This window comes from Streptomyces sp. NK15101, assembly GCF_020400725.1.
Classification (GTDB): Bacteria; Actinomycetota; Actinomycetes; order Streptomycetales; family Streptomycetaceae; genus Streptomyces.
The window spans coordinates 1-56,894 of sequence record NZ_JAINVG010000033.1 but is presented as its reverse complement, the minus strand read 5'-3'; the positions used below and the strand labels follow the sequence as shown (position 1 = coordinate 56,894).

At 73.4% G+C, this 56,894-nt stretch carries 48 protein-coding genes (1 of these 48 running past the window's edge); 29 read left to right on the top strand and 19 right to left on the bottom strand.

Features of this window, described 5'->3' with window-relative positions:
• The 3 genes from K7G60_RS19260 to K7G60_RS19250 all read right to left on the bottom strand — a co-directional run.
• On the bottom strand, positions 1-1,538 hold the 5' portion of the coding sequence (locus tag K7G60_RS19260) for a mucoidy inhibitor MuiA family protein (protein ID WP_225802176.1). Its footprint begins 25 nt before the window's first position; only the first 1,538 of its 1,563 coding nucleotides appear in the window; it begins with the start codon at positions 1,536-1,538; its stop codon lies off the left edge, out of view.
• An 8-nt stretch (positions 1,539-1,546) separates the two neighbouring features.
• Complete coding sequence (locus K7G60_RS19255) at positions 1,547-3,625, bottom strand: DUF4139 domain-containing protein (protein ID WP_225802175.1); 2,079 nt, start codon at positions 3,623-3,625, stop codon at positions 1,547-1,549.
• Between the two features lie 62 nt (positions 3,626-3,687).
• Positions 3,688-5,910, bottom strand: coding sequence for an alpha-N-acetylglucosaminidase (locus K7G60_RS19250; protein ID WP_225802174.1), 2,223 nt, complete (start codon positions 5,908-5,910; stop codon positions 3,688-3,690).
• A gap of 557 nt (positions 5,911-6,467) precedes the next feature.
• On the opposite strand from K7G60_RS19250, the gene K7G60_RS19245 reads away from it, so the two are divergent.
• Positions 6,468-7,115, top strand: coding sequence for an alpha/beta fold hydrolase (locus K7G60_RS19245; protein ID WP_225802173.1), 648 nt, complete (start codon positions 6,468-6,470; stop codon positions 7,113-7,115).
• A 113-nt stretch (positions 7,116-7,228) separates the two neighbouring features.
• Here the strand turns inward: K7G60_RS19245 and K7G60_RS19240 are convergent, their stop codons facing one another.
• Both K7G60_RS19240 and K7G60_RS19235 read right to left on the bottom strand, forming a co-directional pair.
• Positions 7,229-7,918 (bottom strand): adenosylcobinamide amidohydrolase, encoded by a 690-nt coding sequence (locus K7G60_RS19240; protein WP_374115649.1) that lies wholly within the window; start codon positions 7,916-7,918, stop codon positions 7,229-7,231.
• 143 nt (positions 7,919-8,061) lie between these two features.
• Entirely contained in the window at positions 8,062-9,720 is a 1,659-nt protein-coding gene (locus tag K7G60_RS19235; protein ID WP_225802172.1) for an FAD-dependent monooxygenase, read from the bottom strand.
• Positions 9,721-9,952: 232 nt separating this feature from the next.
• Between K7G60_RS19235 and K7G60_RS19230 the strand changes: the two genes are divergently transcribed.
• The 7 genes from K7G60_RS19230 (at position 9,953) to K7G60_RS19200 (ending at position 15,288) form a co-directional block, all read left to right on the top strand.
• Positions 9,953-11,074 (top strand): SchA/CurD-like domain-containing protein, encoded by a 1,122-nt coding sequence (locus K7G60_RS19230; protein ID WP_225802171.1) that lies wholly within the window; start codon positions 9,953-9,955, stop codon positions 11,072-11,074.
• 113 nt (positions 11,075-11,187) lie between these two features.
• Complete coding sequence (locus K7G60_RS19225; RefSeq protein ID WP_225802170.1) at positions 11,188-11,643, top strand: cupin domain-containing protein; 456 nt, start codon at positions 11,188-11,190, stop codon at positions 11,641-11,643.
• Positions 11,640-12,908, top strand: a complete 1,269-nt coding sequence (locus K7G60_RS19220; protein ID WP_225802169.1) for a beta-ketoacyl synthase — start codon at positions 11,640-11,642, stop codon at positions 12,906-12,908. The genes K7G60_RS19225 and K7G60_RS19220 overlap by 4 nt, the downstream gene beginning before the upstream one ends.
• Positions 12,905-14,155: a ketosynthase chain-length factor gene (locus tag K7G60_RS19215; protein ID WP_225802168.1), complete on the top strand. Its 1,251-nt coding sequence runs from the start codon at positions 12,905-12,907 to the stop codon at positions 14,153-14,155. The genes K7G60_RS19220 and K7G60_RS19215 overlap by 4 nt, the downstream gene beginning before the upstream one ends.
• 26 nt (positions 14,156-14,181) lie before the next feature.
• Positions 14,182-14,439: an acyl carrier protein gene (locus tag K7G60_RS19210; protein ID WP_225802167.1), complete on the top strand. Its 258-nt coding sequence runs from the start codon at positions 14,182-14,184 to the stop codon at positions 14,437-14,439.
• Between the two features lies 1 nt (position 14,440).
• The gene (locus tag K7G60_RS19205) at positions 14,441-14,920 is read left to right on the top strand and encodes an SRPBCC family protein (protein WP_225802166.1); all 480 of its coding nucleotides are present in this window, start codon (positions 14,441-14,443) and stop codon (positions 14,918-14,920) included.
• A 35-nt stretch (positions 14,921-14,955) separates the two neighbouring features.
• Complete coding sequence (locus tag K7G60_RS19200; protein ID WP_030690533.1) at positions 14,956-15,288, top strand: TcmI family type II polyketide cyclase; 333 nt, start codon at positions 14,956-14,958, stop codon at positions 15,286-15,288.
• 90 nt (positions 15,289-15,378) lie between these two features.
• Here the strand turns inward: K7G60_RS19200 and K7G60_RS19195 are convergent, their stop codons facing one another.
• Together K7G60_RS19195 and K7G60_RS19190 are read right to left on the bottom strand one after the other, a co-directional pair.
• Positions 15,379-16,407, bottom strand: coding sequence for a methyltransferase (locus K7G60_RS19195; protein ID WP_225802165.1), 1,029 nt, complete (start codon positions 16,405-16,407; stop codon positions 15,379-15,381).
• A 50-nt stretch (positions 16,408-16,457) separates the two neighbouring features.
• A complete protein-coding gene (locus K7G60_RS19190) occupies positions 16,458-17,522 on the bottom strand; it encodes a nitrous oxide reductase family maturation protein NosD (protein WP_225802164.1) in 1,065 nt (354 codons plus the stop codon).
• A 322-nt stretch (positions 17,523-17,844) separates the two neighbouring features.
• Here K7G60_RS19190 and K7G60_RS19185 point away from each other — a divergent pair, with 322 nt between their 5' ends.
• The 6 genes from K7G60_RS19185 (at position 17,845) to K7G60_RS19160 (ending at position 23,136) form a co-directional block, all read left to right on the top strand.
• Positions 17,845-18,423, top strand: coding sequence for a sortase (locus K7G60_RS19185; protein WP_225802163.1), 579 nt, complete (start codon positions 17,845-17,847; stop codon positions 18,421-18,423).
• 414 nt (positions 18,424-18,837) lie between these two features.
• Positions 18,838-20,325, top strand: coding sequence for a sensor histidine kinase KdpD (locus K7G60_RS39180; protein ID WP_225802162.1), 1,488 nt, complete (start codon positions 18,838-18,840; stop codon positions 20,323-20,325).
• A 1-nt stretch (position 20,326) separates the two neighbouring features.
• The gene (locus tag K7G60_RS19175) at positions 20,327-20,734 is read left to right on the top strand and encodes a roadblock/LC7 domain-containing protein (protein ID WP_225802161.1); all 408 of its coding nucleotides are present in this window, start codon (positions 20,327-20,329) and stop codon (positions 20,732-20,734) included.
• A complete protein-coding gene (locus K7G60_RS19170; RefSeq protein ID WP_225802160.1) occupies positions 20,731-21,090 on the top strand; it encodes a DUF742 domain-containing protein in 360 nt (119 codons plus the stop codon). Before K7G60_RS19175 ends, K7G60_RS19170 begins: the two co-directional genes overlap by 4 nt.
• Complete coding sequence (locus tag K7G60_RS19165) at positions 21,071-21,694, top strand: ATP/GTP-binding protein (protein WP_225802159.1); 624 nt, start codon at positions 21,071-21,073, stop codon at positions 21,692-21,694. Before K7G60_RS19170 ends, K7G60_RS19165 begins: the two co-directional genes overlap by 20 nt.
• Positions 21,691-23,136, top strand: a complete 1,446-nt coding sequence (locus K7G60_RS19160; protein ID WP_225802158.1) for a cytochrome P450 — start codon at positions 21,691-21,693, stop codon at positions 23,134-23,136. Before K7G60_RS19165 ends, K7G60_RS19160 begins: the two co-directional genes overlap by 4 nt.
• A 27-nt stretch (positions 23,137-23,163) precedes the next feature.
• On the opposite strand, the gene K7G60_RS19155 is transcribed toward K7G60_RS19160, so the two are convergent.
• The 3 genes from K7G60_RS19155 to K7G60_RS19145 form a co-directional block, all read right to left on the bottom strand.
• A complete protein-coding gene (locus K7G60_RS19155; protein ID WP_225802157.1) occupies positions 23,164-24,195 on the bottom strand; it encodes a hypothetical protein in 1,032 nt (343 codons plus the stop codon).
• 595 nt (positions 24,196-24,790) lie between these two features.
• Positions 24,791-26,983, bottom strand: coding sequence for a tetratricopeptide repeat protein (locus K7G60_RS19150; protein WP_225802156.1), 2,193 nt, complete (start codon positions 26,981-26,983; stop codon positions 24,791-24,793).
• A gap of 73 nt (positions 26,984-27,056) precedes the next feature.
• The gene (locus tag K7G60_RS19145) at positions 27,057-27,857 is read right to left on the bottom strand and encodes a crotonase/enoyl-CoA hydratase family protein (protein WP_225802155.1); all 801 of its coding nucleotides are present in this window, start codon (positions 27,855-27,857) and stop codon (positions 27,057-27,059) included.
• A gap of 365 nt (positions 27,858-28,222) precedes the next feature.
• Here K7G60_RS19145 and K7G60_RS19140 point away from each other — a divergent pair, with 365 nt between their 5' ends.
• Positions 28,223-29,626 (top strand): sulfatase, encoded by a 1,404-nt coding sequence (locus K7G60_RS19140; protein ID WP_225802154.1) that lies wholly within the window; start codon positions 28,223-28,225, stop codon positions 29,624-29,626.
• Positions 29,627-29,716: 90 nt separating this feature from the next.
• Positions 29,717-30,613 (top strand): formylglycine-generating enzyme family protein, encoded by an 897-nt coding sequence (locus K7G60_RS19135; RefSeq protein WP_225802153.1) that lies wholly within the window; start codon positions 29,717-29,719, stop codon positions 30,611-30,613.
• Positions 30,614-30,647: 34 nt separating this feature from the next.
• On the opposite strand, the gene K7G60_RS19130 is transcribed toward K7G60_RS19135, so the two are convergent.
• Positions 30,648-31,574 carry a LysR family transcriptional regulator gene (locus K7G60_RS19130; RefSeq protein WP_225802152.1) on the bottom strand — a complete coding sequence of 309 codons (927 nt, stop codon included), beginning with the start codon at positions 31,572-31,574 and terminating at the stop codon, positions 30,648-30,650.
• Between the two features lie 91 nt (positions 31,575-31,665).
• Between K7G60_RS19130 and K7G60_RS19125 the strand changes: the two genes are divergently transcribed.
• The 3 genes from K7G60_RS19125 (at position 31,666) to K7G60_RS19115 (ending at position 36,718) form a co-directional block, all read left to right on the top strand.
• Complete coding sequence (locus K7G60_RS19125; RefSeq protein ID WP_225802151.1) at positions 31,666-33,117, top strand: MFS transporter; 1,452 nt, start codon at positions 31,666-31,668, stop codon at positions 33,115-33,117.
• A gap of 211 nt (positions 33,118-33,328) precedes the next feature.
• Complete coding sequence (locus K7G60_RS19120; RefSeq protein ID WP_225802150.1) at positions 33,329-34,606, top strand: serine hydrolase; 1,278 nt, start codon at positions 33,329-33,331, stop codon at positions 34,604-34,606.
• 225 nt (positions 34,607-34,831) lie between these two features.
• Entirely contained in the window at positions 34,832-36,718 is a 1,887-nt protein-coding gene (locus tag K7G60_RS19115; RefSeq protein WP_225802149.1) for a long-chain fatty acid--CoA ligase, read from the top strand.
• 63 nt (positions 36,719-36,781) lie between these two features.
• Here the strand turns inward: K7G60_RS19115 and K7G60_RS19110 are convergent, their stop codons facing one another.
• Positions 36,782-37,312 (bottom strand): DinB family protein, encoded by a 531-nt coding sequence (locus K7G60_RS19110; RefSeq protein ID WP_225802148.1) that lies wholly within the window; start codon positions 37,310-37,312, stop codon positions 36,782-36,784.
• A 64-nt stretch (positions 37,313-37,376) separates the two neighbouring features.
• The gene (locus K7G60_RS19105; RefSeq protein WP_093872432.1) at positions 37,377-37,931 is read right to left on the bottom strand and encodes a helix-turn-helix domain-containing protein; all 555 of its coding nucleotides are present in this window, start codon (positions 37,929-37,931) and stop codon (positions 37,377-37,379) included.
• 189 nt (positions 37,932-38,120) lie between these two features.
• On the opposite strand from K7G60_RS19105, the gene K7G60_RS19100 reads away from it, so the two are divergent.
• Positions 38,121-39,245 carry an arylsulfotransferase family protein gene (locus tag K7G60_RS19100; protein ID WP_225802147.1) on the top strand — a complete coding sequence of 375 codons (1,125 nt, stop codon included), beginning with the start codon at positions 38,121-38,123 and terminating at the stop codon, positions 39,243-39,245.
• Positions 39,242-40,642, top strand: coding sequence for a uracil-xanthine permease family protein (locus K7G60_RS19095; RefSeq protein WP_225802146.1), 1,401 nt, complete (start codon positions 39,242-39,244; stop codon positions 40,640-40,642). The genes K7G60_RS19100 and K7G60_RS19095 overlap by 4 nt, the downstream gene beginning before the upstream one ends.
• Here the strand turns inward: K7G60_RS19095 and K7G60_RS19090 are convergent.
• A complete protein-coding gene (locus tag K7G60_RS19090) occupies positions 40,639-41,463 on the bottom strand; it encodes a DUF1684 domain-containing protein (RefSeq protein ID WP_225802145.1) in 825 nt (274 codons plus the stop codon). The genes K7G60_RS19095 and K7G60_RS19090 overlap by 4 nt on opposite strands.
• 341 nt (positions 41,464-41,804) lie before the next feature.
• On the bottom strand, positions 41,805-42,644 hold the full coding sequence (locus tag K7G60_RS19085; protein ID WP_225802144.1) for a LysR family transcriptional regulator: 840 nt from the start codon (positions 42,642-42,644) through the stop codon (positions 41,805-41,807).
• Between the two features lie 105 nt (positions 42,645-42,749).
• On the opposite strand from K7G60_RS19085, the gene K7G60_RS19080 reads away from it, so the two are divergent.
• Positions 42,750-43,475 (top strand): SDR family NAD(P)-dependent oxidoreductase, encoded by a 726-nt coding sequence (locus K7G60_RS19080; protein WP_225802143.1) that lies wholly within the window; start codon positions 42,750-42,752, stop codon positions 43,473-43,475.
• A gap of 48 nt (positions 43,476-43,523) precedes the next feature.
• Here K7G60_RS19080 and K7G60_RS19075 read toward each other — a convergent pair whose 3' ends face one another.
• Positions 43,524-43,964 (bottom strand): VOC family protein, encoded by a 441-nt coding sequence (locus K7G60_RS19075; protein WP_225802142.1) that lies wholly within the window; start codon positions 43,962-43,964, stop codon positions 43,524-43,526.
• A 341-nt stretch (positions 43,965-44,305) separates the two neighbouring features.
• Between K7G60_RS19075 and K7G60_RS19070 the strand changes: the two genes are divergently transcribed.
• Positions 44,306-45,508: a S8 family peptidase gene (locus tag K7G60_RS19070; RefSeq protein ID WP_225802141.1), complete on the top strand. Its 1,203-nt coding sequence runs from the start codon at positions 44,306-44,308 to the stop codon at positions 45,506-45,508.
• A 475-nt stretch (positions 45,509-45,983) separates the two neighbouring features.
• On the opposite strand, the gene xdhC is transcribed toward K7G60_RS19070, so the two are convergent.
• From xdhC to K7G60_RS19055, 3 genes are read right to left on the bottom strand one after another with little or no spacing between them, the layout of a single operon-like run.
• Entirely contained in the window at positions 45,984-46,793 is an 810-nt protein-coding gene (gene xdhC, locus K7G60_RS19065; protein WP_225802140.1) for a xanthine dehydrogenase accessory protein XdhC, read from the bottom strand.
• A gap of 1 nt (position 46,794) precedes the next feature.
• On the bottom strand, positions 46,795-49,170 hold the full coding sequence (gene xdhB / locus K7G60_RS19060; protein ID WP_225802139.1) for a xanthine dehydrogenase molybdopterin binding subunit: 2,376 nt from the start codon (positions 49,168-49,170) through the stop codon (positions 46,795-46,797).
• The gene (locus tag K7G60_RS19055) at positions 49,167-50,630 is read right to left on the bottom strand and encodes a xanthine dehydrogenase small subunit (RefSeq protein ID WP_225802138.1); all 1,464 of its coding nucleotides are present in this window, start codon (positions 50,628-50,630) and stop codon (positions 49,167-49,169) included. Before K7G60_RS19055 ends, xdhB begins: the two co-directional genes overlap by 4 nt.
• Positions 50,631-51,094: 464 nt before the next feature.
• Between K7G60_RS19055 and K7G60_RS19050 the strand changes: the two genes are divergently transcribed.
• The 6 genes from K7G60_RS19050 to K7G60_RS19025 all read left to right on the top strand — a co-directional run.
• Entirely contained in the window at positions 51,095-52,357 is a 1,263-nt protein-coding gene (locus K7G60_RS19050) for an NAD(P)/FAD-dependent oxidoreductase (protein ID WP_225802137.1), read from the top strand.
• Between the two features lie 10 nt (positions 52,358-52,367).
• Positions 52,368-52,889, top strand: coding sequence for a RidA family protein (locus K7G60_RS19045; protein WP_263986076.1), 522 nt, complete (start codon positions 52,368-52,370; stop codon positions 52,887-52,889).
• Complete coding sequence (locus K7G60_RS19040) at positions 52,886-53,560, top strand: DUF1028 domain-containing protein (protein ID WP_225802136.1); 675 nt, start codon at positions 52,886-52,888, stop codon at positions 53,558-53,560. Before K7G60_RS19045 ends, K7G60_RS19040 begins: the two co-directional genes overlap by 4 nt.
• On the top strand, positions 53,557-54,738 hold the full coding sequence (locus K7G60_RS19035) for a M20 family metallopeptidase (RefSeq protein ID WP_225802135.1): 1,182 nt from the start codon (positions 53,557-53,559) through the stop codon (positions 54,736-54,738). Before K7G60_RS19040 ends, K7G60_RS19035 begins: the two co-directional genes overlap by 4 nt.
• On the top strand, positions 54,735-56,177 hold the full coding sequence (locus tag K7G60_RS19030; RefSeq protein ID WP_225802134.1) for an aspartate ammonia-lyase: 1,443 nt from the start codon (positions 54,735-54,737) through the stop codon (positions 56,175-56,177). Before K7G60_RS19035 ends, K7G60_RS19030 begins: the two co-directional genes overlap by 4 nt.
• 159 nt (positions 56,178-56,336) lie before the next feature.
• Positions 56,337-56,894: LysR family transcriptional regulator (locus tag K7G60_RS19025; protein WP_225802133.1), on the top strand; the 558-nt coding region annotated here is incomplete at its 3' end.

Genomic DNA, 56,894 nt, shown 5'->3' with positions numbered 1-56,894 from the left:
GCCGAGAGCTCGTACACCAGAGTGACCGTCCGTCGGCCGCCGGGCGGCAGCGTGACGTCCCAGCGCACGATGCCCTCGGCGTCGACCGCGTCCGGTGCGGGGGAGCAGGCCTCCTTACGCAGGCGCACCTCCACCGCCGAGACCTCGGAGACGGGTATCCGCTCGCGGAGGACGACCACCCGGTCGTCCCGCTCCCCGGGCGGCGAGAACCGGGACAGGTGCAGCCGGACCGTGCGGGTGATCACGGTCCGCTGGGCGAGGCCCGCGGTGTCGCGGGACTCCTCGGCGTGCCGGATCACCCGGTGGTCGTCGCGGCTGCCGAAGGCGAGCTCGGCGGCGGCGCCGGGAGCCGTGAAGTCCAGCGTGCCGCGGCCGGTGAATCCGCTGCCCCGGACGAGGTCCACGGGGCCGGCGAGCAGCGCGTGACCGGACAGGTTGTCGAACCGCACCACCTGCGTGACCAGCGGGGACAGCTCCGGCGAACAGGCGTACTCGCTGTCGGCGGCCGTCGTGAACGCCGAGAGCGGCACCCGGTGGGCGCGGCCGTCACCCGGCACGGACACGGCGGTGGGGGAGTGCAGCACCCGTGCCTCGCCGCCGTCGTCCACGCCCGGCAGGCCGAGCACCGGCGCCGGTCCGAGCGTCGAGATCTCCTCCTCGCGCACCTCGACGTCGATCGTGCGGCGCTCGGCCGGCGACCGGTCCTTGAGCGTCAGCCGGTCCTCGACCAGCCGGGGCGGATCGCCGGCCAGGGCCGACCTCGCGGTCGACAGCGTCAGCCGCACGTCCGACCAGTCCTCGCCGGTGCGCTGCCAGACCACCGCGTCGGTCTCCAGGGTCAGGGACTCCCCGTCGAGCACGGCCCGGTAGGCCGGCCGCCACAGGGCGCACGGCGTGAGGTGACTCAGCCGCAACCGGGCGGGCCCGGCGGCCGTGGCCTCCACGGTCAGCTCGACATGGGCGACGAGCTCGGCCGGCTCCTCCTCGGTGAGCTCCATGACCCGGCGGACCTCGGCGAGTTCGCCGCCGAGGGCGGTCAGACGCGCCTCGGCGGCGCGGAGCTCCTCGCCGTACGTGTCGCGCTCGGCGTCCACGCGGTCCAGTTCGCGGCTCCAGCGGGGCCCTTCGGACTCCCCGGAACCGGCGCCCTCGCCGATCTCCCGCAACAGGTCGGCGGCGAGCCGGCCCAGCAGGTCGAGGCGGGCCCGCAGCCGGTCGCGGCGCTGCTCCACGGCGCGGCGTTCCCCTTCGAGGGCGTGGGCCCGGTGGCGGAGCGCGGAGTCGCCCTCGGCGGGCGGCACCGGCCCGCGCGGCGTCCACTCGCGGACGAGCCGCACGTCGAGGACGGTGGCCGGGTGTTCGGAGGCCAGCTCGGCGTGCAGGGTGCGGTCGACGACGAGGGCGCTGACCGGCCCGAGGCGCAGGCGCCGGACGCCGGCCTCCAGATCGAGTACGGCGGTGCGCTCGACGTGGGCGCGGTCCTCCAGGCAGGTGACCGCGGTGACGGGGAGGGCGATCGGCTTCGTTTCCGTGGACATGGCGGGTGTCAGCTCCTGCGGTTGCCGTCGACCAGGGCCTTGCCGGCCGGGATGCGGATCTCGTAGCCGCCGTCGAGCACGGCGGTGCCGCCGGCGGGCAGGTCCACCCGCCAGACGCGGGTGCCGGGGGCGTGCCGCTCCGGCGCGGCGCCGTCGTCGGGCGCCGTCCAGTCGGCGCGCTCCTCGATGCGGACGTCCGGTCCGGAGGAGACCGGCACCCGCTCGCGGACCTCGACGGTGACGGGCCCCGCGAGCCGGTTGGCCAGCTCCACGTGGACGCGGTGGTCGAGCACGGTGACGTTGTTGCGCAGGCCCGCGGTCGACTCCTTCAGATGGGTGCGGCGGGTGACGCGGACGCCCTCGGCGGGCCCGAGGCCCAGTCGGCGGACACCGCCGGGCGCGAGCGTCGGCAGGGCGGCGGTCAGCAGGAAGTCGTCGTCGACGGTGACCTCCACCGGACCGGCGAGCAGCGCCTGACGGGTGGTGTTGGAGACCACGAGGGTCGCGTACACGGTCTGGTCCACGGACGGCACACAGATGTGCTCGGTGTGCAGAACGACCGGGATCTCGCCGATGGTGACGGTGTGCCAGGCGCCGTCCGAGGGTACGTCGGCACGGGCGGCGGCGTCGAAGCGGTGGTCGAACGAACCCGCCGACGTGCGGGGGCGCACCGCGTGCCGGGGCAGCGGCAGCCCTGCCACCGCCTCGGCGCGGCGCCGGTACTCGTCGGCCACCGCGTCGGAGGAGGCGCCGGGGAACAGCCGGCCGCGGCGAGCGGCCGGCTCCTCGGGGCCGGCCAGCACGAGGGCGGTGTAGTCGAGTTCGGCGCCGCTCGGCCGCGGCGGGCCCACCGGCGGCGGTGGCGGCGGTGCCGCCGCGCCCGGGGCCGCGGGGGCCGGGGCGGGACGGGCGCCGAAGCCGACCGCGCCACCGGCGCGCGGCCGGCCGCCCGGCGGCTGCGGAGCCGCCGGACGTGCGACGTCGAAGGCCTCCGGAGCGGAGCCGTACGCGCCACCGGGCTGCGGCGGCCCGGTGAACGCCGGAGGCGCGATCGGTGCCGGTGCCGATGCCGGTAGGGATGCGGGGGCGGGCACCGCCACGGGAACTGGTGCGGAGCCGGCCGCGGCGTCCCCGACCGCGGATCCCGGCGCGCCGCCCCCCGCGAAAGCACCGCGGAAAGGCGCGGGGCCCGCCGCCTCGTACCCCGTGAACAGGCCGGCGAGCCCCGCCGGGGGTTCGCGCCAGCCGGACGGCGCGGGCGCGGACTGGCGGCGTCCGATCCGGATCGAGCGGAGCGCCGGCAGGTCGGTGCGGCGCCCCAGGTCGGCCGTGGCCAGGGCGAGCCGCACCCCGGTCCAGTCCTCGCCGGTGCGCTGCGCGACCGAGGCGCGCAGCACCAGCCGACCGCTGCCGTCGCCCTGACGGTGGCTGAGGCGGTACGTCGGCACCCAGACGGCACCCGGCACGCCGTACTCCAGCTCCAGCTCCACCTCCTCCCCGGCGCCGTGGAGGGCCAGTACGGCGCAGACGGAGGTCTCGACATGCCCCGACGACGCGGCGGTGGAGGCACGGTCGAGCCTGTCGCGGGCCACTTCGAGCTCGTGCTCGGCGAGCCGGAGCGCCTCGTCCAGCTCGACGAGCCGGGCGTGGAGCCGCGTCAGCCGCCCGTCGACGAAGTCGGCCAGCTCCAGCCACGCGTCGACCGGGGTGCGCCGGTGCGGGTCATCGCGCTTGCGGCCCGGCGGCACCGGCCGCAGACCGCCGACCTCCTCGATCCGGGCCCGGTGCCGGTCACGGCGCGCCTCCGCCGCGGCGCGGGCCTCGCGCAGCCGCTCGACCTCGCGCCGCAACTCCTCGGGAGCGCCGCCGGTGTCCGGCTCCGCCTCGGCCTCCGCGCGCGCCTCGGTGACCCGTACCCCGGAGGAGCCCAGCACCCGGACCCGCAGCGAACCCGGATCCAGCGCGCGCGGCAGCCCCGTCACCCGCACTCGGCCGTCCGGGGGCACGACGCCCCGGGCCAGGCGCCGACAGAGCGCGCCCCGCGCGTACACCACGACCGAGTCGAGACCCGATCCCCACCTCGGCATCGTCCCGGCTGCCATCCGTGCCCCCGCCCTGTCTCCGATGTCGGACGAAGCCTACGCCCCGGCTATGACAGCGACAGAGCAGCACCGACCTCCCCCGCCAGGGCGACCGGGTCGCCGACCGGCGACGTCGGATAGACCTGCCGGCCGTGGGCCCAGGCGTCGTCCCTGGCGAACCAGTCGACGGCGGCCGGCGCCGCACCCCGGACGAGCGCCGTGTCGAGGCTCGCGAAGTACGCGGCCCAGCGCGGCCCGTACACGTCCTGGACGAGACCGGCCCACTCGCGGTTGGCGTAGTCGCGCAGGCCGCCGCTCTCGCTCGGTCCCCGGTCGGCCCAGGTGGTGAGGATCGAGCGGGCGTCGTACTCGAGCCGGTCGCGCTCCTCCTCGTCGGCCCCCCAGGAGCGGGCGTCGGCGAGCCACGGACCCAGCAGGAAGCGACGGTCGGAGGCGACGAGCCGCCCGAGCAGCTCCTCCGCGGCGTTCCACTCGCGCACCAGCACCCGGAAGCCCTCCAGGTCCTTCCCCTCGTACGCGGCTCTGATCCGCGGCAGCAGGAAGCGGCCCCGGTTGGTGAGCGCCTGACGCGCCACGTCCACCAGGTCGAAGCGGTACGCGTCCGAACTCCGCAGCTCCGGAGCCACCTTCAGCAGCTCCGAAAGGGCGCGCTCCACCGTGCCCGCCTCGTACCGCATGGCGGTCGGGCTCCAGCGTGCCGCCCTGGCCGCCGTCAGGCTCGGCCGCGCGGTGAAGAGGCTGTCCTGCGGCTCGCTCCACGTACCGGAAGCGCCGCTGTACGGGCCGAGGCGCAGCTGCTCCCACGCGGCGGCCGCGTGCGGGTCGGCGCCGCCGTAGCGCCGGGCGGCGTACGCGGCGAACCAGTCGCGCTGGTCGACCGGGCCCGGTTCCCAGGCGAGTTCGGTGAACAGGTCGAACGAGGCGGGGTTCCCGCCGGTGCCCTCCGGGAGGTAGGCGATGCCGCGCAGCGCGCTGTCCGACCGGGTCAGCCACGCGTGGAAACGGTCCGTCCACACGCCGGTGTTGGCGCCCAGGCTGGTGTGCCCGCCGAAGTTGGCGATCGAGCCGAACGCGTAGGGCGTACCGTCCCACTGCGACTCGCGGTCGAGCCCCTCGTAACGGTCGGAGAGGCCGTCGACGATCAGCACCCGGCTCCGGTCCACACCGCTCAGGAGAGCCGCGGAGGGGTTGTTCTGCCAGCCGAGCATGACCCAGGTGGCCCCGGGCCGCGCGGTGTCCAGGGCCCGCTGCACGGCCTCCGCCGCCCGCGCGACGTCGACCGGCCCGGGGGTGCCGCCCTCGTGCAGCAGGTCCATCTTGAACATGTCGCTGTCACCGAACCGGTGCCGCTGCACCCGGTAGTAGGCGGCGGCCAGTTCGGCGAAGACGGGTCCGGTCGGATCCAGCCAGTCGGGCCGGGCGAACCCGACCCACCTGCCCTGCGGGACGGTGACCGCGCCCGGGTTCCGGGCGGCGAAGTCCGGTGGCACCGTGCCGAAGAAGCCCGGCAGGACGGGCGTCATCCCCAACGCCCGCAGGTGTCCCGCGATCCGGCCCCCCAGCGCCGCCCGGGCCTCGACAAGCCGCTCCGACACCGGCCCGCCGAATCCCGACATGTTCTGCAGCAGCCACCAGGCCTGGTGCGCGGGGCCGGGGATCCAGGCGCGCAGCTCCGCCGCGTCGTAGCCGAACCCCTGGAGCGCCCGGTAGTACGGATATTCGGCCCCGGTCGGCACGAAGACCTCGTTCACGCCGTGCAGCGCCATCAGGTCGATGTCGCGCTGGTACGAGGCGAAGTCGCGGTACGCGCCGGAGTAGCCCTCGTCGGTGTCGTTCAGGGCGTAGCGGTGCGGCACGTTCGCCGAGCGGGTGACCGTCCCGGACACCGCGGGGAGGGTGACCGGCAGCCGGCCGACGCTGTCGCCCGGCCAGCCGATGTCGACCCCCGCGACCCGCTCCAGATACCAGCCCACACCGGTCAGCAGGGTGGCCGGGGAGGTGCCCCGCACCTGGATCGCCCCCGCCCTGCCGGAGACCGAGAAGTAGTCCCCGGAGTCCGGTTCCTCCACGGGGATCAGGGTGAACTGCGCGGCCCGGGACGGGAGCAGCCGCTCCAGCCCCGCCCGGGCCGGACCGGGATCGAAGGGGGGCACGGCGGCGGACGCGGTGCCGCCCGGCGGAGCCGGCACGCCGGTCACGGCGGCGGTCACGACGGCGAGCACCGCGACGACGAGGGTGTTGCGGCAACGACGGATCAGGCGGCTGCCCATCTGGCTCCCTGCTCGAACGGGACGACGGCCAGGGCCCGTCTTCTCTGCTCGGTCCCTGGGGCGACCACTCTCCGACGCTTCGCGCCCCCGGCCGTGCAAGCGGAGCCGGGGGACCGAGGGCGCTCATCCTTGCGGGTGTGCGCGTTCGAGTCGAGGGTGCGAGCCGAGCGGGGTTCCGTGCGGTGGGCCGCCCCGAACGCGGTGCCCGGTCCACGCGAGCGGGGACATGACGGTCTTCGCGGTTCCCTCCGCCTCCGGGTCCCGTCTCCCGCGGCGGCCCGGACGCGGAGAGGGACCTGCGCCTCGCCCACGAACCCTGGCGGCCGAAAGGCCCGGACCAGGTTGCGGTGTACCTGACGACCGGTGCGGCCTGGCAGACTTCGGCCCTCAGACGGCAAGCGACTCCTGGAGGCCCCCATGGCGCAGCGGCCCGGTCACACGGCCCGCACGACCCGTACGAGCGGGTCCGTCCCCCGGCCATCACATCGGTGCCCCAGGGCCCGTCCGGCGGGTCATGGCCGGGTCCGCCGGACAGGCCCGGGCGGGACGGCGACGCGATGAACCTGTGCCCGACCCGGCGTGCCGATCCCACCGCGCTCGTCGTCCGCAGCGCGCCCGCCGCGCCCACCGCCGCCGTGCTGCTGCTCCACGGCGGCCGTGCCGAAGGCCCCGAGCCGCCGCCCGCGCTCAATCTGCCGGCCCTGCGCATGCGCCCCTTCGCCGCCGCCGTGACCCGGGCCGTCCGGGGCCGGGCCGTGCTGATCGCCGAGGTGCGCTACCGCCACCGCGGCTGGAACGGCGCCCGAGCCGACGCCGCCCGGGACGCCGAGGCCGCCCTCGGACGGATCCGGGAGCAGGCAGGGCCCGTGCCCGTCGTGCTCCTCGGCCACTCCATGGGCGGCCGGGCCGCCCTCCGCGCGGCGGGCGACCCCGCCGTGCGCGGGGTCGTCGCGCTCGCGCCGTGGTGCCCCGCCGACGAGCCCGTGGACCACCTCGGCGGCCGGCGCCTCTACCTGCTCCACGACGAGACCGACCGGGTCACCTCGGCCCGGCAGTCCTGGGAGTTCGTCCGCCGGGCCCGGGAGGCGGGCGCCGACGCGGCGGGCATTCCCATGCCGACCGGCGGGCACGCCATGCTCCGGGGCGCGGACCTCTGGCACCGGCGCGCGGCCGAACTCACCGCGGCGCTGCTCTCGCACGGCTGAGAACGGCCGAGAGCGGACGGAAACGGCCCGGAAGGTGGCTGAGAGCGGCTGGGAACGGCCGGGGGGTGGCTGAGAGCGGCCGGGAACGGCCGGCCCCGGCTCAGCGGTGGCGGTCAGGGCGTCGGCTGACCCGCGCACGCCGCCCGGGTCGCCCTGTGCACGGCGCGGGCGAGCCGCGCGCCCCACAGCGACCGCGGTCCGGCGAACGACTCGACGGGGCTTCCGGCGCCGGCGGCCGGCGAGGGCGCGGCCACGCAGACCGCGTCCGTCGGCGTGCCGGAGGCGTCGGCGCCCAGTTCGACCAGGGCCTGCACCTTGGCCTCGGTGGCGGTGGCGACCGCGTTCACGAGCGCGGCGTCCGTGAGCGGCACCGGCAGGGACACGATGATGTTGATCGTTCCGGGCCGGGGCGCCGCCACGCTGCCGGCTCCCGGAACCGCGGCCCAGCCCCGCACCCCGATCCCGGCGGTGACCAGGGCCTGCGCGCCGCCGTCCGCGGCGTGACGCCGGTCCGCGACCGACGCCGCCGTCATGAGCCCCACGCCCGCGCCGTCGAGGCCCGCTCCGGCAGCCAGGTCACGGAGGTGGGCGACGGGGTCGAGCCGGGCGTAGCCGGGCGGGACCTGGGCGTTGACGACCCACTGACGCTCGCCGATGCCTCCGCCGAGGACGGCGCTCGACACCATGCGGACGCCCGGTCCCGGGGCCCACACGAGGAGCGGCCACTCCCGGCCCCGTTCCACATGGCCGAGGAGCGCGGCGTCGGCGAGCGACGGGCCGGTGAGCAGGGTTCGCGGAAGCACCCCACACCCTAACGCGCGGCCTCGGAGCGACCGGTCCGCCCCCGGGACCGGGACCGAAACAGACGGGCGGGGCGGTCCGCTCCCGTGGGAACGCGGACCGCCCCGCCGTGCCGGTGGGCGTCGCGGCTGTGCGGACCGGCCCGTCACTCCAGGGCGAGCACGGCCGTGAGGGCCGCCCGCACGGCCGATTCCGGGTCCTCCGACGTCCCTTCGGACCGCCAGGCGACGAATCCGTCCGGGCGGACCAGCACCGCACCGTTCACGGTGACCCCGTGGGCCTCCGCCCAGTCCTCGCCGTCCGCGGTCGAGAGCTCCGCGTCGGGCCCGTCGCCGATCCGGTACGAGTCGAGGGGCACCGCCAGGCGCTCGGCGACGCGCGCCGCCGCCGTGTGCCAGCCGCCGATGGCCCCCGCCGAACTCAGCAGCACGAAGGACCGCTCGTACAGGTCCAGGGTGGAGATCCGTCCACCCGCGCGGTCCAGCCACAGATGCGGCGCGCGGCTGCCGGGCTCGCCCGTCAGACGCAGCCCGTCCGGGACGATCGGCACCGTCGGGTCCGCGCCCAGGACCGCGCCGCGCGGATAGCGGTAGCCCAGCGCGACGTTGAGGATGCCGCCCCGCTTCCCGCCCGGGCCGCCCGCCCCCGGCTCGGGGGTGTACCCCGGGTGGCTGTGCTCGACCGAGCGCGACGAGGCACGGGCGCTGGTCGCCTCCGCGACCGGCCGGCGCTCCGCGTCGTAGGACGCGAGCAGACCGGGACCGGCCCAGCCGCCCAGTACCGCGGCGAGCTTCCAGGCGAGGTTGTGCGCGTCCTGGATGCCGGTGTTGGAGCCGAAGGCCCCCGTGGGCGGCATCTCGTGGGCCGAGTCGCCCGCGAGGAACACCCGCCCCTCCGCGTACCGTTCGGCGATCCGCTCGGCCGCGTGCCAGGGTGCCCTGCCCGTGATCTCCACGTGCAGGTCCGGCACCCCCACGGCGCGCCGGATGTGTTCCCTGCACCGCTCGTCGGTGAACTCCTCCAGCGTTTCGCCGAGTTCGGGGTGCCAGGGGGCGTGGAAGACCCACCGCTCGGCGTTGTCCACCGGCAGGAGAGCCCCGTCCCCCTCCGGGCTCGTGAGATAGCAGACGATGAAGCGGCGGTCGCCGACGACGGCCGCGAGGTCGCGCGACTCGAACGTGATGCTCACGTTGTGGAACAGGTCGCCCGGCCCGGTCTGCCCGATGCCGAGCTGCTCGCGGATCGGGCTGCGCGGGCCGTCCGCCGCGACGAGGTAGTCCGCCCGGATGGTGGTGTGCTCGCCGCTCTCCCGGCTCTTGACCCGAGCCGTCACCCCTTCGGCGTCCTGTTCGAACGACATCAGCTCGGTCGAGTACCGCAGGTCCCCACCCAGCCCCCGCGCGCTCTCCAGGAGCACCGGTTCGAGGTCGTTCTGGCTGCACAGGCACCATTCGGCGGGGCTGAACCGGGCCAGACCGCCACCCGGGTCGATGTGCCGGAACAGCCACTCGCCGGCATCGCCCACCAGGGTCGGCGTCTGCAGGATCCCGTTGTTCGCCGACAGGGTCTTCGCGGCCTCGTGGATGCGCTCGCGGACACCGGCGCCGCGGAACACCTCCATCGTGCGCACGTTGTTCCCGCGTCCGCGCGGGTGGATCGAGGTGCCCGCATGACGCTCGACGAGCGTGTGCGGCACGCCGAGACGTCCCAGGAAGAGCGAGGTGGACAGGCCCACCAGGGAGCCGCCCACGATGAGGACGGGCGTGCGGTGCCCGTTCTCACCGGCCGCTTCGCTTCGGTTCATCGATGGCCTCCAGCGTCACCGGTGACGCGGGTCGGGGATGGGATGCAGATGCCTGCCCGGCCGGGCCGGGGACCGTGCGCGCGAGCCACCCGAATGACGCGCGGTTCACTCATCCGCCCCGTGGGGCTCGCGTGGATCTCGGGGTCGCGTGAAGGTTCGGTACATGACGACCCCGGCCTTCCCGGTCAGGCGGTCCCTTCCCGCTCTCGCAGAGGAGAAAGAGGTGCGCCGGATGACCACCACGGCACGCATATCGCAGTCGGTGTTCGACGGGTCCAGGCTGCGGGTGATCCTGCTGCTCGACCTGTACGACGGAGCCCAGCAGCAGTTCCTGGAGGCGTACGAGGTCATGCGCAAGCAGGTGGCCGGCGTCCCCGGCCACATCAGCGACCAGCTGTGCCAGTCCATCGAGAACCCCTCGCAGTGGCTGATCACCAGCGAGTGGGAGAGCGCCCCGCCCTTCCTCGCCTGGGTGAACAGCGAGGAGCACGTCGAGATGGTCAAGCCGATGCACAGCTGCGTCCGGGACACCCGGTCCATGCGCTACAGCATCCTCCGGGAGACCGGCGCACAGCGGCCTCTCACTCCCGAGTCCGCCTCGGGCGAGCAGGTGGCGGCCCGCGTGGGCGACGGAGTGACCCGTCACGCGCTCACCTTCACCGTCAAGCCCGGCTCCGAGTCGAAGGTCGCGGAGCTCCTGGCCGGCTACGAGTCGCCCGAGGCACAGGTCGACGAGAACACGCGGCTGCGCCGCACCTCGCTGTTCATGCACGGCAACCGCGTCGTGCGGGCCGTCGAGGTGGAGGGCGACCTCCTGTCCGCGCTGCGGCACGTCGCCCGGCAGCCCGGGGTCCGGGCCGTCGAGGAGGCCATCAACCCCTACCTGGAGCAGGACCGGGACCTCACCGACCCCGAGTCGGCCCGGGTCTTCTTCACCCGCGCGGCCCTCCCGGCCGTGCACCACGTGGTCTCCGCCCGCCCCGAGCCGGCCGGCCTGCGGCGCCACGCCCTGTACTACCCGGCCAAGCAGGGCCGCGGTTCGGACCTGGCCCGGCTGCTCGCCCAGCAGGACGCGGAGGCGGCGGTCGACCCCGACAGCCCCGTGTACGGCAGCACCGTCTTCCAGCGCGACGACGTCGTGGTGCGCCTCGTCGACGTCGAGGGCGACCTCGACCTCGATCCCGTCGCCGCCCTCGGCGTCAAGGGCGAGCGGAAGGCCAAGGTGCTCGAACGCCTCCTCGACGGTGCCGCGATCGGCGTCGAGGGCCCCCTGGACAACGAGCGCAACCTCAACCGGCTCCTGTCGCACGCCGACATGCTGCCGGTCACCGACCGCCGCGCGGCCGATTCCTGAGGGAACGGTTCCAGGCCCCCCGGCCCCACCGTGGGCCCTCGCCCCTCGGCCCCCCACGGTGGGCCCGTGCCCGACCGTGCGTCACATGTCATCGCCACACCCGGAGGTATCAAATGCTCCAGCAGCGTCCGCTCATCGTGAACCTGAGCGACACGGAACCCAACCGCAGACGCGGAGGTGACCTGCGGGCCATGCTCACGCCCGCCACCGTGGGCTCCACCAGCGGCTTCATGGGGCTGGCCCTCATCCAGCCGGGCGACCGCATCGGCGAGCACTACCACCCGTACTCCGAGGAGTTCGTGTACGTCGTCCAGGGCGAGCTCGAAGTGGACCTGGACGGCGAGACGCACACGCTCCGGCCGGACCAGGGACTGCTGATCCCCGTCGACGTCCGGCACCGGTTCCGCAACGTCGGCAACGTGGAGGCCCGCATGGTCTTCCACCTGGGCCCTCTCGCCCCGCACCCGAGCCTCGGTCACGTCGACACCGAGGACACGCCCGCGACGGCACCGCACTCCTGCGACGGCGCCCATGGACGAGCGCTCGAGCCGGAGGGGGCCCTCGAGTGACCCGGCGCGTGGCCGTCACCGGCATCGGCGTGGTCGCACCGGGCGGCACCGGCACGGCGGCCTTCTGGGACCTCCTCGCCCAGGGGCGGACGGCGACCCGCGGCATCACCCTGTTCGACCCCGTCGGCCTGCGCTCCCGCATCGCCGCCGAGTGCGACTTCGACCCGTACGCCCACGGCCTGCCTCCCGAACTGAGCGAGCACAACGACCGGTACGTCCAGTTCGCCGTCGTCGCCGCGGGAGAAGCCGTACGGGACTCCGGGCTCGACACCGCCACCGAGAACCCCTGGCGCGTCGGCGTCAGCCTCGGCAGCGCCGTCGGCGGCACCACCCGCCTGGAGCACGACTACGTCCTGGTCAGCGAGCGCGGACAGCGGTGGGACGTGGACCACCGCGCCGCCGACCCGAAGCTGCACCTGGCGTTCGCGCCCAGCACGCTCGCCTCGGTGGTCGCCGAGCAGTTCGGCGCCCAGGGCCCGGTGCAGACCGTCTCCACCGGCTGCACCTCCGGCCTCGACGCCGTCGGCTACGCCTTCCACACCATCGAGGAGGGCAGGGCGGACGTCGTCATAGCCGGGGCGTCGGACTCGCCGATCTCCCCGATCACCATGGCCTGCTTCGACGCCATCAAAGCCACGTCGCCCGACAACGACGACCCCGAGCACGCCTCCAAGCCCTTCGACGACCGCCGCAACGGCTTCGTCATGGGCGAGGGCGCGGCGGTCCTCGTCCTGGAGGAGTACGAGCACGCCAGGGCCCGCGGCGCGCACGTCTACTGCGAGATCAGCGGCTACGCCACCTACGGCAACGCCTACCACATGACCGGTCTGACCGGTGAGGGAGTGGAGATGGCCCGGGCGATCGACACCGCGCTCGACCAGGCCAGGCTCGACCCCACGGCGATCGACTACGTCAACGCGCACGGCTCGGGAACCCGCCAGAACGACCGGCACGAGACGGCCGCCGTCAAGCGCTCCCTGGGCTCCCACGCGTACGACACGCCCATGAGCTCCATCAAATCCATGGTGGGCCACTCGCTCGGCGCGATCGGCGCGATAGAGGTCGCCGCCTGCGTGCTCGCCCTGAAGCACCAGGTGGTGCCCCCGACCGCCAACTACGAGATCCCCGACCCCGAGTGCGACCTGGACTACGTGCCGCGCACCGCCCGCCCCCGGAAGCTGAGGAACGTGCTCTCCGTCGGCAGCGGCTTCGGTGGCTTCCAGTCCGCCGTGCTCCTGACCGGGCCGGGCGGGAGGACACGATGAGCACACAGCGGCCACGACGGGCGGCCGTCACCGGCATCGGTGTGATCGCCCCCAACGGACTGCGCACCGACGCGTACTGGAAGTCCGTCCGGGAAGGCCTCGGCGTTCTCGACCGGATCACCCGCGAGGGCTGCGAGCACCTGCCCCTCAAGGTCGCGGGCCAGGTCGAGGGCTTCGACGCCTCGGCCCTCATCGAGGAGCGCTTCCTCGTCCAGACCGACCGGTTCACCCACTACGCCATGGCGGCCGCCGCGCTCGCCCTGGACGACGCCGGCCTGGCCCACGAGGAGGGACCCGAGGACCCCTTCTCCGTCGGCGTCGTCACCGCCGCCGGATCGGGAGGCGGCGAGTTCGGCCAGCGCGAGCTGCAGAAACTGTGGGGACAGGGCTCCAAGTTCGTCGGCCCGTACCAGTCCATCGCCTGGTTCTACGCCGCGAGCACCGGCCAGATCTCCATCCGGCACGGCTTCAAGGGCCCGTGCGGGGTGGTCGCGAGCGACGAGGCCGGCGGCCTCGACGCCCTCGCCCACGCCGCCCGCGCCGTCCGGCGGGGGACCGACGCGCTGGTCGTCGGCGCCGCGGAGGCCCCCCTCGCCCCGTACTCGATGGTGTGCCAGCTCGGCTACCCCGAGCTCAGCACCGTCGAGGACCCGGACCGCGCCTACCGCCCCTTCACGGCCAAGGCCTGCGGCTTCGTCCCCGCCGAGGGCGGCGCCATGCTCCTCGTCGAGGACGAGACCCGGGCCCTCGACCGGGGCGCGACCGTACGGGCCACCGTCGCCGGCCACGGCGCCACCTTCACCGGCGCCTCCCGCTGGAAGGAGTCCCGGGAGGGACTCGCCCAGGCCATCCGGGTCGCCCTCGACGAGGCCGGCTGCGCCCCGGAGGAGATCGACGTCGTCTTCCCCGACGCCCTCGGCGTACCGGAGGCGGACCGCGCCGAGGCGCTGGCGCTCGCCGACGTGCTGGGCGCGCACGCCACGCGCATCCCGGTGACGGCACCCAAGACCGGCTACGGCCGGGCCTACTGCGGGGCACCCGTACTGGACACCGCGGCCGCCGTGCTCGCCATGGAACACGGCCTCGTGCCCCCCACCCCCAACGTGTACGACATCGACTGCGACCTCGACGTGGTGATGTCCCGCGCTCGGCCCGCCGAGCTGCGCACGGCCCTCGTCCTCAGCAGGGGACTCATGGGATCCAACGCGGCGCTCATCGTGCGCCGCGGTGGCGGACTCGCCCGGTAGGACCGGGCGGGGAAGGAGAAACGCACATGATCACCACCGGACTCACCTTCGGCGAACTGGCCGCGCTGATGAAGCAGTCGGCCGGCGTCACCGTCGACGCCGCACAGCTCGAGAAGGACCCCGAGACCCCGTTCAGCGGCCTCGGCGTCGACTCGCTCGGCCTCCTCGGCATCGTCGGCGAGCTGGAGAACCGGCACGGCGTGGCGCTGCCCACCGACGCCGAGCGCTGCAAGACGCCGGCGGAGTTCGTCGCCCTCGTCAACAACACCCTCGCAGGAGTCTGACGTGTCCGGACACACCGACAACAGCATCACCATCGACGCCCCCCTCGACCTCGTCTGGGACATCACCAACGACATCGAGAACTGGCCCCGGCTCTTCAGCGAGTACGCCTCGGTCGAGATCCTGAAGCGGGAGGGCGACACGACCACCTTCCGCCTGACCATGCACCCCGACGAGAACGGGAAGGTCTGGAGCTGGGTGTCGGAGCGCACCACGGACCGCGAGAACCGCAGGGTCCGGGCCCGCCGCGTCGAGACCGGGCCGTTCGCGCACATGGACATCGCCTGGGAGTACGAGGAACTGCCCGGCGGCGTCCAGATGCGGTGGGTCCAGGACTTCGCGATGAAGCCCGACGCCCCCGTCGACGACGCGTGGATGACGGACAACATCAACCGCAACTCCCGCACCCAGATGGCCCTGATCCGGGACCGCATCGTGCAGGCCGCGCGCGAGCGGCAGAGCGCACCGGTCACGCCCGCCTGACGGACGCCGGCAGGACCATCCGAGGAAGGAAACCGATGCACCACGCTCTGATCGTCGCCCGCATGGCGCCCGGCTCGGCGCCCGCGATCGCGGACGTGTTCGCCGACTCCGACCGCGGCGAGCTGCCGCACCTGGTGGGGGTCGCCCGTCGCAGCCTGTTCCAGTTCGGCGACGTCTACCTGCACCTCATCGAGTCCGAGCAGGACCCGGCGCCGAACGTCGCCAGACTGGCCGGACACCCCGAGTTCCGCGGCGTCAGCGAGCGCCTGTCGGCGTACGTCAGCGCGTACGACCCGACGACCTGGCGCAGCCCCAAGGACGCCATGGCGCACTGCTTCTACCGCTGGGAGCGGGACGCCGGCTCCTGAGCCGGGAACCCGGTGAAACCCGAGGCCGCCCGCCCCGCGTCAGACGCGGAGCGGGCGGCCTCGGGTTTCCCGCCCCGTGGGCGGCCCGGGTCAGGCGGGCACGGTGCACTCGAAGGCGTGGAGGTACGCGTTGACCGGACGGACCTCGCCGATGACGAGCCCGGCGTCCGTGAGCCGCTCCACCATGCTCTGCCTGGTGTGCTTCGCGCCGCCGACGTTGAGCAGCAGCAGCAGGTCCATGGCCGTCGTGAACCTCATCGACGGGGTGTCGTCCACGAGGTTCTCGATGACGACGACGCGGGCTCCGGGCCGCGCCGCCTTCCGGACGTTCGCCAGCGTCCTGCGCGTGCTGTCGTCGTCCCACTCCAGGATGTTCTTGATGATGTAGACGTCGGCCCGGACCGGGATGTCCTCCCGGCAGTCACCGGGCTCGATCCGCACCCGGGAGGCGAGCGAGCCGCCCTCCCGCAGCCGGGGATCGGCGTTGCCGACCACCGCCGGCAGGTCGAGCAGCGTGCCGTGCAGCGCGGGGTGCTTCTCGAGGAGGCTCGCCAGGACGTGGCCCTGACCGCCGCCGATGTCCACGACGGAGGAGGCCCCGTCCAGGTCGAGCAGTCCGGCGACGTCCTCGGCCGACTGCCTGCTCGACGTCGTCATGGCCCGGTTGAACACGTACGCGGACTCGGGCGCCTCCTCGTTGAGGTACGAGAAGAACTCCCGTCCGTACACGTCCTCGAAGACGTTCCGGCCGGAGCGCACCGCCTCGTCGAGCTTGGGCCAGACGTCCCAGGTCCAGGGCTCGGTGCACCACAGCGCGATGTAGCGCAGGCTGTGCGGGTCGTCCTCGCGCAGCAGACGGGACATCTCCGTGTGCGCGAAGGTGCCGTCGGGCTGCTCGGTGAACACGCCCTGGCAGGACAGGGCGCGCAACAACCGCCGCAGGGTGCGCGGTTCGGTCTTCACCTCGGCCGCGAGGTCCTCCGCGGTCATGGGCGTGTCGCCCAGGGCGTCGGCCACGCCCAGGCGGGCGGCCGCGCGCACGGCGGCGGCGCACGCCGCGCCGAAGACGAGTTCTCTCAGCCGCATGGGCGGCGGGGGAGCGGAATCGACGGTCGTCATCTCTTTCGCCTTGCCTTTGCTGTCGTGCCGTACGGGTGGGGGAGGGACGGTCAGCACATGCCCGCGGGCTCGGAGACGCCGCAGGTGTTGTGACGGAAGGTGTTGGTCTTGGAGACGTCCCGGTCGGCGAGGTCGGCGGCGCCGTTGCGCAGCGCCACGTTGTCGCGGATCTCGATCCGCTCGTTGGGGACGCCCACGAAGCTCTTGAACAGCACGATGCCGCCCGAGAGCGGCGAGCTGCCCACGTTGTCCTCGACCCGGTTGTGCGCGACGACGGTGTCCTCGGCGCCGGTGATCACGATGCCCGAGCCCTGCAGGGCGGGCAGGCGCGGGGTCTTCGGGCACAGCTTGTTGTTCTCGTGGATGTTGTTCCGGCGCACGGTCATGGCGCCGGCGCGCGGCGTGGACTCGTCGCCCACGACGAACACGGCGGCGCAGTTGCCGGTCGCCTCGTTGTGGTCGACGGTCAGGTTCCGCAGGCGGCGGACGGTGATGCCGATCCGGTTGCCGGACACGCGGTTTCCGCTGACGACGGTGCCGTGGGTGTCGGTGGCCCCTCCTTCCTCGGTGACGGTGTTGGCCAGGAAGAGCCCGGCGTCTCCGTTGTTCCGGGCGACGTTGTGCCTCAGCACGCCGCGTACGGACCGCTCCTGGGCGATGCCCCAGGTGCCGTTGGACTCGGCGGTGACCCCCTGGACGCGCAGGCGGTCGGTCCACTTGGCCCACAGTCCGTTCTTGGCGAAGCCCCGGAGGGTCAGCGAGCGCACGGTCACGCCCTCGACGGGACGGGCCTCGGTGCCGGTGACGCAGATCCCGTTGCCCGCCTGGGAGCACGCGTCGGCGCCGGGGGTGCCCGCGGGCACGATGACGGTGGGGAAGACGCTCGAACCGCGGAGCGTCAGGTGCGGGGTGGTGATGCGGACGCTCTCGCGGTACGTGCCCGGGGCGAGGAGGATCGTGTCCCCGGGGCGCGCGGAGTCCACGGCCTTCTGGATCGATTCGCCCGGCTTCACCCGGTGCACCGACCAGCTGTGGGCCGACGGCGCGGCGGCGCCGAGCCCCGAGGCCGCGAGGGCCGCTGTGCACGCCAGGAGGGCGATCTGTCGTTTCGTCATATCGCGAAGTTATGAGCGCCCGTTCCGGCCCGCCACCGCTGATCCCCCGGGCGGGCCGGGGCCGGTCGGGGGCCATGGGGTACGGGCGTACGGGCGCTGGTCCGTTCGCGTGCGGGGCGAGATCACCCGGGAGGCGGCACGCGCACCGCGGTGACCTGCTGTGACCGACCCGGCCGGCGGCGGTCGTGCGCCCGACCGGAGGACGGCCGAACGTGCTCCCCGTGTTGCGGGGGCCACGCACCGGCCTTTGCCTCGTCCACGGAGCACAGCACGGGTGCCGCGCGAAGGAGCCGGCCGGAAAGCTCCACCGAAGGAGAGAAGCATGCGTCTCGTACGCACCGGCCTGCAGGTCGGCCTGATCGTCGGCGCCGTCGTCCTGTCCGCCCCCACGGCACTCGCCGCGCCGGGGGAGTCCGACGTCCGCATCACCCCCCTGAACGCCTCGCCCGGCACCACCGTCACCGTCACCACCACCGCGTGCGGCAAGGAGACCTACGGCAAGGGGGAGTCGGAGGCGGGTGGCAAGTTCCACCTCCTGCCCGGCGACCGGTCGGGCGTCCTGGTGGGTGAGTTCGTCGTCCCGGAGGGCGCCGTCTCCGGCACGGACACGGTCACCCTGAAATGCCCGCCGCGGATCAAGCAGACCGCCACCTACCGCATCTCCGGCCGGCCCCACGGCGGCGTCGAGGCCGGCTTCGGCTGGGCGGCCGGCGCGGCGGGCCCCGCCGGGAAGGCCGTGGCGGGCTCCACCGGGAAGGCCGTGGCGGCACCCGCCGCCGAGGCCGCGGGGGACTCCGCGAAGGTCCCGCTCGCCCTGGGCGGCGTCCTGCTGGCCGGTGCCGTGGCGGGCGGGGCGGTCCACCTGCACCGGCGCGCGAGGGGAGCCCGTCCCTCCGCCTGATCGTCGAGGCGCTTTCCGCGCAAGGGAGTGGCCGCCGCCCGGATGTCCGGGTGGCGGCCACTCCCTTGTGTCGCAGAAGCCATAACGTGATCGGTTTATTGCATTTCAGATGCGGTAGTTGGTCGTTTTCATGGGCGTGGAATGACCGGTGGAGGCCGTCCTTCCAGCAAGGTCACATGGCGAACCCGAACTGACTATGCTCCCCGATGTGTTGCGGCGCGCTCACAGCGAGTCATGAACGCTGCGAGCGCACGGACGGAGCGCGGCTGCACGGAATGCGGCCATCGGCGCGATCCCGAAGCGACCCGTCGGCGCATCGCACCACCTCAGTCCGTTCATTTCAGACGGTTTAGGGACCCCTTGATGGTTCGTGCAGGTTCAATTTCCAGACCCCGGCCGACCGCCGTCGCCCGGGTGTGGCTCCTCCCTCCGGGAGTTCTGGCCGTAGCCTCCGCCATAGCGCTGCTGCTCTGTCCCGAGGGGATACGGACACCGGTCGCCTGGTGCGGACTCGCCGCGGTGCTCCTGACGGTCGTCACCTCGGCCACGGCCGCGCGCCGAACCCGCGCGGCGGAAGCGGACCGCCACACCCGGGCGAGCGCCGAGGCGGCGGAGCGGCACGCCCGGCGCGAGGCCGAGCTGCTCGGACGCCTGGCCGACCAGCGGGCCACCGTCGTCTGGCTCGCCGAAGAACTCCTGCCCGCGACCGTCGCCCGCCTGCAGAAGGGCGACCCCTCCTCGGAGATCCTGGGAGCCGTCACCTTCGGGAAGCACCTCGACCCGGACTACACCGAGGCGCTCAGGGGGGCCCTGCGGACGTTCCTGGAAGCCGTGGAGGCGGAGGAGCACACCCGGGACGCCTCCCAGCGGGCCCTGGTGGCCGTCGCGCGCCGGGTCCAGGCGATCGTGCACCAGCTCGCCAAGGACCTCCACGCCATGCAGATCCAGCACGGCACGGACCTCGTGGTCTCCCGGGGCCTGCAGGACGTCGACCACCGCAACGCCCTGATCGGCCGCCTCGCGGCCAGCATCGCGGTCCTCGGCGACGCCCGGCCCGGCCGTCAGTGGTCGAAGGCGATCCCGCTCTACGACGTCCTGCGCGGTGCCATGTCCCGCATCGTCGACTACCCCCGGGTGAAGCTCCAGTCGGTGACGGAGGTGGCGGTGATCGGCCCCGGCGCCGAGCCGCTGATGCACCTGCTCGCCGAACTCCTCGACAACGCCACGACGTTCTCGCCGCCGCACACCCCCGTGGAGGTGACCGCGAGCGAGGTGCCCTCCGGCATCGCCATCGAGATCGAGGACCGCGGCGTCGGACTCACCGAAGAGGTCCGGCAGCGGGTCGAGCGCGTCATGGCGCAGTCGCAGACCGGGATCAACCTGTCGGGCCTCGGCGAGCTCACCCAGCTCGGTCTCCCGGTCGTCAGCCGGCTGGCCCGCGAGCACGGCTGCGAGGTCGATCTGCGCACCTCCGCCTACGGAGGCGTACGGGCCGTGGTCCTCGTCCCCCGCCGTCTGATCACCACGGTCCCGCAGTCCGCCCTGCGGATCCCGGACGTCGCCCGGAGGCGTGCGGGCGGCGGCCCCGTCCTGCCCCGGCCGGCACCGGCGCTCGACTCCACCACGGGCTCCGGCGAGGTCAGGAAGACCGCCAACGGACTCCCGCAACGACGACGGGAATCCCCCGTGCTCCCGCAGCGACGACGCGAGTCGCCCGTCCCCACCCCGGTCGTCCAGACCGGGCCCGCCCCCGCCGATCCGGCGGCCTCCCGGGGCACCTCCGGCAGTACCCGCCAGCCGGGGCTGATGTGGGAGGCGTTCAACGGCGACAAGCGAGGCGACAGGAAAACGGTCGCCGAACCTTCCCCTTCCCCCAGCGAGCCGTCAGATGAGGACGAGTAACATGCAGCCACTGCCGAACATGGACTGGATGCTCACGGAGCTCGTGGGCAGCGTCCCGTACGTGCGACACGTGGTCGTCCTGTCGTCGGACGGCCTGTGCATCGGGCAGGCGAACACGGCCCCCGACACCGCCGACGCGATCGCCGCCGCCTGCTCCGGAATCCAGAGCCTGGCGCGGGCCATCTCCCAGATGTTCCCGCAGGGGGACGGATCGACGCGGATGGTCGGGATCGAGGCCGACGGCGGCTACTTCTCCCTGATGGCGGCCGGCCCCGGGGCCTATCTCGCGGTCCTCGCCGACCAGGAGGTGGACGCCGGACTCCTCGGCGACCGCATGCGGACGCTGGTGATCCGGATCGGCCAGCACATGACCAGCCCTCCCCGTGAGGACGTCGGGCAGGCGATGTGACGTCGGAGAACCAGGACCCCTGGAATGAAGGCACACCCGTCCCGCTCTACGTCATTACCGGTGGCCCGGCGGACTCCGCGGCCAAGACCTTCAACCTGGTCACGCTCATCGCGACGAGGTCCGAGCCCGATCCCGCCATGCAGCCCGAGCACGCGGCCATCCTCACCCTGTGCTCGTACCCGCTCTCGGTGGCCGAGGTCTCCGCATACCTCAGCCTCCCCTTCAGCGTCGTCACCGTGCTGCTCTCCAAGCTCGTCGAGGAGGAGCGGGTCGAGGCGATCGCGCCCGTCCCCGTGGCGGCCTACCCCGAACGCGGCCTACTGGAGGCGGTGATCCATGGACTACGCAAGCTCTGACGTACTCGATGCCGGCCGGCACGACACCGACCTGCTGCTGCCGCACGGCGCCAGGGGAGTCAAGGTCGTGGTCGTCGGCGGCTTCGGGGTCGGCAAGACCACCATGGTCGGGGCGGTGAGCGAGATCCCGCCCCTGACCACCGAGGAGACCATGACGCAGGCGGGCGTCGGGATCGACGACAACCCCGGCGCCAAGGACAAGAAGACCACGACCGTCGCGATGGACTTCGGACGGATCAGCATCAACGAGGAGCTCATCCTCTATCTGTTCGGGACTCCCGGACAGGAACGCTTCTGGTTCCTGTGGAACGGCATCTTCGAGGGCGCGCTCGGCGCCGTCGTCCTCGTCGACACCCGCAGGATCGAAGTCTCCTTCGAGGTCATCACCCGGCTCGAGGACCGCCGCGTCCCGTTCGTCGTGGCCGTCAACGCCTTCCCGGAGGCCCCGAAGTACCCCCTAGCAGACCTCCGCACCGCTCTGGCCCTCAGCGAATCCGTGCCCATCGTCACCTGCGACGCACGGGACCGGGCGTCCTGCCGCGACGCCCTGCTCTCGCTGATGGGCTACCTGTGCACCCTCGCCGCCGCCCAGGAGACCGCATGACCGTCCCACCCACCGAACACGCCACCGCACAGCCCGGGGCGGCCCCGCCCCCGGGCTGCCCGGCCCACATCGCCGACGGCCCCGGCGGAGCCACCCGGCTCTACGGACCCGCCGCGGAGACGGACCCCATGGGCCTGTACGAGAAGCTGCGCGCCGCCCACGGCCCGGTGGCGCCCGTACTCCTCGACGGCGACGTACGTGCCTGGCTCGTCCTGGGATACCTGGAGAACCGCGACGTGGCCAGCCGCCCGACCCAGTTCTCCCGCGACCCCCGCGTCTGGCACGGCTGGCGCAGCGGGGAGATCGACCCCGCCACCTCCCCGCTCATTCCGATGATCGGCTGGCGCCCCGACTGCGTCTGCGCGGACGGCGAGGAGCACCAGAGGCTGCGCGGCGCGGTCACGGCCGGTCTCAACCAGTTCGACCACCGGGGCGTCCGGCGCCACATCACCCGCTTCGCCCACCAGGTGATCGACACGTTCTGCGAGAGCGGCGAGGCGGAGCTGGTGGAGCAGTTCACCGAGGCCGTGCCCATGCTCACCCTCAGCCATCTGCTCGGGATGTCCGACGAGTCCACCCCCAAACTCGTGCACGCCGCCCGCGACCTCTTCAAGGCCACCGAGACCTCGCTCGCCAGCAACGCCTACGTGCTGGAGTGCCTCGAACAGCTCGTCGCCGAGAAGCGCGTCCGGCCGGGGCACGACATCGCCTCCGCGCTGCTCGCCCATCCCGCGGGCCTCACGGACGAGGAGGTCCAGCACCACCTGCGGCTCATCCTGCTCGCCGGCTACGAGACGACCGCCAACCTCATGTCGAACGTCATGCGCATGGTCGTCACCGATCCCCGGTTCCGCGGTTCGCTGGCGGGCGGCCAGATGACGCTGCCCGAGGCGGTGGAGCAGGTCCTCTGGGACGAGCCGCCGCTCATGGTGTGCCCGGGCCGCTGGGCCAACGGCGACACCACCCTCGGGGGACAGGAGATCAATGCGGGGGACATGCTCCTGCTCGGACTGGCCGCGGGCAACGTCGACGAGGCGATCCGCCCGGACTCCTCGACGCCCGTGCACCACAACCGCGCGCACCTGTCCTTCAGCGCGGGCACGCACGAATGCCCGGGCCAGGACATCGGCCGCATCATCGCCGACGCGGGCATCGACATCCTGCTCACCCGGCTGCCCGACATCGCGCTGGCCGTCCCCGAGGAGAGCCTCAGCTGGCGCTCCTCCACCTGGGCCCGGCACCTCACGGCCCTGCCCGTGACCTTCGCCCCGCGCCCGCCCCAGTCCGACACCCTCCCTGCCCCGCTCCCGGCCCCGCCGCCCCAGAGCACCGGCAGGCCCGTGCCGCTCCCGCCGCCCGCGACCGATCCCGGCCAGGTCCGGCGGCCCGGACCCCGCGCCTCCTGGCTGACGCGCGTCAGGCGCCTCCTGCGCAGGAGGTAGGCCGGTACCGGTGCGACCCCGCTGCCCTCACCCCGGGAACGAGACGTCCCCGGCGGCGTAGCGGGGTGCTCCGGTGTACCAGGCGTGGAGGCCGGAGAGGAAGCCGCAGGCTCCCCCGAGCCAGGTCTCGAGCTCGGCCCGCTCGTCGCGGTCGAGACCGGCCCGCCGGACGAGCGGCGGCAGCTCGCTCCGCCGGAGGTGCTCGAAGTCCCGCAGCCGGGCGTTCACCAGGTTCAGCGCGGCGGGCACGGCGTCGTGGAGGGCGATGCCCAGGGACGTCCCGACGACCAGGACCAGGTTGTTGACGTCCTTCTCCTCGTGCACCTCCCTCTCGTAGGACGCGATGTCGTTCGCCAGCCCCATGAAATCCATGAAGGCGTCGAGCAGGGCACGGATGGTCCGGGTGTGCCGTATCTGTTCGGGTATTCGCGCGCCGGTGGCCAATTCGACGGAATAGGGAGCGGTGTAGGCGGCGAAGCTCTCCCGGCGGAACGGCGCGTAATCGATCAGGTGGGGAATGCGGCCGCTGCGGCTGTTGGCCAGTTCCTCGACCCCCGCGTCGATGTACCGCGCCAGTGCCCGGTTGAATTCCACTCGCCAGTGCGCCAGCCCCGGCGGGAAGAGCTGCTGCTGCAGATCGGCGATCCCCCGCTCGACCGCGTTCGTCGGCTCGGGCAGCCGGGCCCCGCGCTCGGGCCGCAGGAAGGCGTGCAGCCGGGTGGTGAAGGCCCGGGCTCCGGGCAGGTCGCCGGTCTGCTTGAAGGCGGAGGCGAAGTAGTCGTCCCAGGCGAGGGCCCAGACGTTGAACCGGTGGTTGATCCGTAAGGCCTCGAACGAGGCGTCGGGAAGGGTCCAGGCGGTCAGCTGGTCGACGGTCATGGCGTGGAACTCCGACCGTGTCCAGATCGCGGGGCGGGCCGGAGGCCACTGGCCGCCGTCCAGCATCCCCATGCCGCGCGCCCAGGACTCGCTCTCCTCGTGCAGAGCGGACAGATACGGATTCACCCGCAGCGCGTAGGGCATCCACAACTGCGGCAGCTCGACGGCACGCACGGTCATGGGACCGACCTCCTTCTCACTCCGGCCCGCATCGCTGTGCCGCGAAGCCGGACGATGCCCGGTCCACGGCTCTGCAAACCTGCCCACCGGAGACGACCGGAAACCGTTCAACTAACCTAGATCAGCTGTCAGTTCGGGTTCACTCGCGAAACAGAACGAACCTTCCGGCGATCGGCGTCAGACGCGTCACAGTGGCTGATCGGTCCGGTCCAGGCCCCGGGTGCCGATGAGGGCCGTCTGGAGGGTGCGGTGCCGGACGGGCCCGCTCGGCGAAACGGGCGAGCACCTCGGACTCGTCGGCCGGGGCGACCGCCACGGTGCGGGCGCGGGAGAGGAGCAGCCCGAAGCGTTCGGCGCGCTCTGTCAGGTGCCGGGCCCGCCGTGCCCCTCGGCGCCGCCAGGAGCCGACCGCCATGGGAGAGCGGTCGCAGGGGGTCCGGTGCCGGCAAACGGGGGAGTCGGCGGCACCGGACCCGTACTCACCACCGTACAAGGAGCGGGACGGGCCGGGCGCCGGAATCGACGAGGACACCCACCCCGGAACACCGCCGGAACCGGCGGAGGAAGAGAGACGGCACGGCCGAGCCGGCGCCCGCTACGAGCGGTTCGCCGAGACGATGTCGCGGTCCAGTTCCCGGATGAGGACGCGGTCGTGGGTCGCCTCGGCGATCTGCCGGGCCTGGGTGAAACGCCGCAGCGCCACCGCCGCGGCCCCCTCGGCGACGCTCACACGGCCGAGGCCCTGCAGCGCCCTCGCCTCGCCCCGCTGGTCCCGCAGCCGCTGGGTCATCTCCAGACTCCGGGCGAACGAGCGTGCCGAAGCCGAGGGCTCGCCGAACTCCAGCTGGGCCTGGGCCAGGTTCCGCCAGGCGTACGCCTCGGCCCGCCGGTCGCCCAGGTTCTGGAACTCGGCCAGCGCCTCCTGGAACAGCGGGATCGCCTCGCCGTGCCGTCCCTGGTTGCCACGGACGATCGCGAGGCTGCGCCGGGACTGGGCCGCGAGCCTGCGGTCCCCGGCCGCCGAGAGGCGTACGACGCCGTCGCCGAGCAGCCGGGCCGCCCGCTCCCAGTCCCCCAGGTTGCGGTGGACGATGCCCTCGAGCAGCAGGAGGGCAGCCAGCCCGTGCTCGTCGCCGGACGCGGTGTACCCGGCGCGGGCGCCCTCGTACGCCACCAGGGCCTCGTCGAGCCGGCCCAGGTCCCGGCGGAGCGCCCCGGTGTCGAAGAGCGTGATGGCCTCGGCCCGGCGGTCGCCCGACCGGCGAGCCGCGTCGAGGGCCAGCCCGACGGCGGCCTCCCAGTCGTCCCAGGTGGCCAGCATCTCGAAGAACGGGGCGCCGATGTGGGTGAGCTCCCACGCCGCGTCCCAGAACTCGCGCGCCGTGGCCAGCCGCACACAGGCGACGATGTTGCGCTGCTCGCTGATGAACCAGGTCACCGGATCCTGCAGCAGCCGGTCGAGGGCGCGGGCCTCGACCGGGTGGCGCGGGTGGGCGCTGGTCTTGCGGACCTCGCCGGGCTGGAAGCGGTCCTCCGCTGTGGCGGCGAGCGTGAGGTAAGCGCCCAGGAGCCGCTGCGTCGCGGCCGCCGCCCCGGGCTCGGGCTGCTCGCGGGCGAGGGCGCGGATCAGGTCGTGGAAGGCGTAGCGGACGGTGCCGGTCTCGTCGGGGCCGGTCGCGTCGAGCAGCTGCGCGGACACCAGGGCGTCGAGGTGGTGCTCGGCGGTGCGCAGCGGGACGTCCATGAGCGCGGCGAGCGCCCAGGCCGCGAAGTCCGTGCCGGGGAAGAGCCCGAGCATGCGGAAGGCCCGCTGCTGTTCCTCCGACAGACCCCGATGGCTGAGCATGAACGTGGAACGGACGTCGAGGTCGCCGATCTCCAGGTGGTCGAGCCGGTCGCGTTCGTCGGCGAGCCGGTCGGCGAGGTCCGCCAGCGGGACGTCGGGCCGCTCCGCCAGTCGCGCCCCCGCGATGCGTACGGCCAGGGGCAGGTGCCCGCAGAGCGCCACCAGGCGTCGTGCGGCCGCCGGGTCGTCCGCCACGCGCCGGGCCCCCGCCACCCGGCCCAGCAACTCGACCGCCTCATCGGGTTCCAAGAGGTCAAGCACGATCGTGCGGGCTCCTTCGATGGTGCTGAGCGGGGTACGGCTGGTGACGATCACGGCGACGTCCGGGGTGCCGGGCAGCAGGGGCCGCACCTGGCGGGGACCGTTGGCGTTGTCGAGGACGATGAGCAGTCGGCGTCCGGCGGTGAGGGTGCGCAGCAGCTGCTCGCGGTCGTGCAGCGCGTCCGGTATCTCACGGGGGTCGGTGCCCAGCGCCCGCAGGAAGTGCGCCAGTATCCCCTCCGGTTCGGCGGGGACGGGGTCGTACCCCCGTAAGTTCGCGAACAGCTGGCCGTCCGGATAGTCGTCCGCCGCACTCTGCGCCGCCCGTATCGCGAGGGTCGTCTTGCCCAGGCCCCCCTTGCCCGCGATGGCGGCCACGAGGGGGCCCGCCGACCGGCCGCGTCGGCGCAGGAGCCCTTCCAGGTCGTCGAGTTCACTCCGCCGACCGGTGAAGTCGCTGATGTCACGGGGTAATTCCCGCGGCACCGGAGTCCCCGGCGTGCTCGGGCCGCTCCTGGCGCTCTGGGCATAGGCCAGGGCGCCGCTGGCCAGGGCGGTGACTCCCGCGAGTGCGTACTGCACGGGTCCGACGTCCCCGAACGCGTCCCATCCCGCGCCGGCGGCGGCGAACGCCCCGGCGGTACTCGCGATCCCTACGAGCCAGCGCGCGCGTGAATTCACATCGCGCATGGTAGCGAGCCCCGCGGCCGTACTCACGGGGTTCTCCGTCACCTTCCGGGGCGGCCGGGGCGGCTCAGGCGGTGAACGAGCCGTGTCGTCCCGCCCCGGCCGCGAAGCGCGCGGCACCGCCGAGGGCCTCGCCGGCCGACAGGGGCACCATGCCGTGGCGCAGTTCGGCCGCCAGCGCCTCGGACTCGGGCAGGCCGTGCTGCTCCCGGACGGACAGCCGGTCGTGACGCAGGCACAGCTGGGGGAACGCGGCGATCTCCCGGGCGAGTTCCTCCGCCGCGACCCGGGCCCGGCCCGTCGGCACGAGACGGTTCGCGAGCCCGATCCCGTACGCCTCGGCGGCCGGGACCGGACGGCCGGTCAGGACGAGGTCCATGGCGCGGCTCTCGCCGATCAGGCGGGGCAGCCTGACCGTGCCGCCGTCGATCAGGGGCACGCCCCACCGGCGGCAGAACACGCCGAGGACCGCGTCCTCCTCGACCACGCGCAGATCGCACCAGAGGGCCAGTTCGAGTCCGCCGGCCACCGCGTGGCCGCTGACGGCCGCGATGACCGGCTTCGTCAGGCGCAGCCGGGTCGGCCCCATCGGGCCGTCGCCGTCGGGCGCCACCCGGTTCCCGCGCTCGGTGCCGACGGCCTTGAGGTCGGCGCCCGCGCAGAACGTGCCGCCCTCGCCCCACAGCACCGCCACCGAGGCCTCCTCGTCCGCCTCGAACGCCCTGAAGGCGTCGGCCAGTCGCCGCGCCGTAGGCCCGTCCACGGCGTTGCGGGCGGCGGGCCGGGACAGGACCACCGTGGTCACCGGCCCGTCGCGCTCGACGCGGACCGTGTCCTCTTCCGCCGGTGTCGCCGATGCGTCGGTCATGGGGGCATTCTCACGCGGTCGTGGTCGGGCGACCAGAGCGGGGAGCCCGGCACAAGACGGCGGCGAGCACGGCGGCCGCCATTTCATCCGCCGTACATGGAACCGCGGATCCACTCCGCATACTGTCGTGGCCATGGCAGCAGGAATCCTCACTGCGCGCCGCCACGTCGACCAAGGGCACGTGGCGAGCGCCCTGTGTACGGTCGCCCCGGCGCGCTGAACGCGCCCCTTCCCCCCACGGGATCCCCACCTGGCGCCCCGCCTGACTCCCGTCTCTTCCCCTTCCCGCCGCGGCCCGACGGCACGTTTCCCGTGCCTCCGTCCGCTGTGCCCCCTGTGCAGTCGCACCCAGAGGAATGGACATCATGAGCGAGAACCGACGCCCGCAGGTGAGCCGACGAGGCTTTCTCGGCGGCGCCGCCGCCGTCGCGGCCGCGACCGCCGTACCCGCCTTCGCGCAGGTCGCCGCAGCCGGCCCCGCCGCTGCCGCCGGCCGGCCGAACATCCTGCTGATCGTCACCGACGACCAGCCCAAGCACACCGAATGGGCTCTGCCCAAGACCGTCGCCTGGCTCGCCGACCAGGGCGTGAAGTTCACCAACGGCCACGTCACCACCCCGCTGTGCGCGCCCTCGCGTTCCAGCGTGTTCTCCGGCCGCCACGCCCACAACCACGGCGTGCGCAACAACAAGGCCTCGTACGCGCTCGACCAGAGCACCACCGTGCAGAAGTACCTCAAGCAGGCCGGCTACCGCACCGGTCTGTTCGGCAAGTACCTCAACTCCTGGACCCTGGCGGACAACCCGCCGCACTTCGAGGAGTTCGCCCTCCTCCAGCCCGGGTACGTCGACGCCCAGTGGAACGTCGACGGAACCGTCCAGACGATCAACGGCTACACCACCACCATCGTCAAGAACCGCACCCTGAACTTCCTCGACAAGGCCGCCACCGACACCAGGCCCTGGTTCGCGTACGTCACGCCCTACGCGTCCCACGGCCCGCGCACCCCCGAGGCGAAGTACGCCGACACCCCCGTGCCCGACTGGAACGGCCGTCCTTCGGTCCCCGAGAACGACCGCAGCGACAAGCCGGGGTACATCAAGAACGCCACCGGCACCCTCGCCGACGGCCGGACCATCCGTGCCGAGCAGCTGCGCACCCTGCTCTCCGTCGACGACGCCGTACAGGCGTTCAAGGACAAGCTCCAGGCCCTGGGCCAGCTCGACAACACCCTCGTCATCTACATCGGCGACAACGGCTTCAGCTGGGGCGACCACGGCTGGACCGCGAAGTCGGTGCCCTACCGTCCGGCGCACGAGGTGCCGTTCTACCTCTCGTGGCCGGCCGGCGGCCTGGGCGCGGGAACGCAGGACAACCGCATCGTGGCGAACATCGACATCGCGCCGACCATCCTCGACGCCGCCGGCATCACCCCGAGCGCCCCGCAGGACGGCCGGTCCCTGCTCTCCGGCTACAGCCGCGACCACCTCCTGGTGGAATGGTGGAAGCAGGGCACCACGACCGGGGGCGCACCCACCTGGTCCTCGTACGTGGCCAAGGACAAGCAGTACACGGAGTACTACGACCTGACGACCGACGGGAACGGCACGGTGTCCGGCACCGGACAGGTGAAGTTCCGCGAGTACTACGACCTGGTGAACGACCCCTACCAGCTGACCAACAAGCTCTACCAGGCCACATCGGCCCAGGAGCAGGCCCTCGGCGTCCCCGCCCTGGCCGCGCAGCTCGCCGCCGACCGCGTGGCCTGATCGACAAGACACCCCCTGGCACCGCCGGCCGGCCCCGCACCGCGACACACGGGGCCGGCCGTTCCCCCTTCCGATTCCGCCGGAGTCGTCATGCCCGAATGCTGCACCCCAGGTCACGCCCACCTCTCCGTCACGACCCTCGCCCCGCCCCGCCCTCCGGCCCGTCCCTCCCGGGTCGCCCGGCAGCTGCTCCCCTTGCCCGGAGGGCGCTTCCTCATGGGCGCCGACGACCCGGAGGGCTTCCCCGCCGACGCCGAGGGCCCGGTCCGCGAGGAGGCCGTGAAGCCCTTCCGCATCGCGGCCACGACGGTGACGAACGCGCAGTTCGCCACCTTCGTCAAGGCCACCGGACACGTCACCGACGCCGAGCGCTTCGGTTTCTCCTTCACCTTCGGGGCCTTCCTGGGGGAGGAGGTCGCGGCGCTGTCACCGCCCGTGCCGGGCGTCCCGTGGTGGCGGACGGTGGAGGGCGCCTCGTGGCGCCGGCCCGAAGGCCCCGGCTCCCACGTCACCGACCGGCAGAACCACCCCGTCGTCCATGTGTCCTGGCACGACGCCCAGGCCTACTGCGCCTGGTCAGGCACCCGCCTGCCCACCGAGGCCGAGTGGGAGTACGCGGCCCGCGGCGGCCTGGAGCAGCGCCGGTACCCGTGGGGCGACGAGCTCACGTCGGACGGCCGCCCCCTGTGCAACATCTGGCGGGGCGAGTTCCCGGAGCTCCCCGCCGCCGGCGTCCACGCGGGCACGGCCCCCGCGAAGTCCTTCCGCCCCAACGGCTTCGGTCTCTACAACACGGTCGGCAACGTCTGGGAGTGGTGCGCGGACCCGTTCACCCCCGGCGAGGAGACCGCGCGCGCGATGCGCGGCGGCTCGTACCTGTGCCACGACTCCTACTGCAACCGGTACCGGGTGGCCGCCCGCAGCTCCAACACACCCGACAGCTCGACCGGCAACATCGGCTTCCGGGTGGCCGCCGACCCCGAGTAGCACCGTCCGCCCGCCGTGACGGGGGCGGACGGGATCAGCCGGACCGGCCGAGCAGCAGGTCCCGTACGCAGCCGCGCAGCCAGGCGTGCGCCGGGTCGGCGTCGTGGCGCGGATGCCAGGCGAGGCCGACCGGCAGGGGCGGCAGGTCGAGGGGGACCTCGAAGGCGACCAGACCGAGGGCCTCGGCCAGCGAGCGGCTCCGCGCGCTGATCAGGCCGACGAGGTCGGTGTCGCGGAGGACGAACAGCGACGCCGGGTACGTGCCGACGCTCGCGACGACCCGCCGCCGCAGGCCGTGCTCGGCCAGCGCCGTGTCGATGGGACCGTGCAGCCGTCCCCGGCGCGAGACGACCAGATGGTCCGCGTCCGCCGCGAACCTCCGCCGCGTCAGGCGCCCCCGGAGGAGCGGGTGTCCCGCCCGGACGACCGCGAGCATGCGGTCGTCGACGACGTGCTCGGTGTGCACCTCGGGATGGACGGTGTCGATGACACCGATCTCCAGGTCGGCGACGCCCTCCCGCAGCGTCGGCGCGTCGATGTGGCTCTCGTTCAGGAACCGCAGCCGCACCTGCGGGGCCTCGCGGGCGGCACGCGCGAGCAGGTCGGGACCGAGCAGGGCGGGATGGGAGTCCTGGCCGAGCACCGTGAACGTGCGCGCGACGGCGCGGAGATCGGTGGGGCCCGAGGCCGCGAACAGCGCCCTGGCCCGCTCCACGACCGCACCGACCTCCGCCCGTACGGACAGCGCGTACGGCGTCGGCACCATCGCGCGCCCGGCCCGCACCAGGATCGGATCGCCGAGCGCCTTGCGGATCCGGCCCAGGGTGCGGCTGGTGGCCGGCTCGGACAGGTGCAGCCGCCGGGCCGCTCCCCGCACGCTCTGCTCCTCGAGGAGGACGTCGAGGGCGAGGAGAAGGTTCAGGTCGAGACCGGTGGCGTCCCCGGATTGCGTCACACGCACTCACTCCTTGCAAAAGATGCACTGGAAGTAATCCACGGGCCGAGCCTACGGTGAACGCACATCCCTCACCACGACGCTCCCCGGAGGAGCCATGTCTTCCGCTGCCCTCTCACCGCCCCCCTCCGTCCCGGCCGGCACCACCCCGAGCCCGCTCAGGCGGTCGACCCTGCTGGTCCTGTGCGCCTGCGTCCTGGTGGCGCAGAGCATGGTCGCCGCCGTCAACCTCCTCATCCCCCAACTCGCCGCCTCCTCCCTCCATCCGTCCGCCACCGAGCTGCTGTGGACTGTGGACGCGTACGTCATCGTCTTCGCCGGACTGCTCATCCCGGCCGGAGCGCTGGGGGACCGCCGGGGCCGCAAGGGCGTGCTGCTCGCCGGTCTCGCGCTGTTCGCCGCCGGGGCGGCGCTGAGCGCCCTGGCCACGACGCCCGCGCTGCTGATCGCCGGCCGCGGGGTGTCCGGCGCCGGGGCCGCCTGCGTCATGCCCGCGACCATGTCGATCCTCGTGCAGCTCGCCGGACCGGAAGGCCGGGCCCGGGCCCTGGCCTCCTGGACCCTCGCCGTCGGCCTGGGCGGCCTCGCGGGCAACGTCGGCGGGGGAGCGACGGGCCAGTTCCTCTCCTGGCGCGCCCTGTTCTGGCTGATGGTCCCGGCGGCCGCGCTGCTCGCCCGGACCGTCGCGGTCACCGTCCCGCGCACCGACCGCTCCCCGCACGGGCGCCCCGACCCGCGCGGCACGGTGGTGCTCGTCGCGGCCCTGGTCGCCCTCCTCGCCGGCATCATCGAAGGCCCGGCGTACGGCTGGACCTCACCCCGCATCCTCGTCTTCTTCGCGGTGGGCGCGGTGCTGGCCGTCCTCTTCACCTGGTACGCGCTCCGCTCGCCGGCCGCGCTGTTCGACCCGCGGGCCTTCCGCTCCCGGCGGCTGCGCGCCGCCGCACTGGGCACGGCCACCGGCTTCTTCGGCCTCTTCTCGCTGTTCTACGCCAACTCGCAGTACCTGCAGTACGTCAAGGGGTACGGCCCCGCCGTCACCGGACTCGCCATCGTCCCGCTCACGATCGGCATGGCCCTGTTCCCCAAGGTCGCGACCCGCTGGCAGGCCGCCTCGGGTCCGCGTCCCACCGTCGCCACCGGACTGTTCCTGATCGGCGCCGGACTCCTCGGGGCCTCCACCGCCGGGGCGGCCACCCCGTACGCGCTGTACGCCTGCTGGCTCCTGGTGATCTCGGCGGGGACGGGCCTGTGCATGCCGACCCTGACCGTCGGCGTCGTCTCCTCCCTCCCCGCGCACCAGGCCGGTCTCGGCTCCGGCCTCGGCACCTCCGCCCGGGAGATCGGCGCCGCCCTCGGCGTGGCCGTCACCGGCACCGTGCTCGCCGCGCACGACGCCGGCGCCGGCGCGGCGTCCTTCGCCGAGGCGATGAGCCCGGCACTGCGCACGGTGGGTGCGGTCGTCCTGGTCGCCACGGGCCTGGTCGCCTTCGGATACCGGACCGCGTCCGGACGGCGACCCGGCGCCGGGACCGCGCCGACCCGCTGAGAGCGGCCGCCGGGACGCACCGTCCGCCCCGCCCGTGGTGCGTGTGGGCCGGATGGCGCAGGCGGCGCGCGGCGGAGCCCGGTCCGCGAGACGGTGGCCTGATCCTGGAACAGGGCGGTCCGGTGGCCGGCCGGGACGGGCCGGTGGTCCGACCGGAACCGGGCCACGGGCACCGTCCGCCGTTCCCGTCCCGCAGCCGAGGAGGTAGCGCATGCCCCGACGTGTCCCCGCCGCGCACGACGGCCGGAATTCCACGAGCTCCGCACCCGCCCGCACCGGACCCCGTCCGAGGCGCCGATTCCGCGCGGCGGCCGCCGGCGCCGTGGCGGCCGCCGTCCTGAGCGGCGCCGCGACCGCACCGGCCGCGGCGGCTCCGCCGGGTCCGGCGCCGCACGGTCCCGGTCACGGCGACCCGGCGCTCCAGCGGGCCCTCGCCGACCTGGTGGCGGCGCCCGGCGGCCCGCCCGGGGCGATCGCGGTCCTGACCCGGGACGGCGTACGGCAGGTCTACCGGGCCGGCACGGCCGAGGTGGGCACGCGGCGTCCGCCCCGGCCCGACGACCACATGCGCATCGCCAGTGTGGCCAAGGCCTTCAGCGGCGCGGTCGCGCTGAGCCTCGTGGACCGGAAGGCCCTGGGCCTCGACGACACGATCGGCGGACGGCTGCCCCAGCTGCCCACCGCCTGGCACGCGGTGACGCTGCGCCAGCTCCTCCAGCACACCAGCGGACTTCCGGACTTCAGCAAGAGCCAGGCGTTCCAGGACATCGTCCGTGCCGACCCCCGCCACCACTTCGACTCCCGCCACCTCCTCGACTTCGTCGCCGACCGGCCCCTGGACTTCCAGCCGGGCAGCCGCTACGCCTACTCCAACTCGGACAACATCGCGGTCGCCCTGATGGCCGAGCAGGCCACCGGACGCTCGTACGAGTCGCTGCTGCGGCAGCTCGTGTACCGCCCGCTCGACCTGACGGAGACCAGCCTCCCGCAGGGCTACCGGCTTCCCCGCCCCTTCCTGCACGGTTACTCGACCGCCCCCGGCGAGCCGCCCGAGGACGTGAGCGAGGCGATCAGCGCCTCCGGCGCCTGGGCGTCGGGCGGCATCGTCTCCACCCCGGCGGACCTGAGCAGGTTCATCGGCGGCTACGCGGGACCCGAGCTGCTTTCGCCCATGACCCGCCACGCCCAGCAGGACTTCCTGCCGGGCGGCGCCTCCCAACCGGCCGGTCCCGGCGCCAACGCGGCGGGCCTGGGCGTCTTCCGGTACACCACCCGCTGCGGCACGGTCCTCGGCCACACCGGCAACACCCCCGGCTACACGCAGTTCGCCGCCGCCACGCGGGACGGCCGGCGCACGGTGACGGTCTCCGTCACCAGCCAGGTCACGACGGACCCGGCCCTGCTGGCCCGACTGCGCGCGACCGAGGAACAGTTCGTCTGCGCCCTGCTCGGCGACCGGGGCCCCGGCTCGTGGGGGCACCTGCCCTAGGACCCGCGCCTCAAGCCCGGCGGGCGGCGTGTCCCGGGTGCGTCACCACCGGGCTGTCCTCCGGCCGGAGCGGAGACTTCCCGCGCCGGTGCGCGCCGACGTGCGGACACTTTCCTCCCCGACTCCCCTTACGCGGCAGTGGGTTTCCCCTTAGCCTCACACCACTGCCCGTAAGTTACCTGCCGGTCAAGAACGTTGACCGGCGCACAGGGTCCGGAGGCCGCCATGAGTTCCGCGCAGTACCTGCTCGAAAACCGGCCGCGCTCGGTGGCGCACCTCTTCCTCTCACGGGTCGAGGCCACACCCGACCGGGAGGCCTATCGCCACCCCGTGCCGGCCGGAGAGGGCGCCCCCGGCGCCGAGGAGTGGCGCTCGCTGACCTGGGCCCAGGCCGCCGAGCGCGTGACGGCGATCGCCGCCGGTCTGCTCGCCCTCGGGCTGCGGCCCGAGGAGCGCGTGGCCATCTCCTCCTCGACCCGGGTCGAGTGGATCTTCGCCGATCTGGGCGTGATGTGCGCGGGCGGCGCCGCGACCGCCGTCTACCCGAGCACCAACGCCGACGAGACGGCGTACATCCTCGCCGACTCCGGCAGCCGGGCGATCTTCGTCGAGAACGCCGAACAGCTGGCCAAGGTCGTCGCCCACGCGGACCGCCTGCCCGGGCTCGGCCACGCGATCCTCTTCGACCCGGAGACGGACCTCCCCCGGGCGGAGGGGCTGGAGGTGCTGAGCCTCGCCGAACTGGAGGAACGCGGCAGGGCGTACCTGAAGGAGCACCCGGACGCGATCGAGACGACGGTCGGGGCCATCGAACGCGACCAGCTCGCCACCCTGATCTACACCTCCGGGACGACCGGCCGCCCGAAGGGCGTGCGCCTGGTGCACGACTGCTGGTCCTACCAGGGCGCCGCGCAGGAGGCCAGCGGACTGCTGCTCCCCGACGACGTGCAGTTCCTGTGGCTGCCGCTGTCCCACGTCTTCGGCAAGGCCCTGATATCCGGTCAGGTGCAGACCGGAAGCGTGATGGCGGTCGACGGGCGCGTGGACCGCATCGTCACCAACCTGCCCGTCGTCCGGCCCACCGTCATGGCCTCCGCGCCGAGGGTCTTCGAGAAGGTCTACAACGGCATCGCCGCGAAGGCTCGGGCCGAGGGCGGGGCCAAGTACAAGATCTTCCGGTGGGCGGCGAAGGTCGCCCGCGACCACGCCAGGACCGGGCAGGAGAGCCTGGTGGCGACGGGGAGCCGCAAGGTGCCCCTGTGGCTCGGCGTCCAGCACGCCCTCGCCGACAAGCTGGTCTACGGAAAGATCCGGGCGGCGTTCGGGGGAGAGCTCCGGGGCAGCGCCTCGGGCAGTGCCGCGCTCGCCCCCGACATCGGCTACTTCTTCGCCGGTGCGGGCGTGCCCGTCCTGGAGGGCTACGGCCTGACGGAGACCAGCGCGGGCTGCACGGTCAACCCGGTCGACGACTTCCGGGTGGGCACGGTCGGCCGGCCCCTGCCGGGCACCGAGGTCCGCATCGCCGAGGACGGGGAGATCCTCCTGAGGGGGCCCGGCATCATGCGCGGCTACCACAACCTTCCGGAGAAGACCGCCGAAGTGCTGGAGAGCGACGGTTGGTTCCGCACCGGTGACATCGGCGAGATCGACAAGGAGGGCTTCGTCCGGATCACCGACCGCAAGAAGGACCTGTTCAAGACGTCGGGCGGCAAGTACGTGGCGCCCACGGAGATCGAGGGCCGGTTCAAGGCCGTCTGTCCGTTCGTCAGCAACATCCTGGTCATCGGCAACGGCCGCAACTACTGCACCGCCCTGATCGCGCTCGACGAGAGCGTGATCATGCCCTGGGCGGCGTCGAACGGCCTCGGGGGCCGCGGCTACGCCGAGGTCGTCTCCTCGCCGGAGGTGCACACGCTGATCGACGGCTTCGTCCAGCGCGTCAACGGCGACCTGCAGCGGTGGCAGACGATCAAGAAGTTCTCGGTCCTGCCGCGCGACCTGGACGTCGAGCACGGCGAACTCACCCCGAGCCTCAAGGTGAAGCGGCCCGTCGTGGAGCGCGAGTACGCCGAGCTCGTCGAGGCGATGTACGAGGGCGCCCGCGAAGCCTGACGCCCCTGTCCGCCCGTCCGGTACGGCGACTCCACAGCCGTACCGGGCGGGCGTCCTCACCCGTCATCCGTCACCCGTCATCCCGTCCGTCCGCTCCCGCAGGAAGTCGGCGTGGCCGTTGTGGCGGGCGTACTCCTGGATCATCACCATGTAGACCCACCGCAGGCTGAGGGCGACCCCGCGCGAGGAAAGGAAGGTCTCGTCGAGGTCGTGCCCGGCCACTGCCGCGTCGCACGCCTCGACCTCCGCCCGGAACAGACCGAAGTCCCTCTCCGCCTCGGCCGGGTCCACCCCGGCGAGCCCCTCGTCGCCGTCCGAAGGCCCGGTGAAGACCTCGCCGACGGCCTCACCCGCGAATCCGCGCCGGAACCACGACCGCTCCACCTCCGCCATGTGCCGGACCAGGCCGAGGAGGGTGAGGCCCGACGGCTCCACCGTCGCGCGCGCCAACCGGACCGGGTCGAGCCCGGCGCACTTGGCCAGCAGCGTCTCCCGGTGCCAGGTCAGCCAGCCCTCCAGCATCTGACGCTCGGTCACGGTGCCCAGGCCGCCGAGCTGCCGGGTGCGTTCGACCGGCGGTGCCGTCCATGTCATGGGTGCCAGCCTGCACCGCCGTCCGGGCGGGTTCAAGCGGGCCGTGCGACAGTGCGCCTGCCCCTCAGGTCTCCAGCACCTCCACGTGGTCGCCGACCGCGACGGCCAGGACCCGCGAGCCCGGTTCGGTGGTGCGCCAGCGGTGCCGGACGCCGCCGGACAGGAGCAGCGTGTCCCCGCGGCCCAACCGGTGGACGCGGCCGTCGGCCTCCACCTCCACCGAGCCGTCCGCCACGTACAGCAGCTCGTCGTTCCGGTGCCGGAACTCGCGGTCCGCCTCGTGCGCACCGACGAACTCCAGGGCGTGCAGCTGATGGCGGCCGCGCACCACCGGCCGGACGCGCGCCTCCCGGTCCAGGCCGCTGTCGTCGTCCGCGCGCACCACGTCGACCGTCCGGGTCTCGTCCGAGGCCGCGAGCAGCTGCACCGCCGTGGTCCCGAGGGCGTCGGCGATCCGCTGCAGCGACCGCATGCTGGGGCGCGCCCGGTCGTTCTCGATCTGGCTGAGGAACGGCGAGGAGAGCCCGCTGCTCCGCGCCACCTCGGCGAGCGTCAGGTCGAGCGCCCGTCGCCGGCGGCGCACGGCGGCGCCCACCCGCGGTGTGTTCGCGGTCTCCATCGTCGGTCCCGTCCTTTCCCGCCCCGCGCCGCCGTCCGCCCTGTTCCACGGCGCATGACCGCACCTTACGCGCCGGCCGGCCGAAGTCCGGAGACGGTTTCGTACTCCCGACACACGCCCGTCACACGACGCCCCTACCGTCAAAGTCGGTTGTTCTCATCAAAGAAAGTTTGAAGAAGGAGCTCCGGCATGCCCACGGTCGACCAGAACTCACGCCGCCGACGTCCCACCGGCCTCATCGCCCTCGACGAGACGGCCGCGTCCGAGGGTTATACCCTCTTCGCCCCGCTCACCGGCACCGGGGAGGTGTACCTCATCGACCTCCGGGGCCGCACCGTCCACCGCTGGGACCTCCCCTACCGCCCGGGCCGACACGCCCGGCTCCTCGCCGACGGAACCCTCGCCTACAACGGCGTACTCCCGGGAGAGGAGGCCCTCTTCCCGATGTGGCACAAGTACCGGGGCGGCGTCATGCTTCACGCGGCACCCGACGGGACCGTGCTGCGGGAGCACCGCGACCCCCTCCAGCACCACGACGCCCACCACCTCGACGACGGCCGCATCCTCTACACCGCCCTCGAACCCCTCGCCGGGGCCGACGCCGCGGCGGTACGGGGCGGAGTGCCCGGCTCCGAAGCCACGGGCGGCGTGGTCTGGGCCGACACCATCAAGGAGGTCGGCCCGGACGGCGAACTCCTGTGGTCCTGGCGCGCCGCCGACCACCTCGACCGCGACTCCTTCCCGCTGCACGAGGCCTACGCCCGTGAGCACTGGCCGTTGATCAACAGCGTCACGCCCCTGCGGGACGGCAACGTCCTGGCGAGCCTGCGCAGCGTCTCGGCCGTCGTCGTCATCAGCCGCGACACCGGCGAGATCCTCTGGCGAAGCCGCCCCGGCACCGTCAGCCAGCAGCACGCGCCCACCGAACTCGACGACGGCCGGCTGCTCGTCTTCGACAACGGCGTCTTCCGGCCCGGCCACGACGTCCCCTACTCCCGCGTCATCGAGATCGACCGGGCGTCCGGCGACGTCGCGTGGGAGTACCACGACCCCGCCCGCGAGTTCTTCTTCGCGCCCTTCATGGGCTCCGCACAGCGCCTGCCGAACGGCAACACGCTCGTCACCGACTCCCCGTCGGGCCGTCTGTTCGAGGTGACGAAGGACGGCTACCTGTGCTGGGAGTACGTCGTCCCGTACTTCGCCGGCTACGACGAGCGCGAGGTCCGCAGCCTCTTCCCGTCGCAGCCGAACGCCGTCTTCCGCGCCTACCGCCACACCCCGGCCGAGATCCCGTGGCTGGAGGCGACGGCATGACGACCACGCCGGCCTCCAAGGCCGCCCCCGCCACCGCGGCCGTCGACGAACGGGTACCGCTGCGGCGGCTCGTGCCCCTGGCGGCCCAGCACGTCCTGGCGATGATCGCCGCCCCGGTCTCCACCGTCTTCCTCGTCGCCGGCACCCTGAAGACGTCGCCCGGTGTGACGGCCTCCCTGCTCAGCACCGTCCTGCTGCTCTGCGGCGCGGGCGCCCTGCTCCAGTCCCTCGGGGTGTGGCGGATCGGCGGCCGCCTGCCGTTCGTCATGCTGCCCGGCGGCGCCGCGACCGCGCTGTTCCTCCAGATCGCCCAGGAACACGGGCCGCGGACCGCCACCGGCGCCGTCCTCCTCGCGGCCGCCCTGCTGCTCGCCGTGCTTCCCCTGTACGCCCGTGTCGTACGGCTCTTCCCGCCGCTGGTCATGGGCGTGACCGTGCTGCTCATCGGGGTCGCGATGATCCGGGTCGCCGCCCGGCTCGTCACCGGCCCGGACGGCACGGGCGAGCCGCGCGCGGTGCTCCTCGCCGCCCTCACCGTGGCGGCGACCGTCGCCGCGTACGTGTTCCTGCGCGGCGTCTGGCGCCAGACGTCCGTCCTCATCGGCATGACGACGGGAACCGTCCTCGCGGTGGGGACGGGCCTCGGCTCCTTCGCTCCCGCGGCCGGCAGCGGCTTCGCGCTGCCCGTGTTCCTGCCCTTCGGCACACCGAGCTTCGACCCGGTCGCCGCGCTTCCGCTCCTCGTCTTCGCCCTCACCACGCTCGCCGAGATCACCGGACAGACCGTCCTCAACAGCGAGACCGTCGGCCGGAGTCCCGCTCCCGGGCGCGACGTCCCCCGCGTCGCCCGCGCCGACGCCCTGGTGTCCCTGGCCGGAGGACTCTTCGGCACCTCCCTCATGGTCACCAGCGCGGAGAACATCGGCATCGGCCGGCTCACCGGGGTCCGCAGCCGCTTCGTGACCGCGGGCGCCGGAGTGCTCCTGGTCGCCCTCGGCCTGGCCGCGCCCGTCTCCCGGACGCTGGCCGGCATACCCGAGGCCGTCGTGGGCGGCTCCGCCCTCGTCGTCTACGCCGTGATCGCCGTCATGGGCGTCGAGATGCTCCGCCGGGCCGATCTGTCCGGCACGGGGACGGGCTCCCTGACGGCCGCGCTCGCGCTCGCCGCGGGACTGCTGCCGCTGCTCAGCCCCGACCTGTACGCGGGGTTCCCCGGCTGGGCCCGCACGGTCCTCGGCAGCGGAGTCGTCGCCGGCACCCTGACGGCGGTCCTCCTCACCGCCCTGCTCGGCCGGTTCGGCCGGGGGAGCGACGCCCCCGCCCCACCCGCCGACCCGCCCGCACGGGCCGACCGGGACGCGCCGGACCGCGCGGGGCGCCGCCCGAGCGTCGCCTAGGCGAGGCGCTCGTGGGGGATCCTCTCCCCGGCCTCGACCGCGACGGGCAGCCGGTTCTCGGCCGGCGGCAGCGGGCAGGTCGCGAAGTCGGTGTAGGCGCAGGGCAGATTGGTCGCGCGGTTGAAGTCGAGCACGACCGTGCCGTCGGGCCCGGGCGCCGCCACCCCGAGATGCCGGTTGGCCGCGTACGTGGTGACGCCCGAGGTCTCGTCGGTGAACAGCACCGTGAGGCTGCCGGGCGCGTGCCCGTTGAAGGCGGTCAGGCTCAACTCCCTTCCGTCCAGCCGGAAGACGACGCGGCCGGGAGCGTCGTACACGTGCCGGAGTCCTTCGACGGAGGCGCCGACCGTGGTCGGGCGCGGCTCGTCGAAGGACTCGTACCGGCCCGTGACCACCCAGCGCGGATCGGGCTCGTACGCGGGCGTTCCGGCGAAGGCGACCCGCAGCGGGTGGTCGGGGCGGCGCGGCCGGACCACGTCGTGGCCGCCGCGCTTGGCGACCTCGATCACGGTGTCGCCCCAGACCGCGTCGACGCCGCCGCGCTCCGGGATGACGCCGAAGGGGTACCGGCCCCGTACCGCCGTGCCGTCGACGACGAGTTCCGTGCCCTCGTCGAGTTCCACGACGACCCCTTCGGGCCCCGTCGACCAGGTCCCCGGCACGCCGGGGAACGCCTGGGGCTCGTCGGAGAGCCAGTGGAGACCGGTGATCGCGAGGAAGCCGTGCTCCGAGGCGAGCCGGGCGTCCTTGTCCCGGTGCCAGGCCTCCCACTCCTCGGCGAATACCTCCGGATCGGATACGGATGTGCCACGGACGCTCATGCGTCTCCTCCTGCGGTGGTGGATGGTGTGGTGGGCGCGGTCGTGTGTCCGTCGCCAGGGCCGCCGGCCCCGGAAGCGGGGGCGGGGAGGCGGGGAGAACGGACCGCGGGGCAGGACGAGGCCGTCAGGAGGCGCCCAGGAGCCGTCGGGGCGAGCGCGTCGGTGTCCGGACGCCGGGTCGAGGCCTCGGTGTCAGCGGAAACACGCCATGGTCGTGACGCGCACGTAGTCCACGTGTCGGCGCGTCACGAGAAGGCTCATGGGCTCAGGAAAACACAACTCCGGTGCGTGGCGCCAGTGGTGACCGCCCGCGCCCTCTGGCCGCCCGCCCTTGACGCCGGCTAGAGGCGTGTCGCGGTGCGGACGAGGTCGGCGACGGCTCGGGATCTGCTGTGCGGTGGCCAGGCGATGACGGTCGTGACAGCCGGTGCGTCCGGCACCGGCACCGTCGCGTGACCGTCGCGCAGGTGGGCCCGGAGGGACTCGGGCACGACCGCGCAGGCCCGTCCGAGCGCGATCAGCTGGAACAGCTGGGTGTGGTCGCGCACCTGCGGGCCAGGTCCGTCCGGACAGCCCCCGTCCCGTCGAGGCCAGCGCGGCAGGGGCAGGTCCGTCAGGGCGGTGACCTCGGCCATCGACACATGGGGTCGGTCGGCCAAGGGGTGCCCCGCGGGCAGGACCACGACCTGCTGTTCGGTGTACAGCTCCTCGGTGTCGAGTCCGGCCGTCGTGTCGAAGGGCCGCTGGAGCAGAGCGACGTCGGCACGGCCGTCGCGCAGCAGTCCTTCCTGCTCGCCGGGCCCGCACAGCAGCACCTCGACGGCGACCGCTCCGGGCTCGGCGGCATAGGCGTCCAGCAGCCTCGACAACAGTTCGCCGGCCGCTCCGGCCTTCGTGGCCAGCACCACACCGGGCGATCCGGCAGCCGCGCGGCGGGTGCGGCGCTCGGCGGCCTCGACCGCGTCGAGTGCGGCCCGGGCCTCCCGCAGAAGCACCGACCCGGCCTCGGTCAAGGCGACTGCGCGAGCAGTGCGGTGCAGCAGAACCACTCCGAGCCGCCGCTCGAGCTGCTGGATCGCCCGAGACAGCGGTGGTTGCGCCATGGCGAGCCGCTGCGCCGCCCGCCCGAAGTGCAACTCCTCCGCGACGGCGACGAAGTACTTTAGCTCCCGCGTCTCCACCACGTGATCGTATCCGCCGCTCACCACGACCGATATCCGTGCGGTATCGCCGCCCACCCGGTCGGTCTTGGACGCCCCGCCCGGGTCCGCACCACGCTTGATGACATGAGCGAACGGAAGATCGCGCTGGTGACCGGCGCGAACAAGGGAATCGGATACGAGATCGCGGCGGGCCTGGGCGCCCTCGGCTGGCGAATCGGCGTGGGCGCGCGGGATCGACAGCGCCGCGACGCCGCGGTGGAGAAGCTGCGCGCAGCCGGGACCGACGCGTTCGGCGTTCCGCTCGACGTGGCGGACGACGCGAGTGCGGCCGCCGCGGCCGAGCTGATCGCCGACCGCGCCGGAGGGCTCGACGTCCTGGTCAACAACGCCGCGATCACCGGCGGTACGCCGCAGACGCCCACCACGGTCGATCCCGCGACCGTACGGGTCGTCGTGGAGACCAACGTGATCGGGGTCATCCGCGTCACCAACGCGATGCTGCCCATGCTGCGCGGCTCGGCATCGCCGCGGATCGTGAACATGTCCAGCAGCGTCGGCTCGCTCGCCCTGCAGACCACGCCCGGCGTCGACATGGGCCCGGTTCCCGCCGCGTACCTGGCGTCCAAGACCTTCCTCAACGCCGTCACCGTCCAATACGCCAAGGAGCTGAGCGACGCCGGCATCCTGGTCAACTCCGGCTGTCCCGGCTTCACCGCCACCGACCTCAACGGCTTCCGGGGCGTCCGCACCCCCCGCCAGGGCGCGGCGATCGCGATCCACCTCGCGACCCTGCCCGACGGCGGACCGACCGGCGGATTCTTCGACGACGGTGGAACAGTGCCCTGGTGACAGCCCTTGGAGCGGCGAGGGACCAGGCGACCGGTCCCCCGGCTCGCTTCAGGCGAGCTGCTCGGCCAGGCCGACGACGATGCCCTCGGGACCGCGGAGGTAGCAGAGCCGGTAGACGTCCTCGTACCGCACCACCTCGCCCACGAGTTCGCCACCCCCGGCACACAGACGGGCGACGACGTCGTCGATGTCGTCGACGGCGAACATGACGCGCCGGATGCCCAGTGTGTTCACCGGCGCGTTCCTCGGCTCGGCGCCGATCGCCCGCGGCGTGTGGAACTTCGCCAGCTCGATCCGGCCGTGACCGTCGGGGGTCCGCAGCATGGCGACCTCCTGCCGGGAGCCGTCGATCCCGATGACGCGGTCCACCCACTGCCCCTCGACGGGCATCCTGCCTTCCGGTTCCATGCCGAGTTCGACGAAGAACGCCACGACGGCGTCGAGGTCCTCGACGACGATGAGGACGTTGTCCATCCGCTGGATCGTCATGCTGGGTCTCCTGGCATCTCGTGACACGCGGACAAGGCCGTACGGTGACGACGGGCGGCACCGCCGGTTCACCGCCGTCGAACGATCGTCGCCGCCGGGCGGCGACGGACGGACAGGCGCGCCGTCGGGCCGCCGGTTTTCGGGGAGCCGGGGACCGGCGCGGTCCGGTCCTCACCCGGGACGGCCCGGGCGTCGGGCACCAGGAGGCGGGCGGCCCGGAGCGGGCGGCGCGCTGCTTCCGGATCCCGGCGGAGGGCATTGCGGTGACGTTTGGGGCATCCGTGGGAACCGATCGGCGATGTCGTAGGGCGTGATCGTTTCTGCATGATGCCCTCACCGGCATGAACACACGTACCAGACTCGCTCTCGCGAGCGCCGCCCTGACCGTCCTCGCCGTCACCGCCCCGGCGGCGACGGCGACGGCGGTCGAGTCCGCCGCCGCTCCGGAGCCGACTCCGGCGCCGCTCGTCACCGCCGCCAACGCGGTGCCCGGCAAGTACATCGTGACCCTCGACCGGACGGTCGACGCCGCCGAGGCCGCCGAGAAGCTCGGCCTCGATCCCACGTTCGTCTACGAGAGGGCCATCAACGGGTTCGCGGCCCCGCTGACCGCGCTCCAGCTGGAGACCGTCAGGAAGACCCCGGGGGTGGCGTCGGTCGAGGAGGACGCGGTGGCGTTCGCGCCGCCCCTGCCGTCCACGCCCGCCGTCTCCCGGGGACCGGCCGCCACCTGGGGCCTGGACCGGATCGACCAGTGGGACCTGCCGCTCGACAACGACTTCACCACCCGCGGCAGCGGCGCCGGCGTGACCGCGTACATCCTCGACTCCGGCATCGACTACGGTCACGACGAGTTCGGCGGCCGTGCCGGGTTCGGCTTCGACGCGATGGGCGACGGACGTCAGGGCCAGGACTGCAACGGCCACGGCACGCACGTCGCGGGCACGGTCGCCGGCAGGACGTACGGGGTCGCCCGCAAGGCCGGCCTGGTGAGCGTGCGCGTACTGGGCTGCGACGGGCGCGGCACGTACTCGGGCATGATCGCCGGGCTCGACTGGGTCGCCAGGAACGCCAAGCAGCCGGCCGTCCTGAACGGCTCCCTCGGCGGGGACCGGTCCGTGGCCCTGAACGACGCCGCCACGGCGCTCCACGCCGCCGGCGTGCTGCCCGTCCTCGCGGCGGGCAACAGCGCGAAGGACGCCTGCGACGTCTCGCCCGCCTCGGCGGACGGCGCGGTCACCGTCGCGGCCTCCACCGTCTGGGACGAAGAGGCGTCCTTCTCCAACTACGGCCCGTGCGTGGAGATCTTCGCCCCCGGCCAGGACATCCTCTCGGCGAAGACGGGCGGCGGCTCCGTCGCCCACAGCGGCACCTCCATGGCCGCCCCGCACGTCACCGGCGTCGCCGCGCTCTACAAGGCCGAGCACCCCACGGCGGCGCCGGCCGAGGTCGCCGACTGGCTCGTCGACAACGCGACGAAGGGCGTCCTGAGCAACCTCAGCGGCGGCACCCCCAACAGGCTGCTGTTCACCGGCGGCCTGTAGCCCCGGTCTCCGCGGCGTCCATCGGGCTGCCGGGGGAGCGGCGGACGGTTCCACGCCCCGGACGTGATCCGGGGCGTGGGCCCCCGCACCGCCAGTGCTGAGAACGCAGACGAACCGGATCGGGAAGCCGGGCCGTGAAGCGTGCCCCGTCGTGTCGCCCGCGGGGCGGCAAGGGACGTGCCACCTCGTCGCGTCCTGGACCCGGCGCTGCCCATCGGCGCCCGGACGCCCGCCGACTTGACCTCCGGCGTCGCCTCCACCTCCGCCTCCGGCGACTGGCGCGTCGCCCCCTGCCCCAGTGGAATCTTCGCCGAGTCCGCCCCCGACGCCGGCCCCGACCGGCCCACCTGCCCTTCCAGATCTGTGCCGACTCCCTCTTCGACGACACCGTCGGCAAGGCCTACGTCTCCCCCCAACTCTCCGGCGGCCGTCCGCACGGGTCCGTCACCACCGCGACGGACCCGTGCGGGGCACCTCAGGGGCCTTCGGCCTCGAAGGTGCGCAGCAGATCCGCGGCGACGCTCACGGCGATCGTCGCGGGTTCCTTGCCGGTGATGTCGGCAAGACCGATCGGGGTCTTGATCCGGTCGATGACGGCCCCGTCGTGACCGCCCTCGGTGGCGAGGCGCTTGCGGAACCGCCCCCACTTGGCCGCCGACCCGATCAGCCCGATGGAGCCGAGGTGCGCCGTGCGCAGGGCGGCGTCGCACAGGGCGGCGTCCTCGGCGTGGTCATGGGTCATGATCAGGACGTGCGTGCCGTGCGGCAGTTCCTCCAGGACCTCCTCGGGCAGCAGCGGCGTGTGGTGCACGCGCACGCGGGCCACCGCGTCCGCCAGCACGTCGAGCCGCCGCTCGGCGAGGGTGTCGGCACGCGTGTCGATCAGGTGGAGGTCGAGGTCCTGGCGGGCCAGGATGCGCGCCAGTTCGAGTCCGACGTGCCCGACCCCGAAGATCGCCACCGCCCGTACCACCGGCAGCGGTTCGAGCAGCACCGACACCGTGCCGCCGCAACACTGCACGCCGTGCTGGTTGGTCACCTTGTCGTTCAGGGCGAAATCGAGCAGCTCCGGCTCGGACCGGGGCGCGTCGATCATCTCCCGGGCCCGGTCGATCGCGACGGCCTCCACGTTGCCGCCGCCGATCGAGCCCCAGGTCTCGGCACGCCCGACCACGAGTTTCGCGCCGGCGTCGCGCGGGGCGTGGCCGCGCACGGTCGCGACGGTCACGAGCACGCCGGACTCCCGGCGTTCCCGCAACCGCGCGACCGCGGCGAACCACGTCATGTCAGGCACCGCTCAGGACTTCCGCGACATCGGTGCGGACGGAGGAGGCACCCGCCCGGCGAGCCGCCTCGATCGCCCAGTACACCGCCTCCGGCGTCGCGGGCGAGGCCAGTTCGACACTGGTCCCGCCCGGCCCGAACGCGGCGGCGGCCTGCCGCAGCGCCTCCCGCACCGAGAAGGCCAGCATCAGCGGGGGCTCGCCCACCGCCTTGGAGCCGTAGACAGCGCCCTCCTCGCCGGCGTTCTCCAGCAGCGTGACGTTGAACTCCTCGGGCATCTCCGAGAAGCTCGGCAGCTTGTAGGTGCTCGCCGCCTGCGTCAGCAGCCTGCCCCGGTTCGGGCCGTCGCCGGCGTCCCAGCGCAGGTCCTCCAGGGTCAGCCACCCCGCGCCCTGCACGAAACCGCCCTCGACCTGGCCGATGTCGATCATCGGGGACAGGCTGTCGCCGACGTCGTGCACGATGTCCACCCGCCGGATGCGGTACGCGCCGGTGAACCCGTCCACCTCCACCTCGGCCGCGGCGGCGCCGTGGGCGAAGTACTTGAACGGCGAGCCGTGGAACGTCCTGGCGTCCCAGTGCAGCCCCTCGGTCCGGTAGAAACCGGCCGCCGACAGCTGCACCCGCTGGAGGTACGCGGTGCGGACGAGGTCGTCCCAGGCCAGCTCCCTGTCGCTGCCGAGGCCGCGCGCGACGCCGTCGACGATGCGTACGTCCGAGGCGTTCGTGCCGAGCTGGGTGGCCGCGACCCGCAGCAGCCGCTCGCGCAGCTGCTCGCAGGCGTTCTTCACCGCGGCGCCGTTGAGATCCGTCCCCGCGCTGGCCGCCGTGGCGGAGGTGTTGGGCACCTTGTCGGTACGGGTGGGGGCGAGGCGCACCTTGTGCAACGGGATGCCCAGCGCGGTCGCGGCCACCTGGAGCATCTTGGTGTGCAGGCCCTGGCCCATCTCGGTGCCGCCGTGGTTGATCAGGACGGAGCCGTCCTTGTAGATCAGCACCAGCGCGCCGCCCTGGTTGAAGGCGGTGAGGTTGAAGGAGATGCCGAACTTCAGGCCGGTGATGGCGAGGGCCCGCTTGGTGTGCGGGTGGGCGGCGTTGAAGGCGGCGATCTCGCGCCGTCGGGCGGCGATCCCGCCGTTCTCCTTGACCTGCTCCCAGACGGCGGAGATCCGCTCCGGCCGGACGACCGGCTGTCCGTACGGCGTGGTCTGCCCCCGTCCGTAGAAGTTGCGCTCCCGCAGTTCCGCCGGGTCCAGGCCGAGCAGCGGCGCGCACCGGCCCATGATGTCCTCGATCACCAGCATGCCCTGGGGCCCGCCGAAGCCGCGGAAGGCGGTGTTGGAGACCTTGTTGGTCCTGGCGATGCGACCGGTGACGCGCGCGTTGGGGATCCAGTACGTGTTGTCGATGTGGCACAGCGCGCGGGCCACCACCGGCTCGGACAGGTCAAGGCTCCAGCCGCCGTCCGCCGTGAGGGTGGCGTCGAGGGCCTGGATGCGGCCGTCGGCGTCGAAGCCGATCCGCCACTGGGCGTGGAAGCCGTGCCGCTTGCCGGACATGGTCAGGTCCTGGGTCCGGTTGAGCCGCACCCGGACCGGCCGGCCGGTCAGCCTGGCGCCGAGCGCGGCGACGGCCGCGAAGCCGTGCGGCTGCATCTCCTTGCCGCCGAAGCCGCCGCCCATCCGCAGGCACTGAACGGTCACCTCGTGACTGTGCAGGCCGAGCACGTGGGCGACGATCTCCTGGGTCTCGGAGGGGTGCTGGGTGCTGCTCTGCACGAACACCTGCTCCGCCTCGTCGACGTAGGCCAGTGCCGCGTGCGTCTCCAGGTAGAAGTGCTCCTGGTCGGAGAAGTGCAGTTCACCGGTGAACACGTGCGCGGAGTCGGCGAAGCCGGCGTCGACGTCACCCGTCACCATCACGGGCCGGGCGCCGTGGAAACTGTCGGCCGCGATCGCCTCCCGCAGTGTGATCAGGGAGGGCAGTTCGTCGAGTTCCACCTCGACGGCCGCCGCGCCGAGCCGGGCCGCCTCCAGCGTCTCGCCGAGCACCCAGGCGACCGCGTGCCCGTGGAACATGACCACGTCGGGGAAGAGCGGCTCGTCGTGCTTCATCCCGGCGTCGTTGACGCCGGGCACGTCGGCACCGGTCAGCACCCGGACCACACCGGGCACGGCGAGCGCCGGCTCGGTGCGCAGCGCGGTGATCCTGCCGTGGGCCTTCATGACCTGGACCGGGTAGGCGTGCAGCACGTCCTTGGTGCGGTGGATCAGGTCGTCGGTGTAGAGCGCGGTGCCGGTGACGTGCTGGACCGCGCTCTCGTGCGGCAGCGGGAGGCCGACGACGGACTTCTCGGGGCGTTCGGACAACTGGCTCATGACGGCACCGCCTCGGTGGTTCGCGTGTACAGCTTCAGCAGGCTCCGGCCGAGCATCGCGGAGCGGTAGGCGGCGCTGGCCCGGTGGTCGTCCATCGGCGTGCCCTCGTCCCGCAGCACCGGCGCCACGGCCTCGACGGTCTCCGCCGTCCACGGCCTGCCCTCCAGGGCCGCCTCGGTGGCGAGGGCGCGGATCGGGGTGGCGGCGACGCCGCCCAGGCCGATCCGCGCCTTGCGGACGGTCCCGTCCCGGACGTCGAGGGCGAAGGCGACGGCCACGCTGGAGATGTCGTCGAAGCGCCGCTTGGCGATCTTGTGGAAGGCCGTGACCGGTGACAGGGGCAGCGGGATCCGCACCGAGCGGATCAGCTCGCCGGGCCGGCGCACGCTCCGCCGGTAGCCGGTGAAGTAGTCGGAGAGGGGGACCTCGCGCTCACCGTCGGCGTCGGCGAGGACCACCGACGCCTCCAGCGCGAGCAGCGCCGGCGGGCTGTCGCCGATGGGGGAGCCGGTGCCCAGATTGCCGCCGAGGGTCGCGCCGTTGCGGATGAGGCGGGAGGCGAACTGGGGGAACAGCTCGGAGAGGAGCGGGACTTCGCCGTCGAGTCGGCGCTCGATCTCGGTGAGGGTCAGCGCCGCGCCGATCTCGATCGAGTCGGACTCGACGCGCAGTTCGCGCAGTTCGGGAAGCCGGTCGACGGCGACCACGCAACCGGCCCGCCGGGAGCGGATGTTCACCTCCACGCCCCAGTCGGTGGACCCGGCCACCACCACCGCGTCGGGCCGCTCGCGCAGCAGTCGCAGCGTCTCGGCCAGGGTGCTCCCGCGCAGGAACGCGCTGTCGTCCTGGACGTACGCGGTGGCGACCGGCGCGGGCGGGGCCTGCTCGCGGCGCCGCGCGAGGGGGTCCTCGTCGGTGGGCGCGCCGACGGCGAACGCGGCGTCGCGGATCGGGCGGTAGCCGGTGCAGCGGCACAGGTTTCCGCTCAGGGCGTGCAGGTCGAAACCGTTGGGGCCGTGTTCGGCGTCGGATCCGCCCTCCGCGGCCGTGGGGGCACAGCGGTCGGGCCGGTAGTACTCGGCGGCCATGCTGCAGACGAACCCCGGTGTGCAGTAGCCGCATTGGGATCCGCCGCGGACCGCCATCTCCTTCTGGACGGGGTGCAGGGCGGGCGGCGTGCCGGGCCCGCCGGCAGTGGCGAGGCCTTCGGAGGTGACGATCTCCTGACCGTCGAGCGCCGCGACCGGGACCAGGCAGGCGTTGACCGCCACCCAGTCGGTGGGCTTGTCCACCCCGGGGCGGGCCACCAGGATCGAACAGGCGCCGCATTCCCCTTCGGCGCAGCCCTCCTTGGTGCCGGTGAGGCCCCGCTCGCGCAGGAAGTCCAGCACCGTGGTGTGGGTCGGGGCCGGTGAGATGGGTGCTTCTTCTCCGTTGACGGTGATGTGCGCCGCTACCATGACGGGCCCTCGTTTCGGTGCGCGATGGGTCGATTCATCATGTTCGCCAATGTGGGCAGCTTTCTGTGCTCGGACGCGCCACGTCAGAGGTGCGGGCGCACGACGGCACGCGACAGCGGCGTGCCGGAAACGGGTGGAGGGAAGACCTGGACGTGCCGCGAGCGGGCACGGGAGAACGGCGTCGTCAGCAGCCGTGGGCGATGCGACCCGGAACCCAGACCGTGGTGTGGGCGAGGCGACTCAGGTCGGAGCTGGTGTTCATCCGCCGGTCGCCTCCTCTCGGTCGTCATGGGTCGACGCTGCCCCGCAAATTAATGCCCGGCGATCACCGGGGTCAAGAGCGGTCCGAACTGCGTACATCTGGAAAACAGATGACTCTTAACAAAAACATCTGTTGGACAGTTTCATGGGGCCCTCCAAGGATGTGCCGTGCGGTAGCACAGTCCACGAGAGCGGAGGCACACATGCCGCATGAAGAGACCGAAGTAGTCGTCGTCGGAGCCGGCCAGGCGGGCGTGGCGATGAGCGAGCACCTGGGCGCCCACGGCATACCGCACCTGGTCCTGGAGCGGCACCGGATCGCCGAGCGGTGGCGCTCCGAGCGCTGGGACTCCCTGGTCGCGAACGGACCCGCGTGGCACGACCGTTTCCCAGGCCTGGAGTTCACCGGCGTCGCCCCCGACGCCTTCGCGTCGAAGGAGCAGGTCGCCGACTACTTCGTCGCGTACGCCGAGAAGATCGGCGCCCCGGTCCGCAGCGGCGTCGAGGTGACCTCGGTGCGCAGGCTCACCGGCCGGCCCGGTTTCCGCGTCGAGACGCCGGAGGGCACGATCGACGCGCGCTTCGTCGTCGCCGCGACCGGGGCGTTCCAGCGGCCCGTGATCCCGCCCGTCGTGCCGGACGGCGCCGTCCCCGAGCAGATCCACTCCAGCGGCTACCGCAATCCGGAGCAGCTGCCCGAGGGCGCGGTCCTCGTCGTCGGAGCCGGCTCCTCCGGGGTCCAGATCGCCGACGAGCTGCGCCGCGCCGGGCGCCGGGTGTTCCTCTCCGTCGGTCCGCACGACCGTCCGCCCCGCGCGTACCGGGGACGCGACTTCTGCTGGTGGCTCGGTGTGCTCGGGATCTGGGACGCGCAGACCCCTCCCCAGGGCGCCGAGCACGTCACCATCGCCGTCAGCGGCGCGCACGGCGGTCACACCGTGGACTTCCGGGGCCTGGCCGCCTCGGGCATCGAACTCGTCGGCCTGACCACCTCCTACGACGGCGGCGTCCTGCGCTTCGCGCCGGACCTCGCCGCCAACATCGCCTTCGGCGACGCCAAGTACCTGGAATTCCTCCGGGCGGCGGACGCGTACGTCGAGCGCAACGGGCTCGACCTTCCCGAGGAGCCGGAGGCCCACGTCCTCGGACCGGACCCGGAGTGCGTGACCGATCCCCGCCTGGAACTCGACCTCGCCGCGGCCGGCGTCACCTCCATCGTCTGGGCGACGGGCTTCGCGAGCGACTACGGCTGGCTCGACGTCGACGCGTTCGACGCGGACGGCCGGCCGGACCAGCGGCGCGGAGTGTCCGCCGAGCCCGGCGTGTACTTCCTGGGCCTGCCCTGGCTGTCCCGCCGGGGGTCGAGCTTCATCTGGGGCGTCTGGCACGACGCCCGGTACGTCGCCGACCACATCGCGCGGCAGCGCGGCTACCTCGCGTACGAACCCGCCGACCGGAAGAACTGAGGAGCTGATCATGCCCCCCAAGACCCCCAAGACCCCCAAGGCCCCGAAGGCCCCGAAGGCCCCGAAGGCCCCGAAGGCCCCGAAGGCCCCGATCGTCGCCGGCGGACACACCCGCGTCCGTCCGTTCAACACCCGCGAGACCTACCCCGAGCAGAACCTCGACAACGACCTCTGCCAGGCCGTCGTCGCCGGGAACACGGTGTACGTCCGGGGCCAGATCGGCCAGGACCTCGACACCAGCGAGTCCGTGGGCATCGGCGACGCCGAGGCCCAGGCAGAGCGGGCCATGGCGAACATCGAGATGCTGCTCGAAGAAGCGGGCAGCCGCATGGAGCACCTGGTCAAGCTGACGATCTACCTGGTCGACCCGCGCTACCGCGAGGCGGTGTACCGCACGGTGGGCCGCTGGACCAGGGGCGTGCACCCCATCTCCACCGGCCTGGTGGTGTCCGCGCTCGCCCGGCCGGAGTGGCTGTGCGAGATCGACGCGATCGCCGTGATCCCCGCGTCCGCCGAGGAGGACCCGGCATGACCTTCTCCCTCGTCGTACGCGACGGTGAGCGGTTCGGCGTCGTGGCGAGCTCGTCGAGCCCGGCGGTCTTCGCCCGCGTCGCCCATCTGCGGCCCGGCGTCGGCGCCGCGACCTCGCAGAACATCACCGACCCCACGCTCGGCACGAGCCTCCTCGCGGGCCTCGCTGAGCACTCGGACGCGGAACGCGCCCTGACCGACGTCACCGGCGCGGCCCGCAACGCCGGGACCATCGAGTACCGGCAGCTGACCGTCCTCGGCCGCTCCGGCCCCGGCTTCGTCCACAGCGGCGCGCGGACGCTCGGCACGTACGCGTCGGCCACCGCGGACGGCGCGGTGGCCGCGGGCAACATGCTGTCCGGCCCGCACGTCCCCGGCGTGCTCCTCGACGCCTACGCCGCCGCCGGCGGGGAACTCGAGGAGCGTCTCCTCGCCGCCCTCAGGGCCGCCGTCGCGGCCGGCGGTGAGGAGGGGCCGGTGCACTCCGCCGGCCTCGCGGTCGTCGCGGACGTCGGCTGGCGCGTGACCGACCTGCGGGTCGACTGGGCCGACGAGCCCGTGGACCGGCTCGGCGAACTCCTCGACGTCTGGCTGCCGCAGCGCGACGACTACGTGCGGCGCGGACTCGACCCCGCCACCGCACCCTCGTACGGCGTCCCGGGTGACCTGTGAGGGCCGCGCGGGAAGCGAGGGGCGCGCTGAAGAGGGCGGCCCGGCAGGCGGTCGACCGCCGGGCCGAGGCGCTCGTCGGCCTCTCCGAGCGGCTGCATTCCGACCCGGAGACGGCCTGGGAGGAGCACCGGGCCGCGGCCGCCGTCCCCGAACTCCTCGACCGGGCCGGATTCGACGTCACTTCGTCCTACCTGGGCCTGGAGACGGCGTTCCACGCCCGGATCGGCGGCGGGCCCGTCCGGATCGCCCTCTGCGCCGAGTACGACGCGCTGCCCGGCCTCGGCCACGCCTGCGGGCACAACCTCATCGCGGCGAGCTCGGTCGGGGCCGCGCTCGGCCTCGCGGCCGTCGCCGACGACGCCGGCCTGACCGTCGAGGTCTACGGCACCCCGGCCGAGGAGGGCGGCGGCGGCAAGATCGAACTGCTCGACCGGGGAGCCTTCGCCGGGGTGGACCTCGCGATGATGGTGCACCCGGCGCCGGTCGACGTCGCCGAGGCCCGCCCGTTCGCGGTCAGCCACTCCAGGATCTCCTACACCGGGAGGTCCGCGCACGCGGCGGCCTATCCGGAGGCCGGGGTGAACGCGGCCGACGCCTTCACCGTGGCCCAGGTCGCGATCGGCCTGCTCCGCCAGCAGCTGCCGGCCTCCGCCCGGGTGCACGGCGTGGTGACCCACGCGGGCGACGCCCCCAACGCCGTCCCGGAGCGCGCGACCGGACGGTGGTACGTACGGGCGGAGACGCTCGCCGAACTGGCCGCCCTCGAACCGCGCGTGATGCGGGCCTTCGAGGCCGGTGCCCTCGCGACGGGCTGTGAGCTCCGGATCGAGCCGGAGAGCAAGCCGTACGCGGAGTTCCGCGCGGACGGGACCGCCCTCGCCCACTACCGCGCCAACGCCCTCGCGCTGGGCAGGGAGTTCGCGCCGCCGGGGCAGGCCGCACGGATGAACCGCGCCTCCACCGACATGGGCAACGTCTCCCAGGTGGTGCCGGCCATCCATCCGTACATCGGCATCGGCTCCCTGCCCGCCACCAACCACCAGCACGAGTTCGCCGCGCACTGCGTGGGCGGGACGGCCGAACGGGCCCTGCTCGACGGGGCGATCGCACTGGCCTGGACGGGCGTGGACCGAGCCGGGCCCGCCGGAAGCCCCCCGACGACCGAAGGAACCCGATGACCCTGACCTCGGACCCCCGGCGCACCGCCCCGCCGGACCACGGGCACCGCACGGAGCACGACATGCTCGGTGACGTCGACGTGCCGGCGGACGCCTATTACGGGGCGCACACCGTCCGGGCGGTGGCCAACTTCCCCCTCACCGGGGAGACCCTCGCCGCCCGGCCGCACCTGATCGGCGCCCTGGCGGCGGTCAAGTGCGCCGCGGCCCGCGCCAACGCCGAGGTCGGCGCCCTGGACGCCCCGCTCGCCTCGGCCATCGAGGCCGCCTGCGCCGAGATCCGCGACGGAGCCCTGCGGGACCAGTTCGTGGTCGACCTCATCCAGGGCGGCGCGGGCACGTCGACCAACATGAACGCCAACGAGGTGATCGCCAACCGTGCCCTGGAACTGCTCGGCCGCTCCCGCGGGGAGTACGCGGCCCTGCACCCCCTCGACCACGTCAACCTCGGCCAGAGCACCAACGACGTCTATCCGACGGCCCTGAAACTGGCCCTGGACGCGCACGTCGCCGAGCTGCTCGTCGCCCTGGCCGGACTGCGCGGCGCCTTCGGGGCCAAGGCCGCCGAGTTCGCCGACGTGCTGAAGATGGGGCGCACCCAGCTCCAGGACGCCGTACCCATGACGCTGGGCCAGGAGTTCGGGGCGTACGCCGCCACCCTCGCCGAGGACGAACAGCGGCTCGCCGAGGTCAGACCCCTGCTGCACGAGCTCAACCTCGGCGGCACGGCCATCGGCACCGGACTCAACGCCCGCCAGGGCTACCGCGAGCGCGCGGTCGAGGAGCTGCGCCGGCTGACGGGCATCCCCACCCTCGTCTCCGCCCCCGACCTCGTCGAGGCCACCCAGGACGTCGGCGTCTTCGTGCACCTGTCCGGAGTGCTCAAGCGGATCGCCGTGAAGCTGTCCAAGATCTGCAACGACCTGCGGCTGCTCTCCTCGGGACCACAGGCCGGCCTCGGGGAGATCAACCTCCCTCCACGGCAGGCCGGTTCGTCCATCATGCCCGGCAAGGTCAACCCGGTGATCCCGGAGGCGGTCAACCAGATCGCCTTCGAGGTGATCGGCAACGACGTGACCGTCACCCTCGCCGCCGAGGGCGGCCAGCTCCAGCTCAACGCCTTCGAGCCGGTCATCCACCGGAGCCTGAGCGCCGGCCTCGACCACCTCACCGCGGGCGTCCGCGTCCTCGCCGAACACTGCGTGCGCGGCATCACCGCCAACCGCGACCGGCTCGCGGAGACCGTCGCCGCCTCCACCGGCCTCGTCACCGCGCTCGCCCCCGCACTCGGCTACGAGACCGCCTGCGCCCTCGCCCTGGAGGCCCACCACACCGGCAGACCCGCGCTCGACCTCGTGCGCGAGCGCGGACTGCTGACCGAGGCGGAGCTCCGCGAGCTCACCGGCCCCGCCGCCCTCACCGGCCGGGGCGCGCCCTGAGCGCACCACGCCGTCGTGTCCGTCGCCGGTGCCGCATAGGGTCGCAGCCGACCGGATCACCAGGGGGTGTCTTGCCGATCAGGCCGGATCGGGGCGCGGTGCCAGGCGTCGCGAGCCCGGCACGACCGGCGGGACACCCACCAGGCACGAGGGCCACGCATGACGTCACCAGTGGGTTTCACGCTCGTCCAGCTCCGCTACTTCCTCGTCGCCGCCGAGCGCGGCTCGATGACGGAGGCCGCCGCGGAGCTGCACATCGCGCAGTCCGCCGTCTCCACGGCCGTCCACAACCTGGAGCAGGACCTGCGGGTGCAGCTGTTCATCCGCCGGCGCGGCCGGGGACTGACGCTCACTCCCGCCGGGGAACGGCTCCGGCAGCAGGCCCAGGACCTCCTCGCCCGCGCCCGCGAGGTCGAACGGGAGGCCAGGGGAGGGGGCGAGTCCCTCTCCGGGCCGGTGGCCGTCGGCTGCTTCGTGACCCTGGCCCCGTACTACCTGCCGGCGCTGTTCAGCGAGTGCACCCGACGCCATCCGGGCATCGAGCTCGACGTCATGGAGGGGGAGTCGGACCGGCTCGTCCAGGCCCTGGCGGCGGGACGCATCGACTTCGCGCTCACCTACGACCTCGGCCTGTCGGCCGAGCCGGACCTGCGCGCCGAGACCGTCGCCGACGCCCCGGCGTACGTCATCGTCCCGGCCGGTCACCCGCTCGCCGGC

What these genes read in the sequence shown, in the direction of transcription:
- K7G60_RS19075 (WP_225802142.1), bottom strand. Translation starts at nt 43,964, where the DNA reads ATGACGATCCAGCGGATGGACAACGTCCTCATCGTCGTCGAGGACCTC.
- K7G60_RS19080 (WP_225802143.1), top strand. Translation starts at nt 42,750, where the DNA reads ATGAGCGAACGGAAGATCGCGCTGGTGACCGGCGCGAACAAGGGAATC.
- xdhC (WP_225802140.1), bottom strand. Translation starts at nt 46,793, where the DNA reads ATGACGTGGTTCGCCGCGGTCGCGCGGTTGCGGGAACGCCGGGAGTCC.
- K7G60_RS19155 (WP_225802157.1), bottom strand. Translation starts at nt 24,195, where the DNA reads ATGACCGTGCGTGCCGTCGAGCTGCCGCAGTTGTGGATGCCCTACGCG.
- K7G60_RS19190 (WP_225802164.1), bottom strand. Translation starts at nt 17,522, where the DNA reads ATGACGAAACGACAGATCGCCCTCCTGGCGTGCACAGCGGCCCTCGCG.
- K7G60_RS19200 (WP_030690533.1), top strand. Translation starts at nt 14,956, where the DNA reads ATGCACCACGCTCTGATCGTCGCCCGCATGGCGCCCGGCTCGGCGCCC.
- K7G60_RS19110 (WP_225802148.1), bottom strand. Translation starts at nt 37,312, where the DNA reads ATGACATGGACGGCACCGCCGGTCGAACGCACCCGGCAGCTCGGCGGC.
- K7G60_RS19100 (WP_225802147.1), top strand. Translation starts at nt 38,121, where the DNA reads ATGCCCACGGTCGACCAGAACTCACGCCGCCGACGTCCCACCGGCCTC.
- K7G60_RS19185 (WP_225802163.1), top strand. Translation starts at nt 17,845, where the DNA reads ATGCGTCTCGTACGCACCGGCCTGCAGGTCGGCCTGATCGTCGGCGCC.
- K7G60_RS19165 (WP_225802159.1), top strand. Translation starts at nt 21,071, where the DNA reads ATGGACTACGCAAGCTCTGACGTACTCGATGCCGGCCGGCACGACACC.
- K7G60_RS19045 (WP_263986076.1), top strand. Translation starts at nt 52,368, where the DNA reads ATGCCCCCCAAGACCCCCAAGACCCCCAAGGCCCCGAAGGCCCCGAAG.
- K7G60_RS19090 (WP_225802145.1), bottom strand. Translation starts at nt 41,463, where the DNA reads ATGAGCGTCCGTGGCACATCCGTATCCGATCCGGAGGTATTCGCCGAG.
- K7G60_RS19105 (WP_093872432.1), bottom strand. Translation starts at nt 37,931, where the DNA reads ATGGAGACCGCGAACACACCGCGGGTGGGCGCCGCCGTGCGCCGCCGG.
- K7G60_RS19195 (WP_225802165.1), bottom strand. Translation starts at nt 16,407, where the DNA reads ATGACGACCGTCGATTCCGCTCCCCCGCCGCCCATGCGGCTGAGAGAA.
- K7G60_RS19230 (WP_225802171.1), top strand. Translation starts at nt 9,953, where the DNA reads ATGACCACCACGGCACGCATATCGCAGTCGGTGTTCGACGGGTCCAGG.
- K7G60_RS19225 (WP_225802170.1), top strand. Translation starts at nt 11,188, where the DNA reads ATGCTCCAGCAGCGTCCGCTCATCGTGAACCTGAGCGACACGGAACCC.
- K7G60_RS19095 (WP_225802146.1), top strand. Translation starts at nt 39,242, where the DNA reads ATGACGACCACGCCGGCCTCCAAGGCCGCCCCCGCCACCGCGGCCGTC.
- K7G60_RS19175 (WP_225802161.1), top strand. Translation starts at nt 20,327, where the DNA reads ATGCAGCCACTGCCGAACATGGACTGGATGCTCACGGAGCTCGTGGGC.
- K7G60_RS19070 (WP_225802141.1), top strand. Translation starts at nt 44,306, where the DNA reads ATGAACACACGTACCAGACTCGCTCTCGCGAGCGCCGCCCTGACCGTC.
- K7G60_RS19210 (WP_225802167.1), top strand. Translation starts at nt 14,182, where the DNA reads ATGATCACCACCGGACTCACCTTCGGCGAACTGGCCGCGCTGATGAAG.
- K7G60_RS19255 (WP_225802175.1), bottom strand. Translation starts at nt 3,625, where the DNA reads ATGCCGAGGTGGGGATCGGGTCTCGACTCGGTCGTGGTGTACGCGCGG.
- K7G60_RS19050 (WP_225802137.1), top strand. Translation starts at nt 51,095, where the DNA reads ATGCCGCATGAAGAGACCGAAGTAGTCGTCGTCGGAGCCGGCCAGGCG.
- xdhB (WP_225802139.1), bottom strand. Translation starts at nt 49,170, where the DNA reads ATGAGCCAGTTGTCCGAACGCCCCGAGAAGTCCGTCGTCGGCCTCCCG.
- K7G60_RS19245 (WP_225802173.1), top strand. Translation starts at nt 6,468, where the DNA reads ATGAACCTGTGCCCGACCCGGCGTGCCGATCCCACCGCGCTCGTCGTC.
- K7G60_RS19215 (WP_225802168.1), top strand. Translation starts at nt 12,905, where the DNA reads ATGAGCACACAGCGGCCACGACGGGCGGCCGTCACCGGCATCGGTGTG.
- K7G60_RS19055 (WP_225802138.1), bottom strand. Translation starts at nt 50,630, where the DNA reads ATGGTAGCGGCGCACATCACCGTCAACGGAGAAGAAGCACCCATCTCA.
- K7G60_RS19125 (WP_225802151.1), top strand. Translation starts at nt 31,666, where the DNA reads ATGTCTTCCGCTGCCCTCTCACCGCCCCCCTCCGTCCCGGCCGGCACC.
- K7G60_RS19030 (WP_225802134.1), top strand. Translation starts at nt 54,735, where the DNA reads ATGACCCTGACCTCGGACCCCCGGCGCACCGCCCCGCCGGACCACGGG.
- K7G60_RS19250 (WP_225802174.1), bottom strand. Translation starts at nt 5,910, where the DNA reads ATGGGCAGCCGCCTGATCCGTCGTTGCCGCAACACCCTCGTCGTCGCG.
- K7G60_RS19160 (WP_225802158.1), top strand. Translation starts at nt 21,691, where the DNA reads ATGACCGTCCCACCCACCGAACACGCCACCGCACAGCCCGGGGCGGCC.
- K7G60_RS19145 (WP_225802155.1), bottom strand. Translation starts at nt 27,857, where the DNA reads ATGACCGACGCATCGGCGACACCGGCGGAAGAGGACACGGTCCGCGTC.
- K7G60_RS19115 (WP_225802149.1), top strand. Translation starts at nt 34,832, where the DNA reads ATGAGTTCCGCGCAGTACCTGCTCGAAAACCGGCCGCGCTCGGTGGCG.
- K7G60_RS19120 (WP_225802150.1), top strand. Translation starts at nt 33,329, where the DNA reads ATGCCCCGACGTGTCCCCGCCGCGCACGACGGCCGGAATTCCACGAGC.
- K7G60_RS19135 (WP_225802153.1), top strand. Translation starts at nt 29,717, where the DNA reads ATGCCCGAATGCTGCACCCCAGGTCACGCCCACCTCTCCGTCACGACC.
- K7G60_RS19040 (WP_225802136.1), top strand. Translation starts at nt 52,886, where the DNA reads ATGACCTTCTCCCTCGTCGTACGCGACGGTGAGCGGTTCGGCGTCGTG.
- K7G60_RS19235 (WP_225802172.1), bottom strand. Translation starts at nt 9,720, where the DNA reads ATGAACCGAAGCGAAGCGGCCGGTGAGAACGGGCACCGCACGCCCGTC.
- K7G60_RS19140 (WP_225802154.1), top strand. Translation starts at nt 28,223, where the DNA reads ATGAGCGAGAACCGACGCCCGCAGGTGAGCCGACGAGGCTTTCTCGGC.